The 56,848-nt window shown below is 62.2% G+C and carries 47 protein-coding genes and 3 pseudogenes (2 of these 50 only partly in view); 23 read left to right on the forward strand and 27 right to left on the reverse strand.

Annotated elements, in window-relative coordinates; genetic code table 11:
* From QZH45_RS13030 to QZH45_RS13045, 4 genes are all read right to left on the reverse strand, one after another.
* Positions 1 to 1,054 carry the start of a non-ribosomal peptide synthetase gene (locus QZH45_RS13030; protein WP_055135611.1) on the reverse strand. 2,009 nt of this gene lie to the left of the window's left edge, so only the first 1,054 of its 3,063 coding nucleotides appear in the window; the start codon lies at positions 1,052 to 1,054; the stop codon falls past the left edge of the window.
* 111 nt (positions 1,055 to 1,165) lie between these two features.
* Positions 1,166 to 2,212: a TauD/TfdA family dioxygenase gene (locus QZH45_RS13035; protein ID WP_055135612.1), complete on the reverse strand. Its 1,047-nt coding sequence runs from the start codon at positions 2,210 to 2,212 to the stop codon at positions 1,166 to 1,168.
* Between the two features lie 17 nt (positions 2,213 to 2,229).
* On the reverse strand, positions 2,230 to 5,640 hold the full coding sequence (locus QZH45_RS13040; RefSeq protein ID WP_055135613.1) for a condensation domain-containing protein: 3,411 nt from the start codon (positions 5,638 to 5,640) through the stop codon (positions 2,230 to 2,232).
* An 8-nt stretch (positions 5,641 to 5,648) separates the two neighbouring features.
* Complete coding sequence (locus QZH45_RS13045; RefSeq protein WP_055135614.1) at positions 5,649 to 6,626, reverse strand: TauD/TfdA family dioxygenase; 978 nt, start codon at positions 6,624 to 6,626, stop codon at positions 5,649 to 5,651.
* 247 nt (positions 6,627 to 6,873) lie between these two features.
* On the opposite strand from QZH45_RS13045, the gene QZH45_RS13050 reads away from it, so the two are divergent.
* The 5 genes and pseudogenes from QZH45_RS13050 to QZH45_RS13070 all read left to right on the forward strand — a co-directional run.
* Positions 6,874 to 8,937 carry a TonB-dependent receptor gene (locus QZH45_RS13050; RefSeq protein ID WP_055135615.1) on the forward strand — a complete coding sequence of 688 codons (2,064 nt, stop codon included), beginning with the start codon at positions 6,874 to 6,876 and terminating at the stop codon, positions 8,935 to 8,937.
* 106 nt (positions 8,938 to 9,043) lie between these two features.
* Positions 9,044 to 10,465, forward strand: coding sequence for a diaminobutyrate--2-oxoglutarate transaminase (locus QZH45_RS13055; protein WP_081325363.1), 1,422 nt, complete (start codon positions 9,044 to 9,046; stop codon positions 10,463 to 10,465).
* 100 nt (positions 10,466 to 10,565) lie between these two features.
* On the forward strand, positions 10,566 to 10,934 hold the full coding sequence (locus QZH45_RS13060; protein ID WP_024780742.1) for a hypothetical protein: 369 nt from the start codon (positions 10,566 to 10,568) through the stop codon (positions 10,932 to 10,934).
* A 229-nt stretch (positions 10,935 to 11,163) separates the two neighbouring features.
* Positions 11,164 to 11,841 (forward strand): annotated as a pseudogene (locus QZH45_RS13065) (PAS domain-containing protein); the annotation flags it as partial.
* Between the two features lie 114 nt (positions 11,842 to 11,955).
* A pseudogene (locus QZH45_RS13070) lies at positions 11,956 to 12,429 on the forward strand (methyl-accepting chemotaxis protein); the annotation flags it as partial.
* A 38-nt stretch (positions 12,430 to 12,467) separates the two neighbouring features.
* Here the strand turns inward: QZH45_RS13070 and QZH45_RS13075 are convergent.
* Complete coding sequence (locus tag QZH45_RS13075) at positions 12,468 to 13,955, reverse strand: aldehyde dehydrogenase family protein (RefSeq protein ID WP_055135616.1); 1,488 nt, start codon at positions 13,953 to 13,955, stop codon at positions 12,468 to 12,470.
* Positions 13,956 to 14,162: 207 nt separating this feature from the next.
* Here QZH45_RS13075 and QZH45_RS13080 point away from each other — a divergent pair, with 207 nt between their 5' ends.
* A complete protein-coding gene (locus QZH45_RS13080; protein ID WP_055135617.1) occupies positions 14,163 to 15,134 on the forward strand; it encodes a methyl-accepting chemotaxis protein in 972 nt (323 codons plus the stop codon).
* Positions 15,135 to 15,173: 39 nt separating this feature from the next.
* Here QZH45_RS13080 and QZH45_RS13085 read toward each other — a convergent pair whose 3' ends face one another.
* Together QZH45_RS13085 and QZH45_RS13090 are read right to left on the reverse strand one after the other, a co-directional pair.
* Positions 15,174 to 16,502 carry a hypothetical protein gene (locus QZH45_RS13085; protein WP_053193373.1) on the reverse strand — a complete coding sequence of 443 codons (1,329 nt, stop codon included), beginning with the start codon at positions 16,500 to 16,502 and terminating at the stop codon, positions 15,174 to 15,176.
* A 66-nt stretch (positions 16,503 to 16,568) separates the two neighbouring features.
* On the reverse strand, positions 16,569 to 16,760 hold the full coding sequence (locus QZH45_RS13090; protein WP_147460431.1) for a hypothetical protein: 192 nt from the start codon (positions 16,758 to 16,760) through the stop codon (positions 16,569 to 16,571).
* Between the two features lie 31 nt (positions 16,761 to 16,791).
* Between QZH45_RS13090 and QZH45_RS13095 the strand changes: the two genes are divergently transcribed.
* The 3 genes from QZH45_RS13095 to feaR all read left to right on the forward strand — a co-directional run bounded on the left by QZH45_RS13095 (position 16,792) and on the right by feaR (position 19,942).
* A complete protein-coding gene (locus tag QZH45_RS13095) occupies positions 16,792 to 18,291 on the forward strand; it encodes an APC family permease (RefSeq protein ID WP_053193368.1) in 1,500 nt (499 codons plus the stop codon).
* Positions 18,236 to 18,856, forward strand: coding sequence for a DUF3156 family protein (locus QZH45_RS13100; protein WP_055135761.1), 621 nt, complete (start codon positions 18,236 to 18,238; stop codon positions 18,854 to 18,856). The genes QZH45_RS13095 and QZH45_RS13100 overlap by 56 nt, the downstream gene beginning before the upstream one ends.
* 123 nt (positions 18,857 to 18,979) lie before the next feature.
* Positions 18,980 to 19,942: a transcriptional regulator FeaR gene (feaR, locus tag QZH45_RS13105; protein ID WP_055135760.1), complete on the forward strand. Its 963-nt coding sequence runs from the start codon at positions 18,980 to 18,982 to the stop codon at positions 19,940 to 19,942.
* Between the two features lie 689 nt (positions 19,943 to 20,631).
* On the opposite strand, the gene QZH45_RS13110 is transcribed toward feaR, so the two are convergent.
* The 6 genes from QZH45_RS13110 to QZH45_RS13135 all read right to left on the reverse strand — a co-directional run bounded on the left by QZH45_RS13110 (position 20,632) and on the right by QZH45_RS13135 (position 25,583).
* On the reverse strand, positions 20,632 to 21,399 hold the full coding sequence (locus QZH45_RS13110) for an SDR family oxidoreductase (RefSeq protein WP_024779812.1): 768 nt from the start codon (positions 21,397 to 21,399) through the stop codon (positions 20,632 to 20,634).
* Entirely contained in the window at positions 21,389 to 22,192 is an 804-nt protein-coding gene (locus QZH45_RS13115; RefSeq protein WP_053193361.1) for an SDR family NAD(P)-dependent oxidoreductase, read from the reverse strand. Before QZH45_RS13115 ends, QZH45_RS13110 begins: the two co-directional genes overlap by 11 nt.
* Positions 22,185 to 23,006, reverse strand: coding sequence for a molybdenum cofactor biosynthesis F family protein (locus tag QZH45_RS13120; protein WP_024779814.1), 822 nt, complete (start codon positions 23,004 to 23,006; stop codon positions 22,185 to 22,187). The genes QZH45_RS13115 and QZH45_RS13120 overlap by 8 nt, the downstream gene beginning before the upstream one ends.
* Positions 23,007 to 23,091: 85 nt before the next feature.
* Positions 23,092 to 23,751 carry a helix-turn-helix transcriptional regulator gene (locus tag QZH45_RS13125; protein WP_024779815.1) on the reverse strand — a complete coding sequence of 220 codons (660 nt, stop codon included), beginning with the start codon at positions 23,749 to 23,751 and terminating at the stop codon, positions 23,092 to 23,094.
* 52 nt (positions 23,752 to 23,803) lie between these two features.
* A complete protein-coding gene (locus tag QZH45_RS13130; RefSeq protein ID WP_024779816.1) occupies positions 23,804 to 24,169 on the reverse strand; it encodes a cupin domain-containing protein in 366 nt (121 codons plus the stop codon).
* A 115-nt stretch (positions 24,170 to 24,284) separates the two neighbouring features.
* Positions 24,285 to 25,583: an NAD(P)/FAD-dependent oxidoreductase gene (locus QZH45_RS13135; protein ID WP_055135604.1), complete on the reverse strand. Its 1,299-nt coding sequence runs from the start codon at positions 25,581 to 25,583 to the stop codon at positions 24,285 to 24,287.
* A 310-nt stretch (positions 25,584 to 25,893) separates the two neighbouring features.
* On the opposite strand from QZH45_RS13135, the gene QZH45_RS13140 reads away from it, so the two are divergent.
* The 3 genes from QZH45_RS13140 (at position 25,894) to hpaR (QZH45_RS13150) (ending at position 28,615) form a co-directional block, all read left to right on the forward strand.
* Entirely contained in the window at positions 25,894 to 27,063 is a 1,170-nt protein-coding gene (locus tag QZH45_RS13140) for a p-hydroxyphenylacetate 3-hydroxylase oxygenase component (RefSeq protein ID WP_053193359.1), read from the forward strand.
* A gap of 71 nt (positions 27,064 to 27,134) precedes the next feature.
* Positions 27,135 to 28,076, forward strand: coding sequence for a p-hydroxyphenylacetate 3-hydroxylase reductase component (locus QZH45_RS13145; protein ID WP_055135605.1), 942 nt, complete (start codon positions 27,135 to 27,137; stop codon positions 28,074 to 28,076).
* A gap of 116 nt (positions 28,077 to 28,192) precedes the next feature.
* Positions 28,193 to 28,615 carry a homoprotocatechuate degradation operon regulator HpaR gene (gene hpaR, locus QZH45_RS13150; protein ID WP_055135606.1) on the forward strand — a complete coding sequence of 141 codons (423 nt, stop codon included), beginning with the start codon at positions 28,193 to 28,195 and terminating at the stop codon, positions 28,613 to 28,615.
* A 141-nt stretch (positions 28,616 to 28,756) separates the two neighbouring features.
* Here the strand turns inward: hpaR (QZH45_RS13150) and hpaI are convergent, their stop codons facing one another.
* From hpaI to QZH45_RS13190, 8 genes are all read right to left on the reverse strand, one after another.
* Positions 28,757 to 29,554: a 4-hydroxy-2-oxoheptanedioate aldolase gene (hpaI, locus tag QZH45_RS13155; RefSeq protein WP_024779821.1), complete on the reverse strand. Its 798-nt coding sequence runs from the start codon at positions 29,552 to 29,554 to the stop codon at positions 28,757 to 28,759.
* A gap of 17 nt (positions 29,555 to 29,571) precedes the next feature.
* Positions 29,572 to 30,375, reverse strand: a complete 804-nt coding sequence (hpaH, locus tag QZH45_RS13160; protein WP_024779822.1) for a 2-oxo-hept-4-ene-1,7-dioate hydratase — start codon at positions 30,373 to 30,375, stop codon at positions 29,572 to 29,574.
* 10 nt (positions 30,376 to 30,385) lie between these two features.
* Complete coding sequence (locus QZH45_RS13165) at positions 30,386 to 31,690, reverse strand: MFS transporter (protein WP_024779823.1); 1,305 nt, start codon at positions 31,688 to 31,690, stop codon at positions 30,386 to 30,388.
* Positions 31,691 to 31,739: 49 nt separating this feature from the next.
* Positions 31,740 to 32,132 carry a 5-carboxymethyl-2-hydroxymuconate Delta-isomerase gene (locus QZH45_RS13170; RefSeq protein WP_024779824.1) on the reverse strand — a complete coding sequence of 131 codons (393 nt, stop codon included), beginning with the start codon at positions 32,130 to 32,132 and terminating at the stop codon, positions 31,740 to 31,742.
* A gap of 24 nt (positions 32,133 to 32,156) precedes the next feature.
* Entirely contained in the window at positions 32,157 to 33,014 is an 858-nt protein-coding gene (gene hpaD, locus QZH45_RS13175; protein ID WP_024779825.1) for a 3,4-dihydroxyphenylacetate 2,3-dioxygenase, read from the reverse strand.
* A 127-nt stretch (positions 33,015 to 33,141) separates the two neighbouring features.
* On the reverse strand, positions 33,142 to 34,602 hold the full coding sequence (hpaE, locus tag QZH45_RS13180) for a 5-carboxymethyl-2-hydroxymuconate semialdehyde dehydrogenase (protein WP_024779826.1): 1,461 nt from the start codon (positions 34,600 to 34,602) through the stop codon (positions 33,142 to 33,144).
* 5 nt (positions 34,603 to 34,607) lie between these two features.
* Positions 34,608 to 35,378: a fumarylacetoacetate hydrolase family protein gene (locus QZH45_RS13185; RefSeq protein WP_024779827.1), complete on the reverse strand. Its 771-nt coding sequence runs from the start codon at positions 35,376 to 35,378 to the stop codon at positions 34,608 to 34,610.
* Positions 35,375 to 36,052 (reverse strand): fumarylacetoacetate hydrolase family protein, encoded by a 678-nt coding sequence (locus QZH45_RS13190; RefSeq protein WP_055135607.1) that lies wholly within the window; start codon positions 36,050 to 36,052, stop codon positions 35,375 to 35,377. The genes QZH45_RS13185 and QZH45_RS13190 overlap by 4 nt, the downstream gene beginning before the upstream one ends.
* Before the next feature lie 184 nt (positions 36,053 to 36,236).
* Here QZH45_RS13190 and hpaA point away from each other — a divergent pair, with 184 nt between their 5' ends.
* The 3 genes from hpaA to QZH45_RS13205 all read left to right on the forward strand — a co-directional run bounded on the left by hpaA (position 36,237) and on the right by QZH45_RS13205 (position 39,720).
* The gene (gene hpaA, locus QZH45_RS13195) at positions 36,237 to 37,142 is read left to right on the forward strand and encodes a 4-hydroxyphenylacetate catabolism regulatory protein HpaA (RefSeq protein WP_024779829.1); all 906 of its coding nucleotides are present in this window, start codon (positions 36,237 to 36,239) and stop codon (positions 37,140 to 37,142) included.
* Between the two features lie 249 nt (positions 37,143 to 37,391).
* Positions 37,392 to 37,814: a homoprotocatechuate degradation operon regulator HpaR gene (gene hpaR / locus QZH45_RS13200; RefSeq protein WP_024779830.1), complete on the forward strand. Its 423-nt coding sequence runs from the start codon at positions 37,392 to 37,394 to the stop codon at positions 37,812 to 37,814.
* Positions 37,815 to 37,977: 163 nt separating this feature from the next.
* Complete coding sequence (locus QZH45_RS13205; protein WP_055135608.1) at positions 37,978 to 39,720, forward strand: OPT family oligopeptide transporter; 1,743 nt, start codon at positions 37,978 to 37,980, stop codon at positions 39,718 to 39,720.
* 27 nt (positions 39,721 to 39,747) lie between these two features.
* Here QZH45_RS13205 and QZH45_RS13210 read toward each other — a convergent pair.
* Positions 39,748 to 41,152: pseudogene (locus tag QZH45_RS13210) on the reverse strand (S8/S53 family peptidase).
* A 205-nt stretch (positions 41,153 to 41,357) separates the two neighbouring features.
* On the opposite strand from QZH45_RS13210, the gene QZH45_RS13215 reads away from it, so the two are divergent.
* From QZH45_RS13215 to QZH45_RS13225, 3 genes are all read left to right on the forward strand, one after another.
* Positions 41,358 to 41,603, forward strand: a complete 246-nt coding sequence (locus tag QZH45_RS13215) for a hypothetical protein (RefSeq protein WP_432783777.1) — start codon at positions 41,358 to 41,360, stop codon at positions 41,601 to 41,603.
* A 255-nt stretch (positions 41,604 to 41,858) separates the two neighbouring features.
* Positions 41,859 to 42,158 (forward strand): chorismate mutase, encoded by a 300-nt coding sequence (locus tag QZH45_RS13220; RefSeq protein ID WP_024779833.1) that lies wholly within the window; start codon positions 41,859 to 41,861, stop codon positions 42,156 to 42,158.
* Between the two features lie 255 nt (positions 42,159 to 42,413).
* Positions 42,414 to 42,755, forward strand: coding sequence for a hypothetical protein (locus QZH45_RS13225; RefSeq protein WP_024779834.1), 342 nt, complete (start codon positions 42,414 to 42,416; stop codon positions 42,753 to 42,755).
* A 117-nt stretch (positions 42,756 to 42,872) separates the two neighbouring features.
* On the opposite strand, the gene QZH45_RS13230 is transcribed toward QZH45_RS13225, so the two are convergent.
* Complete coding sequence (locus QZH45_RS13230) at positions 42,873 to 43,757, reverse strand: LysR substrate-binding domain-containing protein (RefSeq protein ID WP_024779835.1); 885 nt, start codon at positions 43,755 to 43,757, stop codon at positions 42,873 to 42,875.
* 144 nt (positions 43,758 to 43,901) lie between these two features.
* Between QZH45_RS13230 and ydiJ the strand changes: the two genes are divergently transcribed.
* The 5 genes from ydiJ (at position 43,902) to QZH45_RS13255 (ending at position 51,448) form a co-directional block, all read left to right on the forward strand.
* Positions 43,902 to 46,934: a D-2-hydroxyglutarate dehydrogenase YdiJ gene (gene ydiJ, locus QZH45_RS13235; RefSeq protein WP_055135609.1), complete on the forward strand. Its 3,033-nt coding sequence runs from the start codon at positions 43,902 to 43,904 to the stop codon at positions 46,932 to 46,934.
* A 690-nt stretch (positions 46,935 to 47,624) separates the two neighbouring features.
* Complete coding sequence (locus QZH45_RS13240; RefSeq protein WP_055135867.1) at positions 47,625 to 48,962, forward strand: epoxide hydrolase family protein; 1,338 nt, start codon at positions 47,625 to 47,627, stop codon at positions 48,960 to 48,962.
* 83 nt (positions 48,963 to 49,045) lie between these two features.
* Positions 49,046 to 50,119 carry an alpha/beta fold hydrolase gene (locus tag QZH45_RS13245; RefSeq protein ID WP_024779837.1) on the forward strand — a complete coding sequence of 358 codons (1,074 nt, stop codon included), beginning with the start codon at positions 49,046 to 49,048 and terminating at the stop codon, positions 50,117 to 50,119.
* A 22-nt stretch (positions 50,120 to 50,141) separates the two neighbouring features.
* Positions 50,142 to 50,648, forward strand: coding sequence for a cytochrome P460 family protein (locus QZH45_RS13250; protein WP_055135868.1), 507 nt, complete (start codon positions 50,142 to 50,144; stop codon positions 50,646 to 50,648).
* 23 nt (positions 50,649 to 50,671) lie between these two features.
* A complete protein-coding gene (locus QZH45_RS13255) occupies positions 50,672 to 51,448 on the forward strand; it encodes an alpha/beta fold hydrolase (protein ID WP_055135869.1) in 777 nt (258 codons plus the stop codon).
* A 530-nt stretch (positions 51,449 to 51,978) separates the two neighbouring features.
* Here QZH45_RS13255 and QZH45_RS13260 read toward each other — a convergent pair.
* From QZH45_RS13260 to QZH45_RS13275, 4 genes are all read right to left on the reverse strand, one after another.
* Positions 51,979 to 53,028 (reverse strand): hypothetical protein, encoded by a 1,050-nt coding sequence (locus QZH45_RS13260; protein ID WP_055135973.1) that lies wholly within the window; start codon positions 53,026 to 53,028, stop codon positions 51,979 to 51,981.
* A 33-nt stretch (positions 53,029 to 53,061) separates the two neighbouring features.
* Positions 53,062 to 54,873: a hypothetical protein gene (locus tag QZH45_RS13265; protein WP_055135974.1), complete on the reverse strand. Its 1,812-nt coding sequence runs from the start codon at positions 54,871 to 54,873 to the stop codon at positions 53,062 to 53,064.
* Positions 54,874 to 54,876: 3 nt separating this feature from the next.
* On the reverse strand, positions 54,877 to 56,169 hold the full coding sequence (locus QZH45_RS13270; protein WP_055135975.1) for a hypothetical protein: 1,293 nt from the start codon (positions 56,167 to 56,169) through the stop codon (positions 54,877 to 54,879).
* Between the two features lie 117 nt (positions 56,170 to 56,286).
* Positions 56,287 to 56,848, reverse strand: the 3' portion of a protein-coding gene (locus QZH45_RS13275; protein WP_024781161.1) for a hypothetical protein. Its footprint extends 359 nt past the window's final position; only the last 562 of its 921 coding nucleotides appear in the window; the start codon falls outside the window, past its right edge; the stop codon is at positions 56,287 to 56,289.

Raw genomic sequence — 56,848 nt, forward strand, 5'->3', positions numbered from 1 at the left:
CGTGCAGGCTGTCCGGCAATTGGCGGACATTCAGGCAGGCTTTCACCGGGCCCATCAGCGCGTCGGCATAGCGTTCCCGGGCATCACCCGAACGCCAGGCGAAGGCGTAGCCCGTGGTGAGGTCCCGGGTGTAATAGTCTTGCCAGCCGGTGCTGCGTTCCACCGAGGCGGCCAACTGTTGACTCTGCTGGAGCAGGGTGGCCTGGGCATCCAGGTCGATGTTCAGGGGCAGGCACTGTTCGAACACGCCGAGGACGTTGTCCAGTTCGGCGCCACGGCTTTCGTGGATCAGAGTCAGCGGGACCTGCTGCTGACCGGCCAACCGGCCGAGTACCGCCACCCAGGCGGCGAGCATCAACGCCGAGGTCAGGGCCGGGTGACGGGCGAATTCAGCGGGGAGGGCCAGTGCCTGTCGGGCAGGGGCGAAGCCGGCACCGCTGGGCGCTTCGAGGGACAGTTGCAAGGTGGGCTGCTCGGCCTCGTCCATGACTTTCCAGAAGCTCACGCCTGGATGGCCGGGTTCGTCTTCCACCAGGTTCCAACGCCATTCGGCGTAGTCGGCGTATTGCAGGGCCTCGGACAGGTCCGGCAGGGCATCTTGCAGCAGGGCGTCGGCCAACAGTCTGAGGCTGACGAGGTCGAAATGGCTGCACGCGCCGGCCAGGTCCAGCACCGCTGTTTGATCCGACAGCCGCACCAGGGTCACGGCCAGCGGCGCGGTCCAGTCCCGTGGTTGCGAAACCAGGCGCGCCAGTTCGGCATCCTGATCGGCGCTGTTGTGCTGGCGCAGATCCAGCTGGGCCACCGTCAGTGTGCCGGCCGCGTCGATGACCTGCACCGGATGACGCAGGCCGGGTACCGGTACCAGGCGAGTCCGCAGGATTTCACTGGCGGCCAGTAACGCTTGCAGGCGGCTGTTCAGCGCGTCGACGTCGGTCGGGCCGGACAGCGACCATTGCAAGTGACAACCGAACGGGTGCTCGGCAGCGCCCTTGATGTGGGGATACAGCGCTGCCTGTTGCGGCGAAATACGAAAACCTTGAAGTCCGCTCATGTTCAACTCGACTGGAAAATGGGGTTTGATCTGGGGGAAGCGCCGGCGCCGGGGCTTACGAACTGACCGTCACGCAAGCCGCTGGCGAACGACGGGTGCCGCCGTTGAAAGTCAAAGGGTCACGTCGCTCGACAGCAGGGCTTCGGCCATGCCGGTCATGATTGCGCGCTTGCCGGTAAAGGGTTCGCGACCGTGGACCGCGAGCATGTTGTCGATGAACAACACATCGCCCTGTTGCCAACTGAAGCGCACCAGCGAGTCGAGGTAGGCCGCTCGCAGCGACTCCAGGACCTGCGGCTCGATGGGTTCGCCGTCGCCATAAAAGGTGTTGGTGGGCAGGTCGAGGTCGGTGAAGTTGCTCTGCAGCGAATCGCGGATGTGCGGCGGCAGGGTGCTGATGTGGAAGAAGGTGGCATGGTTGAACCAGACCTCTTCACCCGTGCGCGGATGGCGCACCACGGCGGGTCCACGTTGGCGGGTGCGCAGACGATTGTTGTCTTTCCATTCCACTTCGATGCCAACGCTGGCGCAGTAGCTTTCGACTTCGCTACGGTCTTCGGACTGGAACACGCTCTGCCACGGCAGGCCGAAACCGTCGCCATAGTTGCGCACGTACATCACGCCTTTTTCCCGGAAGCGTGCTTCGATCTCCGGGCTGATGGCGGCCTTGACCCCACGGGTCGAGCCAATCGGGGTTTCGCCACCGGTCTCGGAGGGAAGCTGGCAATAGAAGAACAGTCGCAGGGGGAAGCGCGGCGAATAGGAGTGTTCGTTGTGGGGGAAAATCATCTGGTCGGCCGGGTAGTCGGTCGAGGTGTAGATGTTGCCGCCGACCCGGGTCCGGGGCGAAGCACGGAACATGTATTCCAGGGCGCCCGGGGAGAGGGCGGCGATCACTTGGTCGAACTGTTCGACGGACGTCACGTTGAACCCGCGAAACAGCAGGGCACCGTATTGCAGCAGTTTTTTCTCCAGGGACTCGCGTTCGCCAGCGGCCCAGGCCACCAGATCGACGCCACTCACCGCAGGCTCGATCACCAGCGGCAGGGCGTGGTCGGGGCTGAGCAGGCGTTCGGTGACCAGTTGCTGTTCCGAGACGTTCATGGCTTTGCGGCGCACGGCGCCAAGGGCGCGGGGCGATGGGGGCAGGGTAGACATAACGGCATCCGACTCGGTTAAAGGGACATTGAGCGACGTTTGGCTTGCAGCATCTGGCTGCGACCGGCCAGCGTCCGGGCCTGTTGCCGCTCGCGCTGGAGGGCCTGGTCCCAGGTCGCGATGCGCTCGGCCAGGGCCGGCAGCGGCTCGTCCAGCAGGTGGCGCATTTCTTCCAGCAGGTGTGTCCACAGGTGTTGCAGGCGCAAGGCGCGGTCCTGGTCGAAATATTCGCCGCGATACTTGAGGGTCGCGCCGAGCCCTTCGGTGCCGTGCACCAGGTCGAGCACCAGGTGGAAATCTCCCGGAGCCTGTGCCACCTCCAGGGTCTGCAGGTGCGCGCCGGCGATGGCGGTCGGTGTGACGCGGGAAGGTTGATAGTTGAGCTTCACCTGGAACAGCGGCGAGTGGCCGGGCAGGCGCTGCGGCGCCAGGGCCGACACCACCAGGTCGAAAGGCAGGCCTTGATGGGCATAGGCCAGGCGCGCCTCATCGCGAACACGCTCCAGGAAACCGGCCAGGGTCGGTTCACCCTGCAGGTTGCATCGCAACGTCAGCTGGTTGACGAAGAAACCGATGACATCGTTGTGCTCCGCCAGTGGACGGCCGCTGACGTCAGTGCCCAACAGGAATCGTTGTTGGCCGCCCAGTTGCTTGAGCACCAGCTGATAGCTGGCCAGCAACAACATGAACAAGGTCATGCCGCGCTCGCGGGCCAACTTTGAAAGCGGCTCGCAGGTGGCCTGGGGCACCTTGAAGTCCAGGCTGTGTTCGCCCGGGGTCTGGCCACTGCCGCCCAGTTCGAGGGTCTGTGGCAGACCGGCCAGATGCTCACGCCAGAAGTCCTGCTCGGTGACGATCCGCTGTTCGCTCCAGTGCGCCGCTTCCCACTGGGCGAAATCGAGGTACTGCACCGGCCACCCGGCGTCCGCCGAGCCAGCCAGTTCCGCCAGCAGCACTTGCGCCGAGCGACCGTCAAATGCGATGTGGTGCACGGTCAGTAACAGATCGTGTTGCTGGTCCGTTTGACTCAGCAACTGCGCCCGCAGTATGGGGCCGTTGACCAGATCCACCGGTGTGACGTGTTCGCTCGCCAGGCAGTCGCGCAGCGCTTGCTGTTCGGTCTGCCCGTGCCAGTTCAACGGCACCGGCGTGGCGGGCAGAACCTGTTGCTGCGGGCCGTCCACACCGTCGCGATAGACCGTGCGCAGCACGCTATGGCGATTGACGAGGCTGTTCAAGCGCTCGGCCAACCCCTCGACGTCCAATGGACCTTGCAGGCGCAGGTGCAGCACCAGATTGTGGCGGGTGTCGTCCGGGTTCATCTGGCGCAGGAACCACAGCCGGCGTTGGGCGAAGGACTGGCGAGTTTCGCTGCCATCCGTACGTTCGGCAGAAGGGCTGACTGCGGTAGACGGCGCACTGAGGAACGCCAGCAGATCTTGCGCCCATTGCGCCAGGGTCTGTTCGCCGAACAGGCTCTGAGTATCGAGGTTCCAGCCCAGGTCCCTGTGCAGGCGAGCGGCAAAATCGGCGACGCCGATGGAGTCCAGGCCTTGGCCGATCAGACTCCGTTCGACGTCTGGAAGCAGATACGGATTCACCCCGTGCAAGGTCTGCTGGAGCCATTGCCGGCAAGCGGCCTGGGCGTCTTGCGCCGAGGCCTGGACAAGATTCTTGAGTTGGTCGAGGCCAAGGGTTTCGCCGCTGGAAGCGAGCTGCCCGCCGCTCTGGGCGATGAGGCTCAGCGTCCCCGCCGCCAGTTGCTTGCGCGCACCTTGGCGGGCGATCTTGCCACTGGTGGTCATCGGGATGGTGCCGGCTTCCACCAGCACAATCTGGTCGATGCCGCAGTCGGCGGCTTCGCGCACGGCGTTCTGCATCGAGGCAAACAGCGCCGGGTGCCGCGCCGGGTCGACGAACTTGCGCTGCGGCTCGGCGACGATCACCAGTTTCTCCCGGCCCAGGGTCGGGTCCATTTCCGAGAACGCGGCGATGCGCCCGGTGCGGATGCCCGGTTCGGCATCGGTGATGGCGAATTCGATGTCGTGGGGGTACAGGTTGCGTCCGTTGAGAATCAGCAAGTCCTTGAGCCGCCCGCAGATCACCACCTGGCCTTCGTGCATGAAGCCCAGGTCGCCGGAGCGCAGGTAATGCTCGGTCGAGCCGACAATGCGCGCTTCAAAGGCTTCGCGGGTGGCCTCGGGGTTTTTCCAATAGGACTCGGCGTTGCTCGGCCCCTTCAGCCACACCTCACCGATGCGGTCGGCAGCGCAGCGTTCGTGGGTTTGCGGGTCGACGATGGCAATGCTGTGCAAAGCCTGGGGGAAGCCACAGGCAACGAATTCGACGGCGGCGACATCGGCGGCCGCCAGGGCCACGCGACCGGTTTCCAGCACTGCTTTGTCCAGGCGCAGCGTCACCGGCAATGCATCTTCCGGCGTAGCGCTGACACACAGAGTCGCTTCGGCCTGGCCGTAACCGGGGCTGATTGCCAATGGGTTGAGGCCACAGGCGGCAAAGCGTTGGGCGAAGGTTTCCAGGGTGCCGGGGTGGATCGGCTCGGCGCCGTTGATGGCGTGTTTCCAGGCGCTCAGGTCTAGCTGGGCGATCAGGTTGTCGCTGACTACCCGGTTGCACAGGGCGTAGGCGAAATTTGGCGCGAAGCTGACGGTGCCACGGTAGCGGCTCAGCGCCTGCAGCCAGGTCGACGGCGCGTTGACGAAGGTCTGCGAAGCCATCAGGTAGCAGGGCATGCCGCTGTAGATCGGCGCCAGCAGGCCACCGATCAGGCCCATGTCGTGGTACAGCGGCAACCAGTTGACCATGGCGCCGTGTTCATCGAAACCGTAGGCCTGGCGCATCAGCTCGACGTTGGCGATCAGGTTGCGCTGACGCACCTCGACGCCTTTGGGCGAACCGGTGGAGCCGGAGGTGTATTGCAGGAAGGCCACGGTCGAGCCGTCGATGGTCGGGCGCTGCCATTGACTGGCCGGTGGCGTGCCCAGGTGCTGGACGGTGAGCACGTCGACACGGCCCTCCACCAGCTCCAGCAAACCTTCGCAATGATCCGCCGGAGCGAGAATCAGTGCCGGCTCGGCGTCCACCACCACATTGCGCACGCGTTCGAGGTGCCGCGGTTTGCGCGACGGCGGCGGAAACAATGGCACGGCGATCATGCCGGCATACAGGCAGGCGCAGAAAGCACGGGCGTAGTCGAGGCTGCTGGGCAGCATCAGCAACACGCGATCACCCGGCGCATAGCGCGATTGCAATGCGGCCGCCAGGGACCGGGACTGCTCATGCAATTGAGAGAAAGTCAGGGTTCCGCCGATCGTGACGCCATCCGGCAAAAAATGCAGGGCGGCACGCTCCGGAAAGCGCCGGGCATTGGTTTCCAGCACTTCGATCCATTGTTTGAATGAAGACATTGTGCAATTCACGCCATGGCCACGATGACCTTGCGGTCACCGGTGTAAGGATTGCGACCGTGTGCGACCAGTCGGTTATCGAGCATCAGCACGTCGCCGGGTTGCCAGGTGAAGCTGATGGCGGTCTGGCGGTAGACCTCGCGCACGCGGTCGAGCATCTCGTCGGGGATGGCCGAGCCGTCGCCGAAATACACATGGCGCGGCAGGTTCTCTTCACCCACGGCGGCCAGGAGGCTGGCGCGTACGCTCGGTTCGATGGCCGACACATGGAACAAGTGAGCCTGGTTGAACCAGACCCACTCGCCGGTCTCGGGATGCTGCTGCACCGCCGCGCAACGCTGACGGGTGCGCAGGTCGCCGTCGGCTTTCCATTCCCACTCGATGTCGTTGTCCTGGCAGTAGCGTTCGACCTGGGCCCGGTCCTCGGTGTTGAAGACTTTCTGCCAGGGCAGGTCCAGGGCGCCGCTGTAGTTGCGCACGTAAAGCAGCTCGCGGCTGGCGAACAGCTCGCGGATCTCGGTGGGCATGCGCTGGTAGATCAGGCGACTGTCGGCAATCGGCGTCTCGCCGCCGGTTTCACTGGCCTTGATGCAGTGGAACCAGATGCGCGACGGCCAGGGCCGGGTATAGGCCTGCTCGTTGTGCAGGGGAATGAACTGATGGGCCGGGTATTCCGTGGAGCTGTACACCCCGGCGAAGACTTTGCTGCGTGGCGTGGAGCCGAATTCATAGCTGGCCAGCGGAGCGCCGAAGCTGGCGGCGAAGCGCTTGAAATCGATAGGGGTCGCTACGTTGAAACCGCGAAACAAGACCCCGCCCACGGTGCTGAGCAGGTGGGGAAGACTGTCGCGCAGCGATGCGTCCAGATCGTGAATCGACTGCCCAGGCGCCGCCTGCACCAACACGGGCAATGAGTGCTCACCGCCGTCCGTGGAAGTCATTGAAAAAGGCTCGGAACGCCTGTCCAGGTGTTCGATTGAGGTCATCCTTGCACATCCTCTTCTATCTTTTTCGACCCGTTACAAGGCCTGGAGATGGCGCACCAGGCGCATCTGTAGGACTCGTCTGTAGTGTTTTGGATCTAATACAAGACGACATACTAGGTACAAATGAGAGAGATTATCAATACTATTTATTTAATTTTTTTTTTGGATTAGACTCCGGTCCGCTGGCGCCAAACAGCGTTCGGCCAGCTCAAAAAAACCAAAAATATCTGTCGCAGGGGTGCGGGGCTTGAATTTCAAAAAGAATACAATTGCGTTGGCTGTGGGGTCGGCAATCGGTCTCGGCAACTGTGCATGGGCAGCGGAAGAATCCACTGCCGTGGAGATCGCTCCGATCACTGTGACGGGTGAGAAAATCAACCGTACGCTGGAGCAGACCCAGTCCAGTGTGGTGGTCGTTACTGAAGAGAAGCTGCGCGAGCATAACGACAAGAACCTGGTGGATCTGTTCGCTCGTACACCAGGTGTCTATGGCCAGGCCGATAATGAAACCTGGGGGATTCGTGGCGTGCCGGTGTCGGGTTTTGATGACCAGGGGCCGGCAGCCCTCAATGGCGCGGTCTCTGTGTATGTCGACGGTGCCGTGCAGCCGAACCGTGCCTTGACCTTGAGTCCGGTTCCTCTCTGGGACGCCGAGCAGGTCGAAGTCTTCCTCGGCCCGCAATCCACTACCCAAGGCCGTAACTCCCTGGCCGGTGCAGTAGTGATCGAGACCAAGAAACCGACGTTCCAGCCCAGCTTCTCGGCGCAAACCAGTATGGGGAACTATGGTGAGCATGGGGCGGCGGTCGCAGGTGGTGGCGCCATCGTCGATGAGAAGATCGCTGGCCGGATTGCCGTGGACTATACCGACGGTGACGGCTACATCCGCAACACCGCGCTCGATAAGGACGCCAATCCGCATCGCACCAGCAACACCCGCGGCAAATTGCTGATCCTGCCCAATGATGACACTGACGTTCTGTTGACCTACGTTCATAGCGAACACCGCCAGGGTGACCGCTCGACGATGCGAGGCGCCGATGGCAAGCCCAGCTATTACGACATCTCGTCCAATACCGAGGCCTTCGACAACCTCAAACAGGACACCCTCAGCGCTAAGGTGAATTATCGTCTGAACGATGCCTGGTCGCTGACCAGCATGACTGCCAATACCAGCTCGGACTACAGCAATCGTCTGGACTTTGACCAGACTGCCGTGGACAACGAGGTCGTCCTGCGTAAGCAAGACGGTAATCTGTTCAGTCAGGAGTTGCGCCTGAACTACGACGCGGACACGGTGAAGAGTTTCGTCGGTGCCTACTACGGCCACAACACCAACAAATTCCATGATCGCTTGTTGTTCGATAATGTCCTGGTTCGCACCGTCAAGGGTGATACCACGATTGATAACAAGGCGGTGTTCGGTGAAGTCAACTGGACATTCGCGCCACGCTGGACGTTGATCACCGGTCTGCGTTACGACCACGAAACAAACGATACCGATATCGACCAGGATGGTTCCTTCGCTCCGGCGACCGTCAAGAAATCGTTCGACGCCGTGCTGCCGAAGCTCGGTATCGACTACGAACTGGCAACGGATCAGTACCTCGGTTTCATGGTGCAAAAGGGCTATCGCGGTGGTGGCGTCAACCTGCGCTCCGGTAGCGGACACCAGGCCTACGATCCGGAATACACCACCAACTATGAACTGTCCTATCGCGGTTCGTTCTTCGACAAGACCCTACGTACCCGCGCCAACCTGTACTACACCGACTGGAAAGACCAGCAGGTCAGTGTTCGGCGCAACGGCAGCAACTTCGTTGATGTCTTCAACGCCGGTCGCAGCGACATCAAGGGCCTGGAGGTCTTTGTCGAAAAAGATGTCAATGAACAATTGACGCTGACAGCAGGTGGCGCTGTGACCGACGGCAAGTACAAGGACTTCGTTACCGGCTCCGGCCAGGACATGAGCGGCGAATCGTTCCTTTCGTCGCCCAAGTACAAGATGTCGGTGGGCGCTATCTATCACTATGACGACCGCCTGATGTTCGGCACGGACGTGACCTATCAAAGCACTGCGCCTTCGGAATACGAATTCGATTCCAACAACAAGGTCACCGGTGAGCGTCGGAGCGACAACTATGTACTGGTGAATTTCAACACCGAGTACAAGGTCACCAAGAACGTCGCCGTGTCCGCTTACGTGAAAAACGCGTTCGACAAGGAATACATCACCAATAACACCAGTGACGACGTTATCGACGTCGGCGCACCACGCACGTTTGGCATGATCCTGCGCTACGACATGTAAGCCCAGGGGGGCGGGAAGGCAATCTTCCCGCGCCCGTCTGCAGCGCCACGGGTGTTTGTTTTCAGGCTGTTGTTCCCTTCCAAACCCAGCCTCCATGGAGGAAATCATGAACGCTTTTTCAAATGCCACAACGGGTGGCGCGCCACAGCTACGCCTGTTGCATACCGGTCTGTCGAACCCTTACTGCCTGGACCCAACGCCGCTGCTGGAGCGCCAGCAACAGCAGGAATCCAATGCCCGCAGCTATCCAAGGCGCATTCCCCTGGTGCTCGAACGGGCCCATGGCATTTACGTGCAGGACAGCCGGGGGCAAGTCTTCGTCGATTGCCTGGCGGGCGCCGGCACCCTGGCCCTGGGCCACAACCACCCAGTCATTATCGAAGCCATCACCCAGGTCATGGCGGCCGGCGTGCCCATGCACACCCTCGACCTCATGACCCCCGTCAAGGACGCCTTCGTCCAGGAAATTTTCGCGTGCCTGCCCAGCGAGTTCGCGCGCAATGCCCGCATCCAGTTCTGCGGCCCAAGCGGAGCCGATGCGGTCGAAGCCGCGCTCAAGCTCACCCGCACCGCCACCGGCCGCCACTCGGTGCTGGCCTTCGAAGGTGCTTATCACGGCATGACCCTGGGCACGCTGGCGATCAGCGGCAACCTGTCGCCAAAAAATGCCCTCGGCGCACTGACGCCGGGAGTGCAGCGCTTGCCGTATCCGCACGATTTCCGTTGTCCGTTCGGCGTGGCCGGGGAGCAGGGCGTGACCTTGAACGTGCGTTATCTGGAGCACCTGCTCAATGACCCGGAAAGCGGCGTGACCGCCCCGGCGGCGATGATCCTGGAGCCGATCCAGGGCGAGGGCGGGGTGATTGCCGCGCCGGACCGCTGGCTCCAGGAACTGCGCCGCTTGACCCAGGCCCACGGCATTCCGCTGATCGTCGACGAGATCCAGTGCGGCATCGGCCGCAGTGGCCGGATGTTCGGCTTCGAGCAGTCGGGGATCACCCCGGACGTCATCACCCTGTCCAAGGCCATCGGCGGTGGCCTGCCGCTGGCGGTGATGGTCTACAACGATTCGCTGGACACCTGGCAACCGGGCGCCCACGCCGGCACGTTCCGCGGCAATCAACTGGCCATGGCGGCCGGCACCGCGACCTTGCGCTTCATTCGCGATGAAGGCCTGGTCAAGCATGCCGAAACCGTGGGCGCTCACCTGCGCAAACAGCTACAGGCGCTGCAAAGCGAGTTCGCCTGGATTGGCGACGTGCGCGGGCGCGGGCTGATGTTGGGCATGGAAATCGTTGACCCACAGGGCACCGTCGACGTGCAGGGCCATGCACCGACGGATACCACCCGGGCCAAGGCTTTCCAGCAGGCCTGCCTGAAGCATGGCTTGATCGTCGAACTGGGCGGGCGCCATGGCGCGACGGTGCGCTTCTTGCCACCGCTGATCATCACCGACCAGGAAATCGATTTCGTCGCGCAAATCCTGTTCCAAGCGGCCAGCACGATCAACGAGCGTCCCGTTCGCTAAAGGACTCCCAAGGGGCTTGCCGACAGGGACGGCAAGCCTGTTGGTTGGGGAGAGGTCACCAGACTTTTGATACCCGTACATTTTGAAAAGGACTATTCGCATGTACAGACATTCCGTATCCGCGTCTCCCGCTACACATATACAAGGCGAGACAGCGGCCACTCGACAACCCCCCGAAGACGACCGCCACAGCATCCGTGAGTTGCTGCGACATTACGGACTGCGCACCAGCCTGATCCGCCTCAAGGTCATCGATGCCTTGCTCGTTGCCGCCAGGGATGGGCGTTCCATCAACGTACGCGGGGTGCACCACTACCTGGGGCTGTTTGCTGCCGAGTTGTCGCTCATCAGTGTCCGTGAAGTACTCAGGCGGCTGTGTGATGAGGGTCTCATCCTTTATCAGCCTGATAAAAGCTACCGCTTTACCTGCGAGGCCAGCGCAATACTGGAACAGTGCTCGAGCCGCTGACTGGACTGGATCGTTAGGGTCCTTGCGATTCTTTATTGACGTCAAGACATAATTTTGTTAAGCGGTATCAAGCCCCCGATTTCTGAGTCGATAGCCCTACGAGGTCCGACAGATTTGTAGTTTCGTCGAGGGGTACGTCATGTTTAATACAACGCTAAAAAATGAACTGATGGCCAGGACAGCCGAGTTGGCAACATACAAGGGATTGGTCGGTGCCTTGGAACGGTCGATGGCCGTTGTCGAGTTCAGTCCCGATGGCAAGGTGCTTCGGGCCAATGAGAATTTTCTCAAGACGATGGGCTACCGTGCAGACCAGTTGGCCGGTCTGTCCCATCGTGATTTCTGTACCCCCGCACTGGCAGGCAGCGCGGAGTACCGCGAATTCTGGAACCAGTTGCGTGCCGGTCAGTTCGTTTCCGGCACTTTTCAGCGCGTCAGCGGACTAGGCCAGCACATCTGGCTGGAAGCCAGTTATAACCCAGTGATGGATGAAAATGGCCGCGTAGCGAAGGTGGTCAAGTACGCGCTGGACGTGACTGCCAAAGTCGCGAGCGAGGCCGAAACCCGCGGCAGGCTGGCGGCACTTGACCGGGCCATGGCGGTGATCGAGTTCGACCTGGGTGGCAACATCCTGACGGCAAACGATAACTTCCTCCAGGTCATGAATTACTCGCTGGCCGAACTCAAGGGCAAGCACCACCGGATGTTTTGTGAACCGGAACTGGTCAGCCGTTCCGAGTACAGCGATTTCTGGCGCCGTCTCAATGCCGGTGAGTTTTTCAGCGGCCAGTTCAAGCGTATCGGCAAGCACGGCAAGGTGGTCTGGCTGGAGGCGAGCTACAACCCGGTCTACGACGCTGAAGGCAAGTTGAGCAAGATCGTCAAGTTCGCCACCGACATCACCGAACGGGTGGAGAAGTTCGAGGAAGATTCACGGGGCGCTTCCCGCGCCTACCACATCTCCGCCGAGACCGAGAGGGTCGCCGAGCAGGGCGCCCAGGTGATCCATCAGACGGCCAAGGAAATGCGCGAGATCGCCGACAACATCGGTGCCTCCGCGCGCCTGGTCGGGCAACTGGGGGCTCGTTCGGAAGAGATCACGGCAATCGTCAATACCATTCGCGGCATTGCCGAGCAGACCAACCTGCTGGCCCTGAACGCCGCCATCGAGGCGGCGCGCGCCGGTGATCAGGGACGGGGGTTCGCGGTGGTGGCCGACGAAGTCAGGCAACTGGCCGGGCGCACCAGTCGCTCGACGTCGGAGATCGCGGAAATGATCAACATGATCCTGTCCGAAACCCGCGAAGCGGTCGCCAGCATGAGCGTTACCCATGAGGGCGCGTTGCGCGGGGTGACACTGGCGGACCAGGCCGGATCGGTCATCGTGCAGATCAGGGCCGGCACCACGGACGCACTCGAAGCGGTGAGCATGTTTGCATCCAAGCTCGATGAGTCCGATGTCATTCCCAAGACGGCAGTCGGCTGGGTGGGTTGAGACGAGCCGGATCTCCAGGGCGAACGCGGCCGCGGTCCTCAGTAGCGAATCATCACTGATTTGAGTTCGGTGTAGTCATCGATGAAGGCACCACCGAACTCCCGGCCGATCCCCGAGGCTTTGCTGCCACCGAACGGCACGGCCGGGTCGAGCAGGGTGTGCATGTTCACCCAGACGGTGCCGGCTTCGATGGCCGGTACCATGCGCAGGGCCTTGCTCAAGTCCTGTGTCCAGAGGCTGGCGCTCAGGCCGTAAGGGCTGTCGTTCATCAGGTCCAGCAGTTCTTCTTCGCTGTCGTAGGGGAAGAACGTCGCGATGGGGCCGAACGTTTCTTCGTGGAGCAACGTGTCGTCACGATGGTTGGCGAGGATGATGGTCGGCTCGACATAGCAGCCTGGCCCCTCGATCAGTCTGCCGCCATGGACGATGGTGTTGTTCTGCGCCCGGGCCTTGGCGAAGCATTCGCCGAGTTTGCGTTGGTGCGGGCGGTTGCTGACCGGGCCGAACTGGGTGCCTTCATCCAGGGGGGAGCCGATGGTGAGCTGGCCCAGGCGCCGGGCCAGTTTGTCCATGATCGGCTCGATCTGCGAGCGGTGGACGAAGAAACGTTCCGCTGCGGCGCAGATTTGCCCTGAGTGCAGGAAACCGGCCTCGATAATCCCGTTGACCGCCACGTCCGGATCCACATCCGGCAGGAACCCTGCCGCGTTCTTGCCGCCCAGCTCCAGGGTGGCACGGGTCAGTCCCGCACCCATCGCTGTCTGGCCCACCGCGATGCCGGTCGGCACGGAGCCGGTGAACGAAACCTTGTTGGTGCCCGGGTGCTCGATCAAGCCTTTACCCACCTGACCCCCACCGGTGAGCACGTTCAGGGCGCCCGCCGGCAGGCCGGCCTGCATGGCCAGTTCGGCGATGCGCAGGATGGTCAGCGGCGTGAATTCGCTGGGCTTGATGATGACGCTGCAGCCGGTCACCAGCGCCGAGGCGAGTTTCCAGATGGCGATCATGGTGGAGAAATTCCACGGCACGATGCCCACCACCACGCCGACGGGTTCGCGCAGGGTGAACGCGGTGTAGCGCTCACCGGCGAAGGAGGGCAGCGACGGAGTGATGGTCTGGCCGCCGATCTTGGTGGCCCAGCCGGCGTAGTAGCGCAGGAAGTGAGCGGCCTGGTCGACTTCGAAGGCGCGGGAAATGTGAATGATCTTGCCCGACTGACAGGTTTCGATCTGCGCCAGTTCTTCGCGGTTCTGCTCCAGCAGGTCGGCCAGTTTGAGCAACACATGACCCCGGACCGCGGGTGCCGCCTGGGACCACTCCTTGAAGCCCCGCCGGGACGATTCCACCGCCGCGTCGATATCGGCGCCAATGGCGTCACTGACCTGGGCGATGACTTGGCCGGTGGCGGGGTTGATGACGTCCAGGGTCTGGCCGCCTTGGCTTTCGACGTAGCGGCCGTCGATGAACAGGGCGTGACGCCGACCGAGAAAGGCGTCGACCTGAGGCAGCAGGGCAATATCGCTCATGGGAGTTTCCTGATCGCGAACAAGAGAAAACCCGAGGTTAATCGCTGGCGGACGGCCCGGCTTGACTGTGCCTGCCGTGACGTATGTCTGTGCCTGCCAGGGAGGCGTTGGCAGCCACGAGCAAAACCCCTTGCAGCCAGGAACAAGCCAGCGTCGCCGGTTTGCGGTCAGATCAACGTTTCGACTTGATGGGTAAAGGGGCGGGCAATGTTTCTCCAGACCAACAGACAGAAGCTGGCGTTGAGTATCCAGGTGCAACGGGCGCTGGCCGGTGAAACCGACGACACACCCGTGCTCGACGCGTATCCGCAGCTGCGGGCCTGCCTGGCCCGGTACGCTCGACAGATGACGGATGCCACCGAGCGCTGTCGTCAGGTCGAAGAACAGTTGGACGAACAAGCCGCGCGGGGACAGCGAGGCGAACGCGAACAGGAGACGGTGCGCCAGCAACTGGCCCAAGCGGAGTTGCGCGAACGCGAACTGCAGATGCAGTTGGATGAATACCGCCAGCAGTTGCAGCAGCAACGCCAGGAAGCGCAGATCTGGGAGTTGCTGCAATCGACCCTGACCGAAGGCTGCTGGGACATCACGGTGGTCAATGGCGATCTTCAGCACTCGGCCAGCGGCATGCGATTCTCCAGTCAGTTTCGCTTGCTGCTGGGCTATGGGCCAGACGAGCTACCCGATGGTTGGGATACCCAGGTGGGTATTACCCACCCGGACGACCTGCCGAAGATCATGGCGATTTTCGACCGGGAGATCCTGGGTTCCCAGGGCAGTGGCGAATACGTCTTCGAGTACCGCATGCGCCACAAGAGCCGGGATTACATCTGGTGCCGTGAACGCGGGCGTGCGGTACGGGATGCCCAGGGGCGACTGGTGCGGGTCATTGGCGCGGTGCGTGATATCAGCGATGAGCGTTCGGCCCAATCCACCCACCAGCGCATGCTGGAGCAGAACCAGGTCACCTACGCCCAGATCGCCACGGTGGTGGGGGTGATCAAGGGGATTGCCGACCAGACCAACCTGTTGGCCTTGAACGCGGCGATCGAGGCCGCCAGGGCGGGGGAGGTCGGACGGGGCTTCTCCGTGGTAGCCGATGAGGTGCGCAAGCTGGCGGAGAGTACCCGCCAGGCGACGCATCAGATCCAGACGATGCTGCATCAGCATAAACAGTAAGCGGATCGGGAGCCGCCGTCCTGGCCGCTCCCGATGCGTTCAGAACGGCACTGCCACCACCAGTTGGCTGTAGACGTTGGTGCCGTTGCCGCCCACCTGATTGCCACCGTTGCTCTCGTCCTTTTCCGGCTTGTACAGGCCCACCAGCGGCGTGACGATCAGGTGCTCGTTCAGCGCCCATTCCACATACAGGTCCAGCTCTCGGCCGTCGAGGTTCAATGCCTGGCGGGTGTGCAGGGTCTTGTAGTCGAAGAGCAGCGCGCCGAGGGTCACGGTTTCCGTCGGCTTGAGCTTGAGACCAACGTGCTGGATGGCGGTATTGCTGTTGAACGGGCCGGAATAGTTGCCGGCCACTTCGCCCTGGAACCAGGTCCCGTAGCCACGGCTCAGGCCGTTGAACATCGAGTCCCAGTTCTGCGAGTAGCGGCTGTAGCGATAGGTCAGGTCCGGCGTCCAGGGCAGGTCGGTGAAGGTATAGCCGGCCTCGGTGTACCAGGCTTTTTCCGGGCCGGCGTCCTTGTCCTGCCAAGCGTATTCGAAGGCGAAGTGAGCGTTTTCGATGCCGGCGTTGCCGCTGCCGCGCAGGCTGTAGATGTCCATGCCTTCGCGCTGCTTCTGGAAGTCGCTGGCGTAGTGATCATCGACGTCGATGCCATGGATGTAGGTCAAGCCCAGGGTGCCGGGCGCGCGGGTGTATTCCAGGGTACCGGCGGCCATTTCGGTGTTGGCCTGGGCGCGGTTATCGGACTTGATCCACATCAGGCTGCCATGCACGCCTTCCTTGCCGCCCAGGCGCAGCACGGCGGTCTTGTCGAAGGCGTGACGGGCCGCCAGGTAATAGGCGCCGCCCCGATTGAACTCGCCATCCGCTGGGCCTTTGCCCAGGTTCAAGCCGTCGTCGTTGATGATGAAACCATCGCCCAGGGTGATCACCTGCCGACCATAGGACAGGTCGACGCCATCCTTGCCCAGCACCGGAAACAGATCCCCCGAGCGCCAGCCGGCGAAGGCTTCATCGAACTGGGTGGTGCGTTCGGAACCGTCGCTCAGGCCGGCCGGATCGCCGTCGCCCCAGGTGCCGGAGCTGACCAGATTGGTCGTGCCGTAGACACTGCCCATGCCTGCGAGTGTCTGCTCGATACTCAGGCCATACTTGATGAAACCTTCCCGCCAGCTCGAACCGCCGGCGGTGCCGTCGTAGTTCTTGCGGCTGTTGAACATCCCGTAGACCGCCAGGAAGTTACCGGTGACGGTGGTGTCTTCGTCGGCGTATAGCTCATAGGCCTGGGCCGACGGCCCGGCGACCAGCAAGGCGATGCCCAGGCCTATGGCGCGGCGCAGCGGTGGTGTGTGGCGTGTGTGCTCCATGGTGTATCCCCAGTGTGGTTGGATGGCAGAGCACGCATTAAGGAGAACGGGGGGCAGGGAAGTCTTTCACCTGGCTGCCATGGAATTGACCCAGACCGCCAGGTGGCGGACGCTGGCAGGCAGCAACAAAACCGGCGGCAGACATGGGCAAGACGCCCGGGACGGCGTGGCGCAAAGTGAGGCTGCACGCAACGCCGTTTCGATCAGGGACTGGCTGGGGGGCTCGAATGCCGGCTCCTGGACGGCGGTGGCATCCATACTAAAAATCCGCTTCTCGAGGATCTGCATCATGTCGATCAATGACCGGCTTACCGCGCACTTGAACCGGGGTACGGTGGGCTTTCCCACCGCCCTGGCCAGCACCATTGGCCTGATCATGGCCAGCCCGGTGATTCTCACCGCGACCATGGGCTTCGGTATCGGCGGCAGTGCGTTTGCCGTGGCCATGCTGATCGCCGTAGTGATGATGCTGGCCCAGGCGACCACGTTTGCCGAGGCTGCATCGATCCTGCCCACCACCGGATCGGTCTATGACTACATCAACTGTGGCATGGGGCGCTTCTTTGCGATCACCGGCACGCTGTCGGCCTATCTGATCGTGCACGTGTTTGCCGGCACCGCCGAGACCATTCTTTCCGGGGTCATGGCGCTGGTGAACTTCGAACACCTGAACACCCTGGCCGAATCCGCCGGTGGCTCCTGGCTGCTTGGGGTCGGGTTTGTCATCGTCTTCGGGATCCTCAATGCCTTCGGTGTCAGCGCGTTCGGCAGGGCCGAGATCATCCTGACCTTCGGCATGTGGACCACGTTGATGGTGTTCGGCGTGCTGGGCCTGATCGCCGCGCCAGCGGTGCAACTGGAGGGCTGGTTCGGCGTCTCGCTGGTGGGCACTGACCTGATCACTATATTGTCGCTGGTGGGCATGGCAATGTTCATGTTTGTCGGTTGCGAGTTCGTGACGCCATTGGCGCCGGACCTGCGCAACTCGGCCAAGGTCATGCCCAAGGCGATGGTCCTGGGCTTGTTGAGTGTCGCCTCATGCATGTTCATCTACGGCGCAGCCATGAAGCGTCAGGTGGAAAACGTGCTGCTGGATGCCGCCAGTGGTGTGCATCTGCTGGACACGCCCATGGCGATTCCGCGCTTCGCCGAACAGGTCATGGGCGACATCGGCCCGATATGGCTGGGGATCGGCTTTCTGTTTGCCGGTGCGGCGACCATCAACACCCTGATGGCCGGCGTGCCGAGGATTCTTTATGGGATGGCGGTGGACGGTGCTCTGCCGAAGGTCTTTACCTACCTGCACCCGCGCTTCAAGACGCCGCTGTTGTGCATCCTGGTGGCGGTGCTGATTCCTTGCCTGCACGCGCTGTGGCTTGGCGGCAACACCGACAACATCATGCACCTGGTATTGGCGGCGGTGTGTGCCTGGAGTTTCGCCTATTTGCTGGTGACCGTGTCGGTGGTCAGCCTGCGGATCCGTCGTCCCGACCTGCCACGGGCCTATCGCTCGCCGTTTTTCCCGTTGCCACAGATCCTGTCCAGCGCCGGCATCGTGTTGGGCATGTGGTTCATCACGCCTCCCGGCATGAACCCGGCGGACATCTACATCCCGTTCGCGGTGATGCTCGGTGGCACCGCGGCCTATGCGTTGTTCTGGACCCTGGTGGTGCAGAAGGTCAATCCATTCACGCCGGCGTCGGTGGAAGACGTGCTGGCCAAGGAGTTTTCCCATGAGCCAGGGCAACCTGTCGACGCGTTTGACGAGCGTGCTGCAAAAACTGTCTGAGCTGTTCAGCGCCAGGCGGGCCCCGGCCGGTTATCGGCCTGGGGTAACCCTGGAGCATGTGCGGCGCAACCTCGGGTTGGCGCGATTCGAGTTATCGGGACCGACGTCGGCGACGCTGGTCATCGACGACGGCAGGCTTCATCTGGAGGTCGTCGAACGCACCGAGTCGCAGCTCCTGATGCACCTGGTGATGACTGAGTTCGTGCTGCGCGTGCCGGCATCGATAGAGGGCATGGCACGTCTGGAACTGCACCATGGAGGGGCCATTCGCCGCAATGGCATTCGCTGCCGGCAGCGGGACGGGGACACGGCGTTGGCGGCCCGGTTGCAGGCGGCAGTGGAGCAAGACCCGGTGTTGTATCAGGCGCTCATGCCACTGGACTTCAAGCGCTTGCGCATCGAGCTGCACGGGCGCGAATGGCGTGTGTGCCTGGAACACATGGGCGGCAGCGAAGTGGTCAACCGCATGCCGGCCTTTCGTCGTTACATTCCTATCGGACCCGAGCAGCGCATGGCGTTGCTGGCGGTCTTGAGCGGCTTGCAACGGGTCTTGAGCAACCTTTGATTCTGTTGTGATGCCCTGGCATCAATCCTGCTACTGCTCTGGCGATCAGGTACTTGTTGCGTGCATATAGATAACATGTTAACTATTGCCCTACAAAAACAATAAGCCACTGCGGAGAGCGCCATGAGCATGCAACAGGTTGGGCAAGACGGGCTGGAGTCCTGGAACCGGGATCTGCGCGCCACTTGCGGTCACTTCGAGACGGAGTTGGCGTTTAATCGTGCTTTGTTTATCGGTCAGGTATCGAATTTCTGCCGTGGCGGCCTATCCCTTTCCAACCTGCGCACCAACGCCGGCTCCATCAAGCGCCATTCGCCCAATCCGGATCACGACGATGATCAGGATTGCTTGCTGGTCAGCCAGCGCAGTGGCTATTGCCGTATCACCCAGAATGGCCTGAGCATCCAGTTGGCCCCGGGTGAGCTGCTGTTGATGGATTCGGCCGGCTCGCTTGAGATCAGCCCGTTTGGCCTGATAGAGCATGCCGTGCTGTCCTTGTCTCGCCAGGATGTATCGAGACAACTGGGCGCAGAAACCAAGACCTTCGGCAAGGTCTCTTCGAGCAAAGCCTGTGGGCGGATGCTGCATGTACTGATGGACCAGTTGTGCAAGGACACCCCGGACGGCGAGGGCGTGGCGGGCGAGGGGGAAGCCTTGCAGAGTGCGTTTGTCTCGCTGCTGGGGTCGGCGTTGGAACACACCACCGATGTCCGCGATGACGCTGCATCGCTCCAGGGCGGTCATCTGCGCAGCTATGTGCAGAAGGTTATCGACGAATCCTTGACCCAGCCCGGCTTGAGCCCGGTAGGGCTGGCCAATCGCCTGAACATCTCGGTGCGGCACCTGTACCGTTTGTTCGAAGAGCAGGATGACAGCGTCTGCCGCTACATCCAGCGGGCACGGCTCAAGCGCAGTGCCGATGATCTGAGCAACCCGTTCCTGCGGGACGAATCCATTACCTCGATCGCCTATAAATGGGGCTTTACCGACTCGGCCCACTTCAGCCGTTCGTTCAAGAAGCAGTTCGAACAGTCACCCAAGGATTTTCGCTCCAGCCACCTGCAGCAGGCCATGGGGATGGTTTGAGGCGGGATGGTTGTTGGCCGAACTACCGCCATCGCGAGCAGGCTCGCTCCCACAGGGGAGTTGTGGTGTATGCGGTATTGGGGACACTGCTGAACCTGTGGGAGCCGGGCTTGTCCGCGATGACGGCGTTCCATTCAACATCTCTGTGGCAGATACACCGCTTTCGCGAGCAAGCCCGCTCCCACAAGGGAGTTGTGGTGTATGCGGTATTGGGGACACTGCTGAACCTGTGGGAGCCGGGCTTGTCCGCGATGACGGCGGCACATTCAACATCTCTGTGACAGATACACCGCTTTCGCGAGCAAGCTTGCTCCCACAGGGGAGTTGTGGTGTGTGCGGTATTGGGGACACTGCTGAACCTGTGGGAGCCGGGCTTGCCCGCGATGACGGCGTTCCATTCAACATCTCTGTGGCAGATACACTGCTTTCGTGAGCAGGCTCCCACAGGGGAGTTGTGGTGTGTGCGAAATAGGAGGGGACACTGCTGAACCTGTGGGAGCCGGGCTTGCCCGCGATGACGGCGTTCCATTCAACATCTCTGTGGCAGATACACCGCTTTCGCGAGCAAGCCCGCTCCCACAAAGGAATTGTGGTGCTGTGCGATTGCGGTGTTACCGGGAATACATGTGGGAGCGAGCCTGCTCGCGATGGCGGTGGATTTGTCGCCACCATCGCGAGCCGAACCCGCTTCAAACCTCCGGCAAGGTCGAGCCGCCGTCGACCACCAGGGTCTGGCCAGTCACGTAGCTGGCCAGGTCCGAGGCCAGGAACAGCATGGCACCGGCGATGTCGGCCGGTTTGCCCAAGCGCCCCAGAGGGACCCGCCGGGCGATGTCCTGGTTGAGGTCATCGTCACCGAGGTTGGCCATGGCCGGTGTCGCGATCATGCCGGGTTCGACGCCGTTGACCCTGACATTCTCAGCCGCCAGCTCCAGTGCCGCGTTGCGAATGAAACCATTGACCCCGGCCTTGGACGCGGCGTAATGGCTGAGCCCCGGATACGCCACCCGTGGGCCGGTGACCGATGAAGTCACTAGCACACAGCCTTGGCCCTGCCGCCGGAACATCGGCAGCGCCGCCTGCGTCAGCCAGAACAGCGCCGACAGGTTCACCGCCAGCGTCCGTTCCAGTACCGCTGGCGTAATCTGCTCGAAAGCCGTCAGTGGAAAGTACCCGGCGTTGTGCACCAGTACATCCAGCCGCCCCAGGCGCTGCTCCAGCCCGGCCATCATGGCACCAATCGCCGTGGCGTCAGCCAGATCAACGCCCACGGCTTCCACCTGGCAGCCTTCGGCAGTCAATTCACCGGCGAGCGCTTCGGCCCGCGCCAGGCCCAGGTCGGCGATCACCACGCGGGCTCCGCGCCAGGCGAAGCCTTCGACAATGGCCCGGCCAATGCCTTGGGCGCCGCCAGTCACCAACACTGCTTTGCCACTGAAATCCAGATCATTCGGCATGGGGTGTCTCCATCTGACTGAAGGCCAGTGTCGGCACGTCGACGATGCTGGAACCGCCATCGGCCACCAGCGCCGCGCCGGTGATGATCGACGCGTCTCTGGAGGCCAGGAAGCGACAGACATGGGCGATTTCCTCGGCGCTGGCTGGCCGCCGCAACGGCACGTCCGCGCAGACCCGGTCGTAGGCCTGTTGCAGCGTTTCGCCATGGAACTGCATCAGCACCTGCATTTCCTCATCGGCCATCGGCGTGCGCACCCAGCCTGGGCAGACGGCGTTGACCCGCACGCCTTTGGGGCCGTAATCCCGCGCCAGGGAGCGGTTCAGACCCAATAGCGCATGCTTGGCGGTGGTGTAGCCGCAAACCTGCGGCCCTGCCGCCAATGACGCAATGGAGGCCACCAGCACAATGTTGCCGGCGCTTTCCTGTAGCAGTGGCAAGCAAGCCCGTGCGCTGTAGAACGCGCTGTCGAGATTGCTGCGCATGGCCGCGTCCCAGGCCTGTGGGCTGGTCTCGGTGGCGCTGCCCTGGCCCATTCCACCGGCGCAGGCCAGCAACACATGAAGTCGGCCGAAGCGCTGGCGAATCTGCGCGACGAAACCGTCCCAGGTTGCCGGGCAAGCCGCATCGCCCACCAGCACCATGCCGCCAATTTCAGCTGCCAGTTGCTCCAGGGGCTCGCGGCGTCGGCCAATCAACACCAGGTTGGCGCCTTCGGCCGCGTGCAAACGGGCACAAGCGGCGCCGATCCCGGTGCCGGCGCCGGTAATCACCACGGTGCGAGATTCAGGCATCGGGATACTCCGTGTGGTTGAGGACCTGGCAGTAGGAACTGACCGGGAAGTTGGAGAACTCATCGAACGACGCCCCGGCGTAACCGAAGATCTTGCCGTCGCTGCGATGTTGTTGCAGGTCGATCAGCACCAGGCCGAGGGTCGGGATGATCTTTTCCCGCCAGACAAACAGGTACAACTCGTCGCTGATCTTGTAGGTGTCGCAACGATCGGTGTCGCACAGGCCTTGCTCCACGCCCTTGAGGCACTGCCAGGAGTAGAACCGGTCGTTGAGGTAGATGTGTTCGTAGACTTCACTCGGGCTGTAGCGATACAGGTTGCGCAGGCCCACCAACTCCGTGCTCGGGGCATGCGGGCAGAGGCCTGGCTGCCAAGGGCGATCAAGGCTGCCATGGAGAAATTCGACACCGACAGCCGTCAGCGGCTGACCGGCCAATGCACGCCCGTACAGGCCTTCGCGGGTTTGTGCCTGCTCGGGCATGCGGCCGATCACCGCAGTGAACGCCGCGTTGGCGGTATCGAGCACCAGGCTGACCGACAGGGTTTGCGCGCCTTCGCCCTTGAGAAAGTCCACCAGGTACAACCCCGGGCGTACCGACGTGGCCCGATACGGTGCCGTGCCGCTGGAGTGCCCATCGGCCGCGTGCCACGACAACATTTCCTGCTCGAATCGATGCTCGATCTGCCAGCCATTGGCGAAATTCAGGGTGAAGGTCTTGCCGCTCAGGTCCGCCAGGTTTGGCAGGATGAAGGCTTCTGGGGCAAAGCCATCGGCCAGGGCGCCGACGGTGATCCAGTCTGTAGATGTGCTCATTGCAAGGCTCCGGTTGGATGAAGTGTCCACCCGGATCATGTAGGCCTGAGCGCCCGCGGACTATCAACCGAATGGTTGAACCGCGTCAGAGAAACAGTGTGCTGACCAACTCGGTGCGGCTGCTTACACCGACCTTGCGAAACAGGTTGATCAGATGAGTCTTGATGGTTGGCAAGCCCACATCCAGCTCCCGGGCCAGGTACTTGTTGCTGACGCCTTGGCGCAGCAGCAAGGCGATCTGGCGCTCCTTGGGCGTCAAGTTGCCCAGGGTATCTCCATGGGCGGGGAGGTGGGCGACGGCCAGTTGCAGAAGGGCCTGCAAGGCGTTGAGTTGGGTTAACTGCTGGCTGGTGAATACACCTTGTTCGGCGGTGCGCAGCAACGAGATGGCGGCGTGCGGCTGACCATCCCGACGGGCGAAGACTTCCACCACATCCACAATACCGTGGCGCTGCAAGAAGCTGCGGTAACGTTGGTTGTTTCGTACCGGCTGGCGGGTCATCGCCAGGCCCAGCGGCACCACCGCCTGCTCGCTGGACACGCAGTTGCGCGGTTGCAGCGGATCGAACTGGTGGTAATTGTCCAAGTAATCTCGGTGCATCTCGCCGCTCATGCCGTGCAGGCTGAAATCATGGGCCTGCAAGTGCCGGTCGACGCAGTAGAAGGCCGCCCGGCTGGCGGGAATCAACTGGGTGAACGCTTGCAGGCAGTGGCCGGCGATGTCCTGGGTGGGGATGACGTTCATGGGCGCAACCTTCGTCATACGGGCCGCCGGTGATTCCAGCGGCCCTGTCCGGTCAGGCTACCGCGAAGTAGTGCTTGACGAAACTCTCACTGACCACTTCCCACAGCACCGGCGTGCCCTTGGTCACGAACCAGCTGTCGCCGGCCTTGTAGCGGGTGCTCTGGCCGGTGGCTTCATCGGTGAGCACCACTTCGCCGGTGACCACGGTGGCTTGTTCGGCGAATGGGTACACCATCCGGAACTTGCCCTGGGTGGTGCCGAAGTAGGCACTGCTGATGGCGTCGGTCGGGGCGCCGAAAGTCATCTTGCCGAAGGCTTTGACTTCGCCTTCGAGGATTTGCGAACCCAGGTCGGCAACGGTGCCCCAGGCGTCCAGTTCGGACAGCTGGATGTCTTTCTTGAGAGTGGTGAGGGACATGGCAGTGACTCCTGATGATTGAGACGGATGTGGTTTTGTGGCGAGGGGATTTATCCCCGTTGGGCTGCGCAGCAGCCCCATGGGCACTCAGATATGGATTCAGGCCCACTACACGTTAGCGACGGCCATTCCAGTAACCCGACAACTGGTGCCAGGACTTGCCGGCGGTCAGCAGCAGCGGGCGGATGGCGTCTTTGCCGATGATGGTCGGGCGCTTGATGGAGCTGACCAGGTCGTAGCGCGCCGAGCCTTCGCTCATGCCTTCGGCCAGCACCTTGCAGATGATGTGGCTCGGCGTGACGCCAAAGCCGGAATAACCCTGGACGAAAAAGGCGTTGCTGCGGCCGGGCAGGGTACCGATCTGCGGGAACAGGTTCGGGCTGCACGCCATCGGACCGCCCCAGGCCAGGTCGATTTTCACGTCCTTGAGGTACGGGAAAATCTTCAGCATCAGGTGCCGGTTCCAGGCCTTGAGGTCCTGGGGAATATGTTCCACCAGCGGCGTGGCGGCACCGAACAGCAAACGGTTTTCATTGGTGACGCGGTAGTAGTCGATCACCGGGCGAATGTCGCTGTAGGCTCCGCGGATCGGGCTGATGCGCTGGATCAACTCGTCCGACAACGGCTCGGTCATCATCTGGAAAGCGTAGGTGTTGATGGTCGACCGATGCAGTTCCGGCTCCAGCTTGTTGAGGAAGCTGTCGCAGGCCCACAGCAGCTTGCTGGCCTTAACCGAGCCGCGCCCGGTGCGCACGGTGATGCGCTCACCGTAGCTGACCTCCAGGGCCGGGCTGTTTTCAAAGATACGCACGCCGTGGCCGGCCAGGGCCTTGGCTTCACCCAGCAGCAGATTCAGCGAATGCACATGCCCGCCGCCCATGTGCAGCAAGGCGCTGCCGTAGGCCTTGGAGCCGATGATCTGCTGGACGTCGGAGCCGCCAAGAAAGCGGATCTCATGCTTGCTGTTGATCGACTTGAAGTCTTTTTCCCAGGCCCGCAGGGTTTTCTCCTGGCGGGCGTTGAAACCCATATAGCCATAGCCGTGGCAGAAGTCGGCATCGATGGCGTATTTGGCGATGCGGTCCTTGATGATGTCCGCACCCAGGTCGCTGATCTCGAAGACCTGGCGCAGGCCGTCTTCGCCCACGTCTTTCTTGATCTTTTCCAGGTCATGCCCGATCCCGGCCATGATCTGCCCGCCGTTGCGCCCGGTGCCGCCGAAGCCCAGGTAACGCGCCTCGAGCACCACGATATTGGTGATGCCTTTTTCAGCGAGCTCCAGCGCGGTGTTGATGCCGGAGAAGCCGCCGCCAATCACTACGACATCGGCTTCCACGTCTTGCTCGAGTGTGGGAAAACTGAGGTTGTACTTTTTGGTAGCGGTGTAATAGGTGGGCGTTTCGATATTGATCATGACGCAACCTGACAAAGTGAAAGGAAACTCCGTGCAGAGCCCTGCACGCGATGTCTCTATTAAGGGCCCGGAGCGGGGCGCTTGTCTTGATCATCCGTGCCGCGGGACTTGATCGAGCGCGCCATCGCTCGGTTCTTTCGCCATGAAAAGTACAATCTTGGATCTGGAAGGTGCATTTTTCGGCTGCCCTTGAATGCCCATACTGGACCGGCCTTAATCATTTGATCCCGCCGTTTTCTGCACCACGAGCCTGCCGTGAGGTGCAAGGCCAGGCGGGATCGGCAAACGCCAATAATAAAAGAGCCTGTCCATGAAAAAGCCAAATCCGCTTCTCGAAGACCTCAAACCCGTTCTGCCGGTCATTGCCGCCAATGCCTTCCAGGCGGAACAGGACCGTAGCGTTCCGGCCGAGAATATCGCCTTGCTCAAGGGCATCGGCATGCACCGGGCCTTCCTGCCGAAGAAATACGGCGGCATGGAGATTTCCCTGCCGCAGTTTGCCGATTGCATCGCGCTGCTGGCCGGCGCCTGTGCCAGTACGGCCTGGGCCATGAGCCTGTTATGTACCCACAGCCATCAGTTGGCGATGTTCCCAGCCAAGACCCAGGAAGAAATCTGGGGCGACGATCCTGATGCCACCGCCAGCAGCAGCATCGCACCGTTTGGCCGCACCGAGGAAGTCGAGGGCGGCGTGATGTTCAGCGGTGAAATGGGCTGGAGCAGCGGTTGCGACCACGCCGAGTGGGCGATCGTCGGGTTTCGCCGCAAGAACGCCGAAGGTACCCAGGACTATTGCTTCGCGGTACTGCCTCGAAGCGATTATGAAATTCGTGATGACTGGTTCGCGGTTGGCATGCGCGGCAGCGGCAGCAAGACGTTGATCATCGACAATACGTTCGTGCCGGAACACCGGATCCAGAAAGCCAAGGACATGATGGAGGGCAAGTCCGGTGGCTTCGGTCTGTACCCCGACAGCAAGATCTTTTACTCGCCGTATCGGCCGTACTTTGCCAGTGGCTTTTCCACCGTCAGCCTGGGCGTGGCCGAACGCATGCTCGAGGTGTTCCGCGAGAAAACCCGCAACCGCGTGCGCGCCTACACCGGTGCGGCAGTGGGGGCGGCTACCCCGGCGCTGATGCGCCTGGCCGAGTCCACCCACCAGGTGGCAGCGGCCCGGGCCTTCCTCGAAAAAACCTGGCAGGAGCACGCCGAGCACAGCGAGCGTCACGAATACCCGAGCCGGGAAACCCTGGCGTTCTGGCGGACCAACCAGGGCTATGCGACCAAGATGTGCATCCAGGCGGTGGATCGGCTGATGGAAGCGGCCGGCGGTGGTGCCTGGTTCGAAACCAACGAACTGCAACGGCTGTTCCGCGATGCGCACCTCACGGGTGCCCATGCCTACACCGACTACGACGTCTGCGCACAGATTCTCGGACGCGAGCTGATGGGCCTGGAGCCCGACCCCACCATGGTGTGACCACCGGCTCGTCGAGCCCGCTCATAAAACAATAAATCGAGGCCGTCACCTGAGGCGGCCGGGAGTCTTGCATGTCCAGTATTTCCGATAGCGCTTTCGATACCCGTGCGTTCCGCCGGGCCCTGGGTAACTTTGCCACCGGTGTGACCGTGGTCACCGCCGCGGCTGAAGATGGCCGCAAGGTCGGCGTGACGGCCAACAGTTTCAACTCGGTGTCCCTGGACCCGCCGCTGATTCTCTGGAGCATCGACAAACGCTCCAGCAGCCACGGCGTGTTCGAAGCCGCCAGCCACTTTGCCGTGAACGTGTTGGCCGCCGATCAGATCGACCTGTCGAACAACTTCGCCCGGCCCAAGGAAGATCGCTTCGCTGACATCGAGTTCGACAGCGGCGTCGGTGGGGCCCCGGTGTTTGCCGATTGCGCCGCGCGTTTTCACTGTGAAAAATTCCAACAGGTCGACGGCGGCGATCACTGGATCATGATCGGCAAGGTCGTGGCCTTCGACGATTTCGGACGTTCGCCGTTGCTCTATCACCAGGGCGCCTACTCGATGGTCCTGCCCCACACACGCATGACCCGACGCGAAGAAGGGCAGCCACCCAGCAGTCACTTCCAGGGTCGCTTGAGCCATAATCTTTACTACCTGATGACCCAGGCACTGCGGGCATACCAGGCCAGTTACCAGCCACGGCAATTGTCCACCGGGTTGCGCACCAGCGAAGCGCGGATGTTGATGGTGCTGGAAAATGACGCCGGGCTGAACCTGGCTGACCTGCAACGGGAAGTGGCGATGCCGGTGCGCGAGATCGAAGAGGCCGTGGCCAACCTCAAGCGCAAGGGCCTGGTGAGCGATGACGGCGACCGGGTGCGCCTGACCGTCAAGGGAATCGATGAGACCGAAGGGCTCTGGGCCATTGCGAGGGAACAGCAGGACAAGGTGTTCGGCCAGTTTGGCGACGCCCAGGTGGAGCATTTCAAGACGGTGCTCAAAGGGGTGATCAAGGGCGCATAGAGCAGATCTGTGGGAGCAAGCTTTGCTCCCACAGGCTGGCCCCACAGTCCATCTGCACTCCGATGATGCTAAGATTTAGTTAACTCATTAACTAAGTCCTCTGGCGAACATTCTCCATGCTCAAACCGCGCCAATCCTTGACCCTGACCCTGCTACAGGCCCGTGAAGCGGCCATGGGGTTTTTCCGTCCTTCCCTCAATCAACATGGCCTGACCGAGCAGCAATGGCGGGTCATTCGTATCCTCAGCCAACACGACGAACTGGAAATCAATCGCCTGGCCGAGCTGGCCTGCATCCTCAAGCCCAGCATGACCGGCGTGCTGGTGCGCATGGAAGCAGCGGGCATGGTGGTGCGGCGCAAGGCCGAGCAGGATCAGCGACGGGTGCTGGTGCGCCTGGCACCCCAGGGGCAGGCGTGCTTCGACTCGATGAGCCAGAGCATGGAGGCCAATTACCAGCGATTGCAGGAGAAGTTGGGGGAGGAGAAGTTGCAGACGTTGTTGGGGTTGCTGAATGAACTGAAGGCGGTCAGGCGCTGAGCTTCCTGTTGCGACTTCTAAGGAGAGAAAGAATAGCTGTGGGAGCAAGGCTTGCCCGCGATCAAGCCATCTCGGTCTCATGGTGAACCGCATCAGCTTTATCGCGGGCAAGCCTTGCTCCCACAGGGCGTCTGACTTGGGTCAGTAAACGCCACCCGTCGCAGGCTTCGGCGCATCCTTGAACGTCGCCGCCAGAGTCTGAAGGCCGCGCATCAACACCGTCGTATCCACCCCCACCGCAACGAACGCCGCGCCCAGCTCGATGTAGCGCCGGGCCAGTTTCTCATCGGCACTGAGGATCCCGGCTGCCTTGCCGGCCTGGCGAATGCGGGCGATGGCGTCCTCGATGGCGGCTTGCACGTCCGGATGGCCCGGATTGCCGCGAAAACCCATGGAGGCGCTCAGGTCCGCCGGCCCGATGAACACACCGTCGACACCTTCCACGGCGGCAATGGCGTCGAGGTTGGCCAGGCCCTCGCGGCTCTCGATCTGCACCAGCAGGCACATCTGTTCATCGGCCTTGTCGAGGTAACCGGGGATGCTGTTCCAGCGCGACGCCCGGGCCAGCGCGCTGCCGACGCCTCGGATGCCGCTGGGCGGGTAGTGCATGGCGCGTACCAGCTCGCGAGCCTGCCCGGCGCTTTCCACCATGGGCACCAGCAGGGTTTGTGCGCCGAGGTCGAGCACTTGCTTGATCAGCGCGGTGTCACCGATTACCGGGCGGATCACCGGCTGGCCGGGGTAGGGCGCCACGGCCTGAAGCTGGCCGAGCAGGGTGCGCACGTCGTTGGGGGCGTGTTCACCGTCGATCAGCAGCCAGTCGAAACCGGCATTGGCCGCCAGTTCGGCGCAGTAGGCGTCGGCCAGTCCGAGCCACAGTCCAATTTGCGCCTGGCCGCTTTTCAGTCGTTGTTTGAATGTGTTGATCGGCATGTCCATGAAGCGGTCCTCGGGAGTCAGACGAAACGGCAGGCGATGGAACCGAGCATGTCGTAGTCGACATGGAAGGTATCGCCCGGGTTGGCCGCCACCGGGCGGGTGAAGGAACCGCCGAGAATGACCTGACCCGGTTGCAGGGTGACGTCATAGGCCGCCAGCTTGTTCGCCAACCAGGCCACGCCTTTGGCCGGGTGATTGAGCACCGCCGCCGAGACGCCGGACTCTTCGATCACGCCGTTGCGGTAGAGCACCGCCGGCACTTTGCGCAGGTCGATCTCGGTGGGACGCACCGCACGACCGCCCATGACCACGCCAGCGTTGGCCGCGTTGTCGGAGATGGTGTCGAAGACCTTGCGGGTTGCCTTGGTCTGCGGGTCGACCTGCTGGATGCGCGCATCGATGATTTCCAGCGCCGGGATCACCCATTCGGTTGCATCCAGCACGTCGAACACCGTCACGTTCGGGCCTTTCAACGGCTTGCCGAGGATGAACGCCAGCTCCACTTCCACCCGTGGGACGATGAAGCGTTCGAAGGGAATGTCGGTGCCTTCATCGAAGAACATGTCGTCCAGCAGCGCGCCGTAGTCCGGTTCGGTGATGTTCGAAGAGACTTGCATGGCCCGGGAGGTCAGGCCGATCTTGTGGCCGACCAGCTTGCGGCCATCCTTGATTTTCTGTGCTACCCAGGCGCGCTGGATGGCATAGGCGTCATCGAGGGTGATCTGCGGGTGATCGAGGGAAAACTGCCGCACCTGTTCCCGTGAGCGCTCGGCATGGTCGAGGCGGGCGGCGGCTTGTTGGATGAGGCTTTGATCGAGCATGACAAGGTCCCTACTGAGGATTGACGACGGCGGCCCGGGTGCGCAGCACCAGCAGGCCGCCCAGGGTGATGAACAACGCCAGGACGTAAAGAGCCAGGCTGGCGCTCTGGGTGGTGTCCCGCATCCAGCCGATCAGGTAGGGCGCGAAGAATGAGGCGATGCTGCCGAAGGAGCTGATCAGGGCAATCCCGGCGGCCTGGGTACCGTTGGAGAGGAAGGCGGGCGGCAATTGCCAGAACATCGGCAACGCCGCGCTGGCACCCATGCCGGCGACAATCAGGCCTCCGAGCACCAGCGTTGGGTTGCCGGGAGAGAGCCCGGCGATGGCAATGCCGGCTGCCGCCATCAGCAGCGGTACGCAAAGGTGCCAACGGCGTTCGCGATTGCGATCGGAAGACCGGCCACAGCCGATCATGAAAAAACAGCCCGCCAGGTATGGCACTGCACTGAGCAAGCCGACCTTGCCATCGCTGCCGATGCCGGCGCCGTGGATCAGGGTGGGCATCCAGAAAGCCAGGGTGTTCACCGCCAGCATCACGGCGAAGTACACTGCCACCAGCAACCAGACCTGCGGGTTGTTGAGGATCGCCGAGAACGAAGTGATGGATTTTCGCTGCTCCTCGACACTCATTTGTTCACGCAGTTGCTGCTTGGCGTGAGGCGTGAGCCAGCCGACCGTCTCGAAACTGTCCGGCAGACACTTGAGCACCACCAGGCCCAGCAGGATCACCGGAAGCCCCTCGAGGACGAACATCCACTGCCAACCGCGCAGGCCGCCGACATCATGGAAGTGTTCGAGGATCCCACCGGACAACGGCCCGCCGATGACTCCCGCCATCGGCACGGCGATGGCGAACAGCGCGGTCACCTGGGCCCGACGTCGCGCCGGGTACCAGCGGTTGAGAAGTACCAGGATGCCCGGGAAGAAACCGGCTTCGGCCACTCCCAACAGAAAGCGCAACAGGTAAAAACCGGTGGCACTTTCAATGAGGAACATGCTGGTGGACAAGGCCCCCCAGACCACCATCAGCGTGGCGATCCAGCGGCGTGGACCGACCCGGTCCAGGGCCATGTTGCTCGGTACGCCAAACAACGCGTAGGCGATGAAAAACAGGCCGGCGCCGAAGCCGTAGACCGTGTCGCTGAACTGCAGGTCGGCACTCATCTGCATCTTGGCGAAGCCGATGTTGATGCGGTCCAGATGGGCAAACAGGTAGCAGACCAGCAGCAACGGCATCAGCCGCCAGGTGATCGTGGCATGAGTGCGGTCGTGCGCGACGGAGCTGGCAGTGCCAGCGGGGTTGGCTGTGCTCATGATCTTGTACTTTTTGTCAGAGGGGCCGATGGGCAACTGTCAGGTGCGCTTAGCTCGTCTGGGCCTTGAGAAAGGCGTGGACGTTGTTGGCCTTGAAGTTGAGTTGCTCGTGCAATTCGATCATCTCGAACGACAGGGCCAGCAGACGCTGGGCCTGGAGTTCGGCGAAGTGCGCGGTGATCACCTCGAAGAGTTTCTCCGCGACTTTCTGGCGGGTGGCGAGATCGCGGCCATGGCCAACTTTCAGTGTCATGTGCACGAAGGCATAGTCGTGCTTGCCGTCGGCCATTCGCCAAGTGTCCAGGCGCACCCCACGACTGCGGATGCCGCCGAGGGGAAACACGCCGCTGTCGCCCAGCAAGGCATGGACTTTTTCAAACAGGCCGGGCAAGTCGGCCTGTTGTTCGATGTTGTCGGTGTACTCTGCGATGAAATGCGGCATCGTCGGATCTCCTGTGCAGGCTGGTCAAACCGGAAAAATGGCATTGATCTGGCCGGTGCCGGAGCTGCCGAAGGGTTCGGTGATGATTTCGGCGGGTTTGTCGTAGTCCGGTCCGCCCAGCAACCCCAGGAGCATCGCCGTGTCATGCATCTTGCCTTCGCCGAAGCAGTGCTCGGCATAGTCCGGGAGCATGGCGCAGAATTCCTTCCAGCGACCCTCGCGCCACATCTGGACGACATGCAGGTCGACCTGCTTGTCGAATTCCCGGGTCCAGTTATGGATGTTGGCTTCGGCGTTGCGATCATCGGAGAACCGGTGGGACAGCGAACCGGACGCCAGCACCAGCACCTTGCGGTCGCTTTTTTCGATGGCCCGGCGCACGGCGGCGCCGAAAGTGAAGCTGTCTTGCAGACGATGCCAGGCACACCAGGCGGCAATCGAGACGACATTGAGTTTCTGTTCCGGCGGGACATCCATGTGCATGTAGCGCATGGGCACCAGCGTGCCGTATTCCAGTTCAAGGCTGGGGATGTTGTGGGCCAGGGTGCGGACATCGGCGGCATTGGCTTCTGCGGCAATCAACTCGCCCAGTTCCGGGGCGCCCGAGTACTCGTACTCCATGTTCTTGATGAAGTGTGGCAGCTCGTTGCTGGTGTAGATGCCCTTGAAATGTTCGCCACTGTTGACGTGATAGGCGCTGTTGACCAGCCAGTGCACATCGAATACCACAGCGGTGTCGGCACCCAGCTCACGGGCGCGGCGGCCGATTTCCTTGTGCCCGGCGATCGCCGCTGCGCGGCAGCCATGGTGCTTGCCGGGCAGCTCGGACAGGTACATCGAGGGAACGTGGCAGATCTTCGCAGCCAGGACGACTTCGCCCATGATGATTCTCCTGAAAAATTGTTCTTGTTGGGTCTTGGGTAATCGGTGAATCACAACCTGTTTCAAGTGGACCGCAGCGCCTGTGGCGAGGGGATAAATCCCCTCGCCACAGGAGTTCATCGCCGTTTTAGATACCCCACCTTGGAATGTGATGCCCACCCATCGAAATGCAAACGTTCTTGATCTCGGCAAACACCTCGAAGCTGTACTGTCCACCTTCACGCCCGGTTCCGGAACCCTTTACCCCACCGAAAGGCTGGCGCAGGTCGCGTACGTTCTGGCTGTTGATGAACACCATGCCGGCCTCGATGCCATGGGCCAGGCGATGGGCCTTGCCGATGTCCTGGGTCCAGATGTACGACGCCAGGCCATATTCGGTGTCGTTGGCCAGTTGCAAGGCTTCGGCTTCATCCTTGAACGGGATCAGGCAGACCACCGGGCCGAAGATTTCCTCCTGGGCGATGCGCATCTTGTTGTTCACGTCGGCGAACACCGTCGGCTGGATGAACTGACCGCGACTCAGGTGCGCCGGCAGATTGGCCGGACGTTCCAGGCCACCGGCCAGCAGGGTGGCGCCTTCTTCGAGGCCGATCCTGATGTAGCCGGTGACTTTGTCGTAGTGGGCCTGGGTGATCATCGAGCCGACCTGGGTCTTGGGATCCTGTGGATCGCCCACGATCAGGCGCTTGGCACGGGCGGCGAATTCGGCGACGAACTGTGGGTAGACACTTTCCTGGATGAAAATCCGGCTGCCGGCGGTGCAACGTTCGCCGTTGAGCGAGAAGATCGTGAACAGCGCCGCGTCGAGAGCTCGTTCCAGGTCCGCGTCTTCGAAAATCAACACCGGCGACTTGCCGCCGAGCTCCATGGAATACTTCTTCAACCCGGCGGTCTGCATGATTTTCTTGCCGGTGGCAGTGCCTCCGGTAAAGGAAATCGCTCGCACATCGGGGTGCCGCACCAGCGCGTCGCCAGCGGTCGCGCCATAACCCTGGATGACGTTCAACACGCCGTTGGGAATTCCCGCTTCCACGGCCAGGCGCCCCAGTTCGTTGGCGGTGAGGGGCGACAGCTCCGACATCTTCAGCACGGCGGTGTTGCCCAGGGCCAGACACGGCGCGGTCTTCCAGGTCGCGGTCATGAACGGCACGTTCCACGGCGACACCAGGCCGCAGACGCCCACCGGCTGGTACAGGGTGTAGTTGAGCATCTGGTCGTCGACCGGGTAGGTGTGACCGTCCATGCGGGTGCAGACTTCGGCAAAGAAGTCGAAGTTGTGAGAGGCCCGGGGAATCAGCACATTGCGGGTCTGGTGGATGGGCAGGCCGGTGTCGAGGGTTTCCAGCTCGGCCAGTTTCGGCACGTCGCGGTCGATCAACTCACCCAGCTTGCGCATCAGTCGGGCGCGTTCCTTGGCGGGGGTGTTGGCCCACTTCGGAAAGGCCTCCTTGGCCGCGGCCACGGCCTGGGCGACTTCCTCGGCACCGCCGCTGGCGACTTCGCCAATGGCTTCGCCGGTGGCCGGGTTGTAGTTGATGAAGACGTCTTTGCTTTCGACCTCACGGCCGTTGATCCAGTGTTTGATCATGTTGCTCAAGCCTCTTTACGGGATGCGAAGAACGCCGCTTCGCTGACAATTCGATTGACCAGGCGACCGACGCCTTCCACTTCCACCACCACTTCATCACCGGGCACCACGTCCGCCAGGCCTTCCGGCGTGCCGGTGGCGATCATGTCGCCGGGTTGCAGGGTCATGAAGCTGGACAGGTACTCGATCAGGTAGGGGATGTCGAAAATCATGTCCTTGGTGCTGCCTTCCTGGCGCAGTTCACCGTTGATCCAGGTACGCAGCTTCAGGTTGGCCGGATCCGGCACATCGGCGACATCGACGATCCAGGGGCCGACGGGGGTCGTGGCGTCGCGGTTCTTCACCCGCAGGTTGGGGCGGTAGTAGTTTTCCAGGTAATCGCGGATCGCATAGTCGTTGCACACCGTGTAACCGGCCAGATAGTCCAGGGCGTCCTCGCGCTTGACGTTGCGCGCGGTCTTGCCGATGACCGCCACCAGTTCGCACTCGTAGTGCATGTAGGCGACGTTGTCGGGACGCCAGGTCTGCTGGTTATGGCCGGTATAGGTGCCGGGGGACTTTATGAATGCCAGAGGCTCGGTGGGCGGTTTGAAGGCCAGTTCGGCGGCGTGGTCGGCGTAGTTCAGGCCCAGGGCGAACATGCTGCCGGTGGCCGGTGGCAGCCACTCGACCTGGTCTTCGGCCAGCAGGCGACCGTCGGCCAGGCGCACGGCGTTGCCAGCTTCAACGGTGACGTGATGGATCTGTTCCTCAAAACGAATGCGCGCGTGTTTCATGAACGTGCTCCCGGTTGCTCGGCCACGACGGTATTGATGAGACGGCCCAGGCCGCCGATGTCCACTTCGACGCGATCACCGGGCACCACATCGACCCGGCCCTCAGGCGTGCCGGTGATCAGCACGTCGCCGGCGTGCAAAGTCATGAATTCGCTGATCTCGGCAATCAGTTGGGGAATGTTGCGAACGAGGTTGGCCGTGCTGTTCTGCTGGCGCACCTCGCCGTTGACGTACAGCGTGATTGTCAGGCTATGGGGATCGGCCACGTTGGCGCTTGGCACCAGTTCCGGCCCGATGGCACAGAAGCCGTCCCGGCACTTGGCCTTGACGGCAGGGCGGTAGTAGCTGTCTTCCGGCAGGCTGAATTCGTTGACGACGGTATAGCCGGCCACGTAGTCCAGGGCCTCAGCGGCGCTGACGCGGCTGGCCGACTTGCCCATCACCACACCCAGGGCCGGGCCCGGTTGCAGCCGTTCGCCGTGTCCGGGATGGGCCACGGCGGCATCGTGCCGGTTGCGGGTGTTGGGGGTCTTGATGAACAGCACCGGCTTGACCGGCGGTTTCTGGTAGGGCGGTTGCTCGAACTCGGCGAGGCGCTGCTTCAGCAGCCCCTGGTAGTTCAGCGCGACCCCGAACAGGGTGCCGGTTGCGACGTCATGCAGGGCACGGCTCATGCTTGTCTCCTGGCGGTGCAGAGGGAGGAGGGCTCTGCGATATTGTTAATGTGTTAACAGTTATAATTAAGATGTTAACTATCGTCAAGCGTGACAGAATAACCGGCACTGGTTGCCTTCCCGGATTCGGTGCAGGATGAGCCTCGGGCGTTGCCTGAATCAGAATAAAAACGAGTACTGCGTGATGACCGATCGTCAGCCGATCCCGAACATCAACATTGGCCAGGTCTACGACCAGCGCTACAGCGATGCCGAAGTGCATTACGACCGGCTCGCCAACCTGGCGGGCTTTTTCGGCCGGAACATGCCGGTGCACCGCCACGACCGGTTCTTCCAGGTGCACTACGTCAAGAGCGGCACCGTGCGGGTGTATCTGGATGATCAGCAGTACGTCGAATCCGGGCCGATGTTCTTTCTCACGCCGCCGACCATCCCCCACTCCTTTGTGACCGAGGCCGACAGTGACGGGCATGTGCTGACGGTGCGCCAGCAGTTGGTCTGGCAATTGATCGACGCCGATCCCGGGCTCGCGCCGGCCGGTGTGCAGTTGCCGGCTGCCTGTGTGGCGCTGACGCAACTGGGGCCGGAGCAGGCCGGGGAAGTGCGCCGGCTGGAATACTTGTTCGAGGAACTGAGCGAGGAGGTGGCGGCCGCTCGGCCGGGGCGCAGCGTGGCGCTGGACGGCTTGACGCGGCTGATCATGATCAGCCTGTTGCGACTCTGCTCCAACTCCCTGGAAGCGAGGCCGGCGCGGCATGAGGACTTGAAGATCTTTCACCGCTTCAACGAGCTGATCGAAGCGCACTACCTGCAACACTGGCCGCTGTCGCGCTATGCCGAGGGCGTCGGGGTGACCGAGGCGCGTCTCAACGACGTGTGCCGGCGCATTGCCGACCTGCCTTCCAAACGACTGATCATGGAGCGGTTGATGCAAGAGGCCAAGCGCCTGCTGCTGTTCACCGGCAGCTCGGCCAACGAAATCTGCTACCAGCTCGGGTTCAAGGACCCGGCCTATTTCAGCCGGTTTTTCCAGCGCTATGCCCAACTCACCCCTGGGGAATATCGCCAGCGGCAGTCGGGATTGCGCTGAACCTTCCTTCGATTGACACTTGTTTTTGTGGCGAGGGGATTCATCCCCGCTGGGCTGCGAAGCAGACCTCAAACCAAACACCTCGGTGTGTCTGTTTGACCGAGCGAGCTGATTTGGGGCCGCTCCGCAACCCAGCGGGGATGAATCCCCTCGCCACAAACCCGTGGCAAATTTGAGCAAGCGGCTTGCTCTTGCAGCTAATTATTTGCGCCACTAAGCTGCCCACTCGTCCATCCAGGCAGTCCGAACATGGCCACCCCCAGACCTTCACTGACGCTGACCCTGCTGCAGGCCCGCGAAGCGGCCATGGCGTTTTTCCGCCCGGCGTTGAACCAGCACGACCTCACCGAGCAGCAATGGCGGGTGATCCGCATCCTGCATCAGCAAGGTGAACTGGAAAGCCACCAGCTCGCCCATCAGGCCTGCATCCTCAAACCCAGCATGACCGGCGTGCTCAGCCGCCTGGAGCGCGATGGCCTGGTGCGCCGGCAGAAATCCAGTCAGGACCAGCGTCGGGTGTTCGTTGGCCTGACCGAACGCGGCCAGCAGTGCTTCGTGTCCATGAGCGAGGGGATGGAAGGCAACTATCGACGGATCGAAGAGCAGTTCGGCGAGGAAAAGATGCAGCAGCTGCTGGCGTTGCTCAACGAGTTGAAGAACATCAAGCCTTGATGCCACGAAGCACCTTTGTCTGCCTCGGTACTGCATCCCGCACTCCTGACGCCAACGAATCACCTTTGTGGCAGCTGCCCTCAACACTGTGAACCTTCCGCCAATACAGCGCTCACTTGTTAGGCAAGTGCTCGTGCTGCTCCATTGCCGATAAGGATTTCGCATGTTTCAAACCTCGTCATCGATGCCCCTCCATGCCCCGGTCGAACGGGAACTCAGTGTGCGCGCGGTCAGTACCGGCATCGTGATCGGTATCCTCTTGACGCCTTCCAATGTCTACGCCGGATTGAAGATCGGCTGGTCCTTCAACATGTCGATCATTGCCTTGCTGATCGGCTATGGCATCTGGCAAGGCCTGGCCAGGCGTTCAGCCGCGCGATTGCCCTGGACGTTGCACGAAAGCAACATCAACCAGACGGTCGCGTCTGCGGCGGCCTCGATCATTTCCGGCGGGCTGGTAGCGCCGATTCCGGCCTACACCTTGTTGACCGGTCAGCAGCTGGATGCCATTCCCATGGTCGCCTGGGTATTTTCGGTGAGCTTCCTGGGGGTGTGGATCGCTTGGTATTTACGCCCGTCGCTGCTCAACGACAAGGCGTTGAAATTCCCCGAGGGCATGGCGACCCTGGAAACCCTGCTGCATATCTATAACCAAGGCCATGAAGCGGCGACGCGCTTGAAGGTATTGCTCAGTGCCGCGTTGCTGTCCGGATTGGTCAAGTGGGTGGACACCTTCATGTGGGCTTTCCCGCGCTGGTCGCCGACAGCCCAGCTGGAACGCCTGACATTCACCGCCGATCCTTCGCTGCTGTTGGTCGGTTTTGGCGGGATCATCGGTATTCGCGTTGGCTTGACCCTGTTGCTCGGTGCTTTGCTGGCCTGGGGCGGGCTGGCGCCTTGGCTGTTGGAACACGGCCTGGTGCAGTTGCCACAGGGCAGCAGTGGCCCGCAGTTCGCTGCGCTGGTGGAATGGTTGCTGTGGCCAGGTGTGAGCCTGATGGTCTGTTCAACGTTGGCGTCCCTGGCGACTCGCTTATGGGCTTTGCACAAAACCACCCGGGCTGGCGGTGGGGCGATCTGGGTAGTGCCCAAGGCTGGACCCGCCGCCGGGTTCGGGATGGCCATTGTCTTGGTGGTGAGCTTGCAGGCCTTGCTGTTCGGCATCAATCCATGGATGGCGCTGTTGACCATTCCTCTGGCGATCTGCCTGGCCGCGGTGGCCGCCCGGGTGGTCGGCGCCACGGGGATTCCGCCTATCGGCGCTATCGGCCAGTTGTCCCAGCTGAGCTTCGGCATCGTTGCGCCAGGACAGGTGCCGATCAATCTGATGAGCGCCAATACCGCCGGTGGTTCGGCGGGGCAGTGCACGGATCTGATGAACGATTTCAAGGTGGGCCGGGCCATTGGTGCGACACCGCGCAAGCAGTTGGTAGCCCAGACCCTGGGCATTTTCGTGGGTAGCATCGTTGGCGTATTGGCCTATCTGGCACTGATCCCGGATCCTCAAGCCATGCTGCTTACCGAAGAATGGCCGGCCCCGGCAGTTGCCACCTGGAAAGCCGTGGCGCAGACCCTGACCCAGGGCTTGGAGTCGTTATCGACGAGCATCCGCTGGGCGATCTTCCTCGGAGGCCTGGCCGGCTTGCTGCTGGGAGTACTCGACAGCCTGTTACCCGAACATCGCGCCCGGTACCTGCCGAGCACCGCGGCACTGGGCCTGGCCTTCGTGCTGCCGGCCTCGGTGTCGCTGATGATGGCCCTCGGTGCGGTACTTACCTGGGTAGTGAGCAGGCGCTGGCCGAGCCTCACGGAGCGCTTCGCAATCACCGCTGCGGCGGGGTTGATTGCCGGGGAGAGCATGACCGGGGTGGGCGCGTCGTTGTGGCAGATGCTCGGGAATGGGTGATTCACCGAGCATTGCATACGCGGAGAATCAGCGCACCCGCTCGCGACTTTCCACCGCCAGATCCAATGCCTTCTGCATGTCCAACCGCGCCGAACTCCCCACGTCCTTGTCATTGAGCCGGTAGTGGCGCTCCGACGGCAGGATGGGCGCGGTGAGGTCTTCCGCGTCCATCCGTTCGAAGTCGTGGTTGTCGCCGATGGTCAGGGCGCTGCGGCGCAGCAGCGTGCGCAATTGCTCGGGTAGCAGTTGCGGGTTGATGGACAGCATTGTCGCCAACAGGCCTGCGACCATGGGCGTGGCGTAGGAGGTGCCGCAATGCACCGCACCGTCCTGGCCTGCGCCGGGCGTCGAGGCGTGGGCACAAGCGGCAGCGGCGATGTCGACGCGCATGTCGATGTTCGAGGAACTGCGCTTGACCGCATAGGCTGGATCGTCGACGGCGACCCCGGCACGCTCGCTGCGCTGGTGACCGCCGACCACCAGCAATTGCTCGGTGATGAAGGAGGAGGGCAAGCGGTATTCATCGCTGCCCGAGAACGAGGAGCCGTTGCCGGCAGCGTTCACCACGATCACGTCGGGGTGCTCCTTGCGCAGCCAGAGAAAAAATTCTTCCAGCAGTTCCTCGTAGCCGCTCATGGCGATGCCCGAGCGCAGCAGGGAGTCCACATTGTCCCCCTTGATGTCTTTGGCACCTACCCGGTGGATGCCCCAGCTCCAGTTGAGCACGCGTACGCCATCTTCCACGAGGTTGACCGAGGCGGCGATATTGGCGGTAATCCCGGCGTCGGAATTACGTTCGACGATGACCTCGAAGCCGCCACTGGCCTTATTCAGGCCGCTTAGAAAACCGGTGTTGCCGCCGTCGTTCCAGCGCGCCGCGAGAAGGCCTGCGACGGTGGTACCGTGGCCGTCCGGGGCGACGGCATCGCGGGCGTAGACACAGGTGCGTGGAGCCGAACAGCCACCGAGGTAGTCGGCAAAATCCGCCGTGTCGAAATCCACGTCGCGCTCGATCAGGCCGATGCGCACGGGCTGCGGCTGGATGGGTGCCTGCTGCCCGGGGATGCGCCGCTGGTAGTAGTGCACCGCGTCGAGAAAGCGGTTCGCGGCCCATTCGTCGGAGTCCTGCGCCGGTTTCTTCGGCTCGTCAGGCCGAGCCGTGGACTGTTCGGTTTCTTGCGCCGCAGCCTCCTCGATCACCACCGCGTCACACTGGTTTCACTGCCCTGGCGCAGCAGCAATGCGTCACGCTGTACCAGATGCGGCACGCCATCGTCCAACCCGCGCACCGTCAGGCACCAGTCCTGGCGCTGGTTTTCCAAAAGGTCACCGCAAGTTTCAGATTTTCCAGGCGTAGCGGTTCCTGGGCATCGGCTGCTGTGCCAGTCGCCAGGGTGAACAGCGCAGCGAGGACGGCTGATCGTAAGGGCATGGGACGATTTCTTTGCCAAGGGCCTGATTGCTCCGACTGTCTTTGCCATCGTTACGTTCCAAGGATGACCGGCCCTGGCCGGACCGAAACTCCTCGGCGTGTTCAGGTGTCCATTGATCACCCCACAGCCCGCGGGCAATATCTCAAGACCTGGCATCCTGGTCGCATGTCCCTGGGGTGCATTCATCGAGAGGTTGGGTTGGAGATGATGGACGCCGCTGGCAAAACCAAAGTCGCACAGATATTCGATCAGCTCCTGGCTCTGCGCGAAAGCGTGAATGTGCTTCAGGAAAAGGAGCTGCGCAGGGTGATAGCGCTTCGTGGACAGCAGACCGTAGACGTCGACGAAGCAGTCCATCAATCTTTTGTAGACCTTCAGAATCACATTGCCGGAATGGAGGAGGTTTTGGCGACGATTGCCGAGGCCACCGGGATTATCCCAAAGCTCTGATGCTCTCCGGAACACTTGTGGAGTCTGCTCGCGATAGCGGAGTGTCTGTTACGCAAATGTTGAACGTGCCGACGCTATCGCGGGCAAGCCCGGCTCCCACAGGGGCTGGTGATGTATGCAAAAACTGCGTACATCATCGAATCCAGTGTGCGAGCCTGCTCGCGATAGCGGTGGCGCTGCTTGCATCCCTGTCGAATATGCCGTCATATCGCCAACGCCCCAGCACATTTCTGTTACTCGAAAGGAGATCTCCAAATGGAATTACGCTGTACATCGATCGAAGAAGTCCGCCAGCACATAGACCAGATCGACCGTGAGGTCGTTGCGCTCCTGGCCCGGCGCGGCAACTTCGTCACGCAGGCCGCAGCCTTCAAAAAAACCACCGATGATGTGCGCGCGCCGGCGCGGGTCGAGCAGGTCATCACCAAAGTGCGCGGACTTGCGAATGAGGCCGGCGCCTCGCCTGATGTCGTGGAGCGTGTCTACCGGGCCATGATCGCTGCGTTCATCGACGAGGAATTGAAAACCCACTCCGCCCTGACAGCCCAGTCCTGACGCCTTCCGCCTTCATCGTGAGCTGGTTCTGCGAGGCTGGAATCCCGGCTTCGCGATGCCAAGACCTGCGTGCCTGACTCACCTGTACGGCACGCAACTATTGTTAGAAGTAATAGTGACCATCATTAAACGCATGTTCTGCTTTGCCGCCAGTCGTTGGACAATTGCACCCATCGAACAGGTGGCTCAAGACATGACGCAACAGCGATCCATCGTCCTTCTAGCCTGACCCTCTTTATTTTCGGGATGAAACTGATGCGCTTTTTATTCGTGCCTGTCATGGCGCTCGCCTCTTTGCTGCTCGCCGGTTGTGCTTCCGCGCCAAATGATCCGACGCTGACCCTGCAGACCCAAAAGACCCCGGCCGAGTATGCCGAGTGCGTCATACCGAAACTGCAGGACAGTCAGTTGAACCCGCTGGTCTCACAGACCCAGCGCAGCTACCGGATCGTCGTGCCGAGCAAAATCTCCGCGGACAACGTGCTGGAGGCCTATAAGGCCGGGAATGGCGGCAAGGTGTTCATCTACGAGCGGCACCTGCTGGCCTCGAACCTGCTGCCTTCGAGTTTTGAGCGTGCCGCAGAGGATTGCATCTGATCCCGGCGGGTAGACGCTTTTCACAGAGCTCCTTTGGTTGGCCGCAACCAACCAAATCCTTGCCCCGTGACCCATCTGGTTACGGGGTTTTTTTATGTCCGCGATAACTGCGGACTGTCAGATCTGTTCCAGCAACCAGCCACGAAACGCCCGCAAAGACGGCAGCATTTCGTTGCGCGGCGGGTAGGTGAGGTAGTAACTGCGCCGGCTGGCGAACGGCAGGTCAAGGCCGATCAGCTCGCCATTGGCCAACTCGTCGGCTACCAGGATGCGGGGCACCAGGCCAATGCCGATATCCGCACGCACCGCCTGGATCAAGTGCGAAGTGAGTTCGAAGCTGGGGCCCAGGCGCATCCTGGCGTGGGGCAGGGTGTAGTGACTGAACCAGTCGCCCCAGACGTTGGGATTGTTCGCCACATTGAGCAGCATCTGTTCGCTGATCCGCTCCGGCGTCCACGTCTCATGGGCCTCGGCCGCCTGCGCCGAGATGATCACGATCAGTTCTTCAGCGTGCAGGCGGTGGCTGATCAGGCCCGGCAGGCCGGAAGTACCGACGACGATGGCGGCATCGATGTCGCTGGTGTCGAAGTCAAAGGCGTCGATCCGGGAGCTGATGTGCACCAGGATACCGGGGTGGGTCTTGTAGAACTCATGCAGGCGCGGCAGCAGCCATTTCGAACCGAAGGTCGGTAACGTCGCCAGGCGCAGGGTACCGCTGCCGGATTGATACGCCATGGCCTGCAGGGTCGCGCTACGGATGCGTCCGAGCGCCTCGCTCATCTCCCGTTGGTAGAGGCGACCGACATCGGTCAGCCGGACCTGCCGGCCTTCGCGACGAAACAGCGTCAGCCCCAGTTGCTCTTCCAACGCCTGGACTTGTCGGCTGACGGCACTTTGCGTCAGTGAGAGTTCGACCGCGGCCCGGGTGTAGCTTTGATGTCGAGCGGCGGCTTCAAATGCCAGCAGCAGTGACATGGATGGCGTGAGGTGACGGTAATTCATTCACAAAAGTCATCGATAGCGGCAGGATTATCTGGTTGTCTGCGCCGGGAACCTGAAGGACCATTGGCGCAGGTCGTTCCGAGCCTGACCTATTCATGCGCCGACGACAAGTATTTACGTGATTAGCCCCCTAAGAGGCCGTTAATGATTGCCCAACTGCCCGTGGTTGCCCCCGCGGCCCACTACCCGGAATTTATCGAGGCCCTGCGCGCCAGCGGCTTTCGTGGACACCTGAGCGCTGACTACGGCACCCGTACCGTGTTGGCGACCGACAACTCGATTTACCAGCGCCTGCCGCAAGCAGCGGTCTTTCCCCGGGACGCCGAGGACGTTGCGCGCATTGCCGCGCTGATGGCCGAACCACGGTTTCGCCAGATCAAGCTGACGCCACGGGGCGGGGGCACCGGGACCAACGGCCAGTCGCTGACCGACGGCATCGTGGTCGATCTGTCGCGGCACATGAACACCATCCTCGAAATCAACGTGGCCGAGCGTTGGGTCCGGGTGCAGGCCGGTGTGGTCAAGGACCAGCTCAATGCCGCGCTCAAGCCCCACGGGTTGTTCTTCGCGCCAGAGCTGTCGACCTCCAACCGCGCCACCGTGGGCGGCATGATCAACACCGATGCCAGCGGCCAGGGCAGTTGCACCTACGGCAAGACCCGCGACCATGTGCTGGAACTGCACAGCGTGCTGCTCGGCGGTGAGCGCTTGCACACCCAGCCACTGTCCGACGCCGAGTTGGAAACAGTGTGCGCCGACACCGGCCGCATCGGCGAGGTATACCGCACCGCCCGGCAGATCCAGGAAACCCAGGCCGAGCTGATCGAGTCGGTGTTCCCCAAGCTCAACCGTTGCCTGACCGGTTACGACCTGGCGCACCTGCGCGATGACCATGGCCGCTTCAACCTCAACAGCGTGCTGTGTGGCGCCGAGGGTTCGCTGGGATTCGTGGTCGAGGCCAAGCTCAACGTGCTGCCGATTCCCAAGTATTCGGTGCTGGTGAACGTGCGCTACGGCAGCTTCATGGACGCCTTGCGCGACGCGAACGCATTGCTGGCCCACAAGCCGCTGTCCATTGAAACGGTGGATTCCCGAGTGTTGCTGCTGGCGATGAAGGACATCGTCTGGCACAGCGTCGCCGAGTATTTCCCGGCCGATGCCGAGCGCCCGACCCTGGGCATCAACCTGGTGGAGTTCAGCGGTGACGACGTTGCGCAGGTGAACGCCGACGTGGCGGACTTCGTGGCGCATCTGCAGAGCGACACGACTATCGAGCGCCTGGGCCATACGCTGGCCGAAGGGGCCGAGGCGGTGAACCGCGTCTATGCCATGCGCAAGCGCTCGGTCGGGTTGTTGGGCAACGTCGAAGGCGAGGTCCGTCCGCAGCCGTTCGTGGAGGACACCGCGGTGCCACCGGAGCGGCTGGCCGACTACATCGCCGAGTTTCGCGCACTGCTGGACGGCCACGGCTTGAGCTATGGCATGTTCGGTCATGTCGACGCCGGTGTGTTGCACGTGCGTCCGGCACTGGACATGAAAGACCCGGCCCAGGCCGCGCTGGTCAAGCCGATTTCCGATGCCGTGGCTGAACTCACCCAGCGTTACGGCGGCTTGCTGTGGGGTGAGCACGGCAAGGGACTGCGTTCGGAGTACGTGCCGGCGTTCTTTGGCGACTTGTACCCGGCGCTGCAATCGCTCAAGGGGGCGTTCGATCCCCATAACCAGCTCAACCCTGGCAAGATCTGCACTCCGCCGGATGCCGCCGAAGGCCTGCTCAAGGTCAACGAGGTGACACTGCGGGGTGACCTGGATCGGCAGATCGATGAGCGTGTCTGGCAAAGTTACGGCACTGCCGTGCACTGCAACGGCAATGGCGCCTGCTACAACTTCGACCCGGACGACGCCATGTGCCCGTCGTGGAAAGCCACCCGCGAACGCCAGCATTCCCCCAAGGGGCGGGCATCGCTGATGCGTGAATGGCTGCGCCTGCAGGGCGCGGCCAATGTCGATGTGCTGGAAGCGGCGCGGGGCGGTGCGTCGTGGTTGAAGGCGTTGCCGGCGCGGCTGCGCAACAATCTGGCGCGCTCACGGGGCGAGGCGGATTTCTCCCACGAAGTCTATGACGCCATGGCCGGCTGCCTGGCCTGCAAATCCTGCGCGGGACAATGCCCGATCAAGGTCAATGTGCCGGAGTTCCGCTCGCGTTTCCTGCAGCTCTACCATGGCCGCTATCAACGGCCGCTGCGTGACTACCTGATCGGCTCGCTGGAATTCACCATTCCCTACATGGCCTACGCGCCGGGCCTCTACAACGCGGTCATGGGCTCGACATGGTTGAGCCGACTGTTGGCGAACCAGGTAGGCATGGTCGACAGCCCGCTGATCAGTCGCTACAACTTCCAGGCCACCTTGAGCCGCTGCAAGGTCGCGGTCGCCAGCGTACCGGCCCTGCGTGAGCTCACGCCGGCGCAACGGGAGCGCAGTGTGGTACTGGTGCAGGACGCCTTCACCCGCTACTTCGAAACGCCGTTGCTGGCCTCTTTTATCGAGCTGGCGCATCAGTTGGGCTACCGGGTCTTCCTGGCGCCGTACAGCGCCAATGGCAAGCCATTGCATGTGCAGGGCTTCCTCGGTGCCTTCAACAAGGCGGCGATCCGCAATGCTACCCAGCTCCAGGCACTCGCCGACTGCTCGGTGCCCCTGGTGGGCCTCGACCCGGCCATGACTCTGGTCTACCGCCAGGAATATCAGAAAGTGCCAGGGCTCAAGGCTTGCCCGAAAGTCCTGTTGCCTCAGGAATGGCTGATCGATGCGGTTCCGCAGCAGCCAACTCCTGTTGCCCGGACGTTCCGCCTGCTGGCGCACTGCACCGAAAAGACCAACGTGCCCGCCAGTACTTCCCAGTGGCAAACTGTGTTCACCAAGTTGGGGCTCAAGCTGGTGATCGAGGCGACGGGCTGCTGCGGCATGTCCGGCACCTATGGCCATGAACTGCGCAACCAGGACACCTCGCGAACCATTTTCGAACAGTCCTGGGCCGGCAAGCTGGACAAGGAAGGGGAGGCATTGGCGACGGGGTATTCGTGCCGCAGCCAGGTGAAGCGCTTGGCGGACAAGCAACTGCGGCATCCGCTGGAGGTGGTGTTGGAGCAGGTGTTGGTTGGGCGGCGCGGCTGACGAAAAGAAAGGGACCGACTGATGCCGGTCCCTGAAGTTCTCGAGTCGTCCACGCCAGTCAAGCCCACCCCCAGGTCCTCTGTGGGAGCGGGCTTGCTCGCGAAAGCGGTGGGTCAGCATGCGTCCATGTTGAATGTGCCACCTTCATCGCGAGCAGGCTCGCTCCCACATGGGTTGTCCGAATTGCCCACAAAAATCATGCCCCCCCAAAATCCTCTGTGGGAGCGGGCTTGCTCGCGAAAGCGGTGGGTCAGCATGCATCCATGTTGAATGTGCCACCGTCATCGCGAGCAGGCTCGCTCCCACATGGGTTGTCCGAATTGCCCACAGAACTCATGCCCACCCCAAATCCCCTGTGGGAGCGAGCCTGCTCGCGATAGCGGTGGGTCAGCTTGCATCCATGTTGAATGTGCCACCCTTCGCGAGCAAGCCCGCTCCCACAGTTCCGTGGCTTAGCTCCAATGTATCTCTGTGTATCCCACCCCCCTGTCGATACGGACTGTTTCTTTACGAGCCGTTGCTGACACATCCGCGATACCTGTCCGTCCTTAAATGACCCACGTCGAGACAGCACACGAAACCGCGCACGTCATACCTAGGTATCGACCGACACCATGGTGCAATCCTCCATGGGGCATCGCGATGGTTTGATCGAGCTGCTTGAGCCGATTAGTCAAAAGGAGAACCACCATGCAAGCAGCTTCTTCCGCTTTTACCTGGCAACGCTGTCTGGCGTCATCCGCCCTCGTCAGCGTGGTCGGTCTTGCCCTGTTTGCCGGCAGTGGCGTCACACTGGCTGCTGACAACCCCACCGCCAGTGCCGCACCGGCCGGGTCGGAGGCTATTCGCCCGTACCGCATTCACGTCGATGAAGCGCAGTTGACCGAATTGCGCAAACGCATCGCGACCACCCGCTGGCCCGACAAGGAAACCGTCAACGACGTCTCCCAGGGCGTGCAACTGGCCCAGGTCCAGGCGCTGGTGAACTACTGGGGCGATGGTTATGACTGGCGCAAGGCCGAGGCCAAGCTCAATGCCTTGCCGGAGTTCATCACCACCATCGATGGCGTCGACATTCAGTTCATCCACGTGCGTTCGCGCCACCCCAACGCCATGCCGCTGATCCTTACCCATGGTTGGCCGGGTTCCCAGTTCGAATTCCTCAAGACCATCGGCCCGCTCACCGACCCAACCGCTTACGGTGGCCGTGCGGAAGATGCTTTCGATGTGATCATCCCGTCGATTCCCGGCCATGGCTTTTCCGGCAAGCCGACCGAATTGGGTTGGGGCCCCGACCGGGTGGCGAAGGCCTGGGACGTGCTGATGAAGCGCCTGGGCTACAGCCATTACGTGTCCCAGGGCGGCGATCATGGCTCGGTGATTTCCGATGCGCTGGGCCGTCTGGCGCCGCCCGGGTTGCTGGGCATCCACCTGAACATGCCGGCCACCGTGCCGCCGGAGCTGGTGAAGCCGATCAACAGCGGTGATCCGGCACCCGCCGGGCTGACCGATCCGGAACGCCGGGCCTACACCTCCCTGAGTACGTTCTTCGGTCGTAACGCGGCCTACGGCGCGATGATGGTGACCCGGCCGCAGACCCTCGGCTACCTGCTGGCCGACTCGCCCACAGGCACGGCGGCGTGGATGTACGAGAAATTCGCGGCCTGGACCGACAGTGACGGCAAGCCTGAACGCGTGCTCAGCCGCGATGAAATGCTCGATGACATCAGTCTCTATTGGCTGACCGACACCGGCGCGTCGTCCTCCCGTTTCTATTGGGAGAACAACAACAATAACTTCAGCGCGGCCGCGCAGAAGACCACGGATATCAAGGTGCCGGTGGCGATCACCGTGTTCCCGCACGAAATCTATCAGGCGCCCAAGACCTGGGCACAGCGCGCCTATCCGTCGCTGTCCTACTTCAACGAAGTCAGCAAGGGCGGCCACTTCGCCGCCTGGGAGCAGCCTCAGCTATTCAGCGAAGAACTGCGTGAAGCATTCCGGCCACTGCGTGCGGCGGCGAAATAATCCGGCACCGCCGTACGTCCGGCAGACACTTTCGATTTCACAACTCGCAACCGCCGAGCGGCGGTTCGCAAGGGAGACTCACCATGACTACGACCCTGTTGAACCACACCTCCAAACCACGGCGCCGGCGTCTGCTCGCGCCGGCTCTCCTGGCGGTCGCCATGATGCAATTGGGCGCCCTGGCCGTGACCTCGTCACAGGCCAGCGCTGCCGAGGTGCCGGCCGGTACTATCGGTGCCATTACGCCGGGAACCAACACTTCGTTCGGCCCGTTAAAGCACGTCAAGGCAGGTTTGCTGGACGTTTCCTACGCCGAAGTCGGCCCCGCCGATGGGCCGGTGGTCATCCTGCTGCACGGTTGGCCCTACGACATCCATAGCTACACCGATGTGGCGCCAGCGCTGGCCCAGAAGGGCTATCGCGTGCTGATTCCCTATGCGCGGGGTTATGGCGATACCCGTTTTCTGTCGGCCAAGACCGTGCGTAACGGCCAGCCTGCGGCGCTGGCCAGCGACTTGATCGACTTCATGGACGCGCTGCACATCAAGCAGGCCGTTCTCGGCGGCTATGACTGGGGCGCTCGCACTGCCGACATCGTCGCGGCGTTGTGGCCGGAGCGGGTGAAGGCATTGGTGGCGGTGAGTGGCTACCTGATCGGCAGCCAGGAGGCCGGCAAGACACCGTTGCCGCCGGCCGCCGAGTTGCAGTGGTGGTACCAGTTCTACTTTGCGACCGAGCGTGGTCGCCTGGGCTATGAAAAGAACACCCATGACTTCGCCAAGCTGATCTGGAAACTCGCCTCGCCGAAGTGGGACTTCGACGACGCGACCTATGACCGCAGCGCAGCCGCCTTGCAGAACCCCGATCACGTCCCGGTATCGATCTTCAACTACCGCTGGCGCCTGGGCCTGATCAAGGGCGAGGCCAAGTACGACGCGCTGGAGAAGAAACTGGCGGCGTTCCCGTCCATTGGCGTGCCGACGATCACCCTTGAAGGCGATGCCAATGGTGCGCCGCACCCACCTGCCGAGGCCTATGCCAAGCGTTTCACCGGCAAGTACGAGTATCGGCTGATCAGTGGCGGTGTCGGTCACAACTTGCCACAGGAGGCCCCGCAAGCCTTCGCCCAAGCCGTGATCGATGCCGATCATCTCTGACTCGGTACGAGGGAAAACAACAATGAAACTCAAGCATCTGGCGGCATCCGCCGCTGTTGCGTCGGCGGCGTTGATCACCACCGGTCTCGCCTTGGGTGATACCGGCAGCGGTGAGGTTTCACCGATCTATGGGGTGAAGCTTCCCGATGGCTATCGCCAGTGGGCGCTGATCGCGCCGGCGCAAGAAGCCGAGCCACTGAACGAGCTTCGAGCGGTGCTGGGCAATGACCGGGCCATCAAGGCTTACCAGGATTCGACGCTGCCGTTCCCCGAGGGGACGGTCCTGATGAAGTTGGCCTGGAAGCACGTGCAGTCACCGGAGTTCGAGCCGGCCTCGATTCCTGGAGCGGCCACCACCGTCCAGGTGATGGTCAAGGACTCGAAGAAATATGCGTCGACCGGCGGCTGGGGGTTCGGACGTTTTATCAACGGCAAGCCCGCCGATGAAGCCCAACACCAGACCTGTTTCGCCTGCCACCAGGCGCGGGTGCAGAACCACGATTTCGTTTTTACGCGTTTCGCTCCATAACCCAGGCAACCAAGGAGTTTTCCATGAAAAAAATCATTGCCGCACTGGCCTGCACGGCTGGTCTGATCATCGGTGCCGACGCCTCGGCGCAGATTGCAAAACCCACCGTCGTTCTCGTGCACGGCGCCTTTGCCGATGCGTCGAGCTGGAATGGCGTGGTGAAAATCCTCGAGAAGGATGGCTACACGGTGGTGTCCGCTGCCAACCCTTTGCGCAGTGTGAAGGGTGATGGCGCTGCGGTTTCGGCGCTGTTGGGCAGTATTCAGACGCCGGTGGTGCTGGTCGGCCACTCCTATGGCGGCAACGTCATCAGTGAAGCGGCCAACGACCACGCCAACGTAAAGGCACTGGTCTACGTCAGCGCCTTCGCGCCCGAGGCGGGCGAAACCGTCGCCGGGCTGGCCGGGAAGTTCCCCGGCAGCACCCTCGGCCCGACCCTGGCGGTGCCTGTCCCATTGGCCGATGGCGGCAAGGACCTGTACATCCAGCAGGGCAAGTTCCATGACCAGTTCGCCGCCGACGTTCCTGCCGCACAGGCCGCGTTGATGGCGGCAAACCAGCGTCCGGTGACCGAGGCGGCATTGAATGAGCAGGCGGGCACACCGGCCTGGAAACACATTCCGTCCTGGTACATCTACGGCGACAAGGACAAGAACATTCCACCGCAAGCCATGGCGTTCATGGCCAAGCGCGCCGATGCGAGGGATGTGAAGGTGGTCAAGGGGGCTTCCCATGTGGTGATGGTGTCCCACCCGGAACCGGTGGCCCGGTTGATCGAGGAAGCGGCTACGGCGAAGTGATTCCTGTGTCTTGAGGGGCGCCGCTCACGCATCGAATCCCGATGCATGGGGGGCTTTCGATCAAGCCATCCATTGCCCATAGGGCCGATGGCGTATGCAAATGCCGCGTACACCCTAATCCAATGTGGGATCGAGCTTGCTCGCGATGGCGGTGGATCAGCTTGCATTGATGTTGACTGTGCCTCCGTCATCGCGAGCAGGCTCGCTCCCACAGGGACTGGGGGCATTTCCCCGATGTTGTGAGCAGACCGAGATCAGAGTGGGAGCGGGCCTTGCTCGCGAAAGCGGTGGGGCAACTTGCATTGATGTTGACTGTACTGCCGTCTTCGCGGGCAAGCCCGGCTCCCACAGGGTTGGGCGGCGTATGCAGATGCTGCGTACCCCGAAACCAGGGTGGGAGCGAGCCTGCTCGCGATAGCGGTGGGTCAGCTTGCGGGGATGTCGGCTGTGCCGCCGTCATCGCGAGCAGGCTCGCACACAACTCTTCCGCGTCACCTCGTAGATCCTGCTACCACAATGTTCCCGAGTCGTTAAAGCTGTACCCGCCGAAGCCTGCCGCTGAGCGGGACGACATGGCCGTCGGGCGTGGGCAGTCGACGTCCGGTCAGGCCCATGCCTTCGCTCACCAGAACGGCATCTTCCACTACACACAGGTTGGACGGGGTATCCAGGCCTTGGGCGAGCACGGTGACCTGGGCGGTCTGCAGGTTGCAGCTCAACAGTCGACCGGTGAACCGGGTGAAGCCGCCATGCAGCGGTTCGCCGTTCCAGTCCGGCAGCAGGGGCTGTTGCAGGCGGTCGCAGAGCTCCAGCACCAGCACGTTTCCAGCCGGGCACAGCGCCAGGCCTGTCGGCAGTTGCAGCCCATCGATCAGTCGCTCGATCTGCCTGCTACCGGGATGGACCCGGATCACCTGACCTGCCTTGTCGACGAAGTCGATGCCTTTGCGCGCGGGGTCGCCTTGCCGTTCGCCGGAGAACAGGCTGATCAGCACAGCGTCTGTCGCCGGTTCATACACCAACGTCACGGGCACGGCTTCCTGGCCCTGGTCCAGCTCAGGCAACTGGACCAATACCCGCTCGTCCTGGCCGTCGACGAACTCCACCAACTGATTGGTATCAGGCTTGACCGCCAGCCAACTGCGGCGAGAGGGGTGGTAGCACAGGGCATTGAGATTGCCACGGCTGCGAAACACCGGTTCGGGCGGTGTGAATTGCAGGTCCAGCAGCTTGGAGCCTTCGACGTAATCGGTCTGACTCACCAGATAACGGCCATCTCCGCAGGCCACGTCCGACAGCCCCATGATTTCATCACGCAGCATACGTACCTGCATGTTCATGGCGCGAAACCCATCCGCCAGGGTTTCACGGGGCAGGTAGGCGCCGGGCCGGTGGGGATCGGGTCGCAGGCGACTGATGCGACCGCTGAAGGTCTGTTCCGGCAGGCCGGAGCCGGCCTCCACCAGCAGCAGGCTGCCATCGGCCCGCACGCAGACGCCGCGAGGGTTCAACAGGCCTTCGGCAATGATCGTACTCGGGCGCAGGCTTTCGCTGGGCCGCGCAGGAATATGAATAGGCATGAAGCTTCTCTCCGTCATGAAGGATGGGGACGATCACTGCGGCGGTTGCCACGGCTCACCGGTGAGGTAGGCCCGCAGCAGCGCCCGCTGGCAGGGCGACATCGAGCGCACCACGGGCATGAACAAGGTGGTGCCTTTGTAGGCATCCGACGTCCGCGCCAGGATGGGATTCTTGGCGCCCATGATCGCGTCGGGCTGGTTCAGCGGGATGTAGCGCGACATGGCGGGGAAGGCCAGGTAGTGAAAGCGCAGGACGTTGGGGTACATCAGCGGCCAGGTGATGGTGGTGCCCTGGGGGATGCCGAAATCGGTCTGGGCGTATTTGCGGAAGTTGCTGAAGTAGGCGCTGCTGTCCACGCCATTGACGGTGCAGGTCAGCGTGACGAAACCCGCCTGGGCGGCACTGGCCTGCTTGACGGTGACGGGGAAGCTGACGGCAAGCTGGCCGGCGTTGACAGTCAGCGAGTCGGGGAAATCAAGGAAATCCCAGTATTTTGGCAGAACATAGGCCGCGGTCGCCGACGCCTTCACGCCGATTTCCGTGGCGCTGGGCACCGGCCCGCCCAGGTACCGGATCTGCAGGGTAATCGACAGGCCATTGGGGTAGTCCTCCAGGTAGACGTTGCGCTGGTCGGCATACAGACGATAGGTCGATTCAGTGGCCTGCAAGGTGGTGTCGGCGACTGTGCCGGGGGCGTTGATCGCCAGGGCGCTGGTCTGCACCGCTTGTATCTGGCTGGCGGTCATGGGCAGGTCGACGATGCCGCCGTACACGTAGTAGTTCACTAACGGACTGCTGGTCGGGTCCAGGGTGGCCAGGGTGGTGGTGCCGGCACTGATGGTGACGGGGCCGTAATTGGCGTTGGGCCCGATGGGGCTGGTGATGTCGTCCCTGACGGCGCGGAAGGTTTCCTTCGGAATGACATTCACCATGTCGATGCTCAGGTAACCGTTGCCATTGCCCAGGTCGGCATAGCCGGCATTCCCCGTGTCCTGGTTGACCAGTTGCCGGCCCGGCTGGCAGCTCAGCGGCTCGTCGGCGAAGGCTGGGGCCAGCGTGCCGATGACCCGGCCGATGCTCGGGTTGGGGGTGTATCGGCCGGCTGCGTAGTCGGCGTCCAGTTGCTCGGTGGTCATCGTCGGGCACATTTCGAACATGACGAAACGCAGGACGATCCCCGTTGCCCCCGGCGCCTGGATGATCGCGCGCAGGCCGGCGCTGTTCGTGTTCCAGCTGACGATGCTGCTCAGGGGAAAGGTCAATTGGAACGTGCCGCTGGCGTGAAAGGAGCCTGGTGAATCCATCTTCTTCGGCAGTAACACACGCCCGGCCACGTCAAAGCTGCTGCACACGGTATTGCTGTGAATCAACAGCTGGATGTCGCTGTTGCCGCCGATTTGCAGACCACCGACGAAGATCTGTGTGGTCGTGGTGCCGGTGGGGTCCAGGTCCACCATCATCGGGCCGGAGACGGGCGCCTGGCCCGTTACCGGATCCACCGAGCCAAGCAGGTAGACCGGCTGGCCCACCAGGTCGCCGGTGGTGCTGATGCCGCCCGGTATCCCTTGGGAGCTGATCAAGGCGTTCTGCATGTCGACGACGTGCTGCCCGTAGTGATTCCAGCCGCCGGCGGTGTAGTAGTCACCGTTGGGGGCGTTGATCATGTCGTTCAACTGGTCATCGGTGTAGGACTGCGCGCCCGGTGCCAGGGTCGAGGTGGTCAGGTCGAAGAGCGGCCAGTTGTCGTTGCCATCGAAGGGGATGGTGGGGGAGTTGTTCGGCAGGCTGACGTCGGTGCGGATGCCGCCCCAGAAATTCAGTCGAGGTCCGTTCAGGATGCTCATGATTTATTCCTCGTCCTTGATGGATTTGATGACCGGCGAATTGGCGAATTTGAACAGGTAGGAGAAATCGGACTTGTAGGGGCTCTTGACCGGCGTCGCCATGGAGTGGCAGTTCATGCAACTGCTGTTGGGCTGGATGTAGCTTTCCATGGTCACGTTGGCCGAAAGCGACGGGGTCGGCTGGCCCAGGGGGTTACTGGGGTTGTCCGGCATCAACGGGCGTTGGGTGGTGATGAGTTGGTAGTACTTCAACACGCTTTTCTGCAGGTCGGGGTTGCTGCGGTAATCAGCGTTTACCTTGTCGGTGACCTCGGCAATCGGTGTGACCCGGTTCAATGGGTTCGGGGTCTGGAATGTGGTGCCGGACTTGGGCACGCAGACCAGGTGTGCGCCTTGGGTCTGCCAGTCACAGGGCGACTGGTTGAGGCTGGCGGCGGGTGCGCTGGCGTTGAAGTACGAATAGGCCATGCCCGTTGCAGGCTGGTCGACCCACTGACCGTGCACCAGCGCCTTGGGCGGCACGTTGTCGATCTGCTCGAAGGTCGACCAGATCCACTGCGGATAGCCGTTCACCTTGGTGATGATGTGCAGGCCCACCAGACCCAGGTAGGCCTCGGTGACGCCGGTGCGTTGGCCCTGGTCATCGAACGTGGCGACGCGGGCGAGCTGGGTCAGGTAGCGGCTGGCATTGTCGCTGGTGGTCAGGATGCGCCAGCTCGACTTGATCTCGATGACGCCGTTGGGAAAGCTGATGTTGTTGGCCTTGGAGACGACATCGGCGTTGTAGTACTGGTTGTTGACGATGTAGTCGTAGGAGTTCTCGTTGGCCGAAATATCGTAGTAGGTCGGGTTGCCAGCCTGGTCGATCAGCCAACCGCCGACGGCCTGGTCGACGGCGTTCACCTGGCTGCTGTTCTTCAATGCCGCAATGTTGATGATGCCCAGGCTCTTGGCTTTCTGCGGGGTATTCCAGGGGCCCGGATTCGCCCCCTGCGGCAGGAAGATTTCCTCCACGGTCTTGTAGGTTTGCCAGACGGTGTAGCCGGCGTCGCCTGGCTGTTTGCTGCAGTCGGGATCACCGCGCTGCCCGTGCTGGGCGGGCCAGTTCATGGCGATGAACATCTGCCAGCTGTACTGATCGAACAGGTCCTGGCTGGCGTTGGCGGCGGGCGCCGTGGTGGGGGGCTGACAATTCAGGGTGCTGGCCTGTGTCGGTGTGCTCTGGTCGCGGGTCTGGTTCAAAGCCAGGGCCGGCAGACTGGCGATCCCCAGCAATATCAGGATGAACGTTTTCATGGCAATCCTTCGTCTTGAGTCGATTCACTGGCGGCGAGGAAGTTTGTTGTGGCAAGGGAGCAAGCGCCCTCGCCACAGTCTCCTTGCCGCATACCCCTTGCATATCCTTGTGAGTTTTCAGGGCCTGCGCTGCATCAGCCTGTTCCACTGCGCCTTCTGGCCGTTGCTCTGCGAAGCCGGGGGCTCGAACAACTGGCAGGGCGGCGGATTCGATGGGCACATGGCAGCCACCTGTGCCCAGGTCTGGGCCGGGTCGGGCTTGGCGATGCGGAAGTTGGTGTAGTTCTGGCTGACGATGGGCGCATTGGCGACGCTGGCGTCACCGGAAAAATAGAACGACTGCGGATGCCGGTAGGGCGGTTGTCCCGACATCTGCTTGTAAAAGGCGTAGCCGAACAGGATCGGCCCCTGCGGTGAGTCGAGGTCCAGGGCATAGGCCTGCACGCTGCCATTGAGGTTCTGGCTGCGCGCGGCGCTGTAGGGCAGGTGCTGGATGAAATCCTGCCGCGGCGGATGGTTCATCGGCGAGAACATGCAGCAGGCTGGCATGTCCTTGGGGCGATCCTGCGGATAGGTCAGGAAGTACGCCTTGTTGCCCAGGGACACGAAGGAGCAGGTGTAGTTGTTGTTCTTGATCGGGAAGATCGGCAGGCAGTATTTCTCGTAGTGCTCCATCATC

Source organism: Pseudomonas corrugata, from assembly GCF_050920615.1.
GTDB lineage: Bacteria > Pseudomonadota > Gammaproteobacteria > Pseudomonadales > Pseudomonadaceae > Aquipseudomonas > Aquipseudomonas corrugata.

What these genes read in the sequence shown, in the direction of transcription:
- QZH45_RS13035 (WP_055135612.1), bottom strand. Translation starts at nt 2,212, where the DNA reads ATGTCTACCCTGCCCCCATCGCCCCGCGCCCTTGGCGCCGTGCGCCGC.
- QZH45_RS13040 (WP_055135613.1), bottom strand. Translation starts at nt 5,640, where the DNA reads ATGTCTTCATTCAAACAATGGATCGAAGTGCTGGAAACCAATGCCCGG.
- QZH45_RS13045 (WP_055135614.1), bottom strand. Translation starts at nt 6,626, where the DNA reads ATGACCTCAATCGAACACCTGGACAGGCGTTCCGAGCCTTTTTCAATG.
- QZH45_RS13055 (WP_081325363.1), top strand. Translation starts at nt 9,044, where the DNA reads ATGAACGCTTTTTCAAATGCCACAACGGGTGGCGCGCCACAGCTACGC.
- QZH45_RS13060 (WP_024780742.1), top strand. Translation starts at nt 10,566, where the DNA reads ATGTACAGACATTCCGTATCCGCGTCTCCCGCTACACATATACAAGGC.
- QZH45_RS13075 (WP_055135616.1), bottom strand. Translation starts at nt 13,955, where the DNA reads ATGAGCGATATTGCCCTGCTGCCTCAGGTCGACGCCTTTCTCGGTCGG.
- QZH45_RS13080 (WP_055135617.1), top strand. Translation starts at nt 14,163, where the DNA reads ATGTTTCTCCAGACCAACAGACAGAAGCTGGCGTTGAGTATCCAGGTG.
- QZH45_RS13085 (WP_053193373.1), bottom strand. Translation starts at nt 16,502, where the DNA reads ATGGAGCACACACGCCACACACCACCGCTGCGCCGCGCCATAGGCCTG.
- QZH45_RS13090 (WP_147460431.1), bottom strand. Translation starts at nt 16,760, where the DNA reads ATGGATGCCACCGCCGTCCAGGAGCCGGCATTCGAGCCCCCCAGCCAG.
- QZH45_RS13095 (WP_053193368.1), top strand. Translation starts at nt 16,792, where the DNA reads ATGTCGATCAATGACCGGCTTACCGCGCACTTGAACCGGGGTACGGTG.
- QZH45_RS13100 (WP_055135761.1), top strand. Translation starts at nt 18,236, where the DNA reads ATGAGCCAGGGCAACCTGTCGACGCGTTTGACGAGCGTGCTGCAAAAA.
- feaR (WP_055135760.1), top strand. Translation starts at nt 18,980, where the DNA reads ATGAGCATGCAACAGGTTGGGCAAGACGGGCTGGAGTCCTGGAACCGG.
- QZH45_RS13110 (WP_024779812.1), bottom strand. Translation starts at nt 21,399, where the DNA reads ATGCCGAATGATCTGGATTTCAGTGGCAAAGCAGTGTTGGTGACTGGC.
- QZH45_RS13115 (WP_053193361.1), bottom strand. Translation starts at nt 22,192, where the DNA reads ATGCCTGAATCTCGCACCGTGGTGATTACCGGCGCCGGCACCGGGATC.
- QZH45_RS13120 (WP_024779814.1), bottom strand. Translation starts at nt 23,006, where the DNA reads ATGAGCACATCTACAGACTGGATCACCGTCGGCGCCCTGGCCGATGGC.
- QZH45_RS13125 (WP_024779815.1), bottom strand. Translation starts at nt 23,751, where the DNA reads ATGAACGTCATCCCCACCCAGGACATCGCCGGCCACTGCCTGCAAGCG.
- QZH45_RS13130 (WP_024779816.1), bottom strand. Translation starts at nt 24,169, where the DNA reads ATGTCCCTCACCACTCTCAAGAAAGACATCCAGCTGTCCGAACTGGAC.
- QZH45_RS13135 (WP_055135604.1), bottom strand. Translation starts at nt 25,583, where the DNA reads ATGATCAATATCGAAACGCCCACCTATTACACCGCTACCAAAAAGTAC.
- QZH45_RS13140 (WP_053193359.1), top strand. Translation starts at nt 25,894, where the DNA reads ATGAAAAAGCCAAATCCGCTTCTCGAAGACCTCAAACCCGTTCTGCCG.
- QZH45_RS13145 (WP_055135605.1), top strand. Translation starts at nt 27,135, where the DNA reads ATGTCCAGTATTTCCGATAGCGCTTTCGATACCCGTGCGTTCCGCCGG.
- hpaR (WP_055135606.1), top strand. Translation starts at nt 28,193, where the DNA reads ATGCTCAAACCGCGCCAATCCTTGACCCTGACCCTGCTACAGGCCCGT.
- hpaI (WP_024779821.1), bottom strand. Translation starts at nt 29,554, where the DNA reads ATGGACATGCCGATCAACACATTCAAACAACGACTGAAAAGCGGCCAG.
- hpaH (WP_024779822.1), bottom strand. Translation starts at nt 30,375, where the DNA reads ATGCTCGATCAAAGCCTCATCCAACAAGCCGCCGCCCGCCTCGACCAT.
- QZH45_RS13165 (WP_024779823.1), bottom strand. Translation starts at nt 31,690, where the DNA reads ATGAGCACAGCCAACCCCGCTGGCACTGCCAGCTCCGTCGCGCACGAC.
- QZH45_RS13170 (WP_024779824.1), bottom strand. Translation starts at nt 32,132, where the DNA reads ATGCCGCATTTCATCGCAGAGTACACCGACAACATCGAACAACAGGCC.
- hpaD (WP_024779825.1), bottom strand. Translation starts at nt 33,014, where the DNA reads ATGGGCGAAGTCGTCCTGGCTGCGAAGATCTGCCACGTTCCCTCGATG.
- hpaE (WP_024779826.1), bottom strand. Translation starts at nt 34,602, where the DNA reads ATGATCAAACACTGGATCAACGGCCGTGAGGTCGAAAGCAAAGACGTC.
- QZH45_RS13185 (WP_024779827.1), bottom strand. Translation starts at nt 35,378, where the DNA reads ATGAAACACGCGCGCATTCGTTTTGAGGAACAGATCCATCACGTCACC.
- QZH45_RS13190 (WP_055135607.1), bottom strand. Translation starts at nt 36,052, where the DNA reads ATGAGCCGTGCCCTGCATGACGTCGCAACCGGCACCCTGTTCGGGGTC.
- hpaA (WP_024779829.1), top strand. Translation starts at nt 36,237, where the DNA reads ATGACCGATCGTCAGCCGATCCCGAACATCAACATTGGCCAGGTCTAC.
- hpaR (WP_024779830.1), top strand. Translation starts at nt 37,392, where the DNA reads ATGGCCACCCCCAGACCTTCACTGACGCTGACCCTGCTGCAGGCCCGC.
- QZH45_RS13205 (WP_055135608.1), top strand. Translation starts at nt 37,978, where the DNA reads ATGTTTCAAACCTCGTCATCGATGCCCCTCCATGCCCCGGTCGAACGG.
- QZH45_RS13215 (WP_432783777.1), top strand. Translation starts at nt 41,358, where the DNA reads ATGATGGACGCCGCTGGCAAAACCAAAGTCGCACAGATATTCGATCAG.
- QZH45_RS13220 (WP_024779833.1), top strand. Translation starts at nt 41,859, where the DNA reads ATGGAATTACGCTGTACATCGATCGAAGAAGTCCGCCAGCACATAGAC.
- QZH45_RS13225 (WP_024779834.1), top strand. Translation starts at nt 42,414, where the DNA reads ATGCGCTTTTTATTCGTGCCTGTCATGGCGCTCGCCTCTTTGCTGCTC.
- QZH45_RS13230 (WP_024779835.1), bottom strand. Translation starts at nt 43,757, where the DNA reads ATGAATTACCGTCACCTCACGCCATCCATGTCACTGCTGCTGGCATTT.
- ydiJ (WP_055135609.1), top strand. Translation starts at nt 43,902, where the DNA reads ATGATTGCCCAACTGCCCGTGGTTGCCCCCGCGGCCCACTACCCGGAA.
- QZH45_RS13240 (WP_055135867.1), top strand. Translation starts at nt 47,625, where the DNA reads ATGCAAGCAGCTTCTTCCGCTTTTACCTGGCAACGCTGTCTGGCGTCA.
- QZH45_RS13245 (WP_024779837.1), top strand. Translation starts at nt 49,046, where the DNA reads ATGACTACGACCCTGTTGAACCACACCTCCAAACCACGGCGCCGGCGT.
- QZH45_RS13250 (WP_055135868.1), top strand. Translation starts at nt 50,142, where the DNA reads ATGAAACTCAAGCATCTGGCGGCATCCGCCGCTGTTGCGTCGGCGGCG.
- QZH45_RS13255 (WP_055135869.1), top strand. Translation starts at nt 50,672, where the DNA reads ATGAAAAAAATCATTGCCGCACTGGCCTGCACGGCTGGTCTGATCATC.
- QZH45_RS13260 (WP_055135973.1), bottom strand. Translation starts at nt 53,028, where the DNA reads ATGCCTATTCATATTCCTGCGCGGCCCAGCGAAAGCCTGCGCCCGAGT.
- QZH45_RS13265 (WP_055135974.1), bottom strand. Translation starts at nt 54,873, where the DNA reads ATGAGCATCCTGAACGGACCTCGACTGAATTTCTGGGGCGGCATCCGC.
- QZH45_RS13270 (WP_055135975.1), bottom strand. Translation starts at nt 56,169, where the DNA reads ATGAAAACGTTCATCCTGATATTGCTGGGGATCGCCAGTCTGCCGGCC.